This is a genomic window from Pseudomonas sp. AC016 (assembly GCF_979253365.1).
The window spans coordinates 4640480-4697890 of the sequence record NZ_CEEDCC010000001.1 but is presented as its reverse complement, the minus strand read 5'-3'; the positions used below and the strand labels follow the sequence as shown (position 1 = coordinate 4697890).

The following is a 57411-nucleotide window of genomic DNA, read 5'->3' as shown; positions in this document are numbered from 1 at the left end:
TGCTGGCGGCCATCGGTTATCAGGAATCGATGTGGCAGCCGACCGTGACCTCCAAGACCGGCGTACGCGGCCTGATGATGCTGACCCAGAACACCGCGCAGGCCATGGGCGTCACCAACCGGCTGGACGCACGACAGAGCATTCAGGGCGGAGCCAAGTACTTTGCCTACGTGAAGGAACAGCTGGATGACAAGATAGAAGAGCCGGATCGCACCTGGTTGGCTCTTGCGTCCTACAACGTAGGCAGCGGCCACTTGGAAGATGCGCGCAAACTGGCGGAAAGCGAGGGTTTGAACCCCAATAAATGGCTCGACGTGAAAAAAATGCTGCCGCGCCTTTCGCAGAAGAAGTGGTACAGCAAAACGCGTTATGGCTATGCTCGTGGCGGCGAGCCGGTACATTTCGTTGCCAACATCCGTCGCTACTACGACATTCTGACCTGGGTCACGCAGCCGCAGCTCGAAGGCGATCAGGTCGCAGAGGGCAATCTGCATGTGCCCGGCGTCGACAAGACCAAACCCACGTCAGACCCAACCCCGGCGCCTGCCGCCAGCGACGACAAGAGCGCGCTCTAAGTCTTACCCTTCTCCGCATCCTTCGCCGCACGCCGCAACCTGAAGAACTCGCTCAGCATCACACTGCACTCCTCCCCCAGCACGCCGCCTTCGAACAACACGCGATGGTTGAGGAACCCCTGGGTGAAGAACTGCCCCTGGCTCTGCACGATGCCCGCCTTCGGCTCCAACGCGCCGTAGACCACCCGTGCCACACGGGAATGCACGATCAGGCCCGCGCACATGCTGCACGGCTCAAGCGTCACATAGAGCGTGCTGCCGGGCAGACGATAGTTGTCCACCGCCTTTGCAGCCTCCCTGATCGCAACCATCTCGGCATGAGCACTCGGGTCGCTGCCACTGATCGGGCAGTTATAGCCGCGGCCGATGATCTCGCCGTTCTGCACGACAACAGCGCCCACCGGCACCTCACCCAACAGCGCGCCTTGCGCAGCGAGCGCCAGCGCCTCGCGCATGAAGTAATGATCGTTGCTGCGATCGATAATCGGCGGCTGGCGCATCACGACACCTCGATGGCGGCCATGAGACCGGTTTCCATGTGATCGATCACGTGGCAGTGAAACATCCACACGCCAGGATTATCGGCCACCAGCGCCACCCGCGCCCGTTCGTTACGACCCAGCAGAAAGGTATCGGTAAAGTAAGGAATGATCTTGCGCCGATTGGAGGCGATCACCTTGAAACTCATGCCGTGCAGGTGAATCGGGTGCTGGTACTGGGTCATGTTCTTCAATTCGAAAATATAGCTCTGCCCCAGCTTTAGCTTGGCAATCGGGCGATCCGCACAGGTCTTGTCGGTGATGTCCCAGGCTTCGCCGTTGATCTGCCACAGGCTCGGCGGCTTGCCGTTATCGGTGTTGACCGACACAGACCCCACCCACTCGAAATTGAAATTGATCTTCTCGGCGCGCTCCAGATCCGGCTCGGCAACCGGATTGGCCGGCAGCTCCGGCGGCCACTCGCCCGGCGCATCATTGTTGGCGACCGAACGAAACGTGCCCAGCCGCACCGGACCGTTACGCAGCGAGATCTCCTCGCCAGCCGCCGGTGCCTTGATCGCCAGACAGATCCGCATACCCGGACCAAGCCAGTACTCGTCGCCAAACGGACGCGGCGTGACCGGATTGCCATCCAGCGCATAGATCTGCGCCTCGGCATCGGGCAGATTGAGGCGATAGGTCACGGTATTGTCGAGATTGAGCAGCCGCACACGGGTAATCTGCCCGGCAGGCAACTCAATGACCGCCTGTGGAACACCGTTCAACGTCGAAAGCCGCCCCGCCGTACCTTCACGCGCCGCCTCGCGCAACACGCTGAACTCGGTGAACGCGCCCTCTTCGTCCACATGCCAGCTTTTCAGACTGACCGTGCGCTCATGCCTGAAGCCGGTCGGCTCGCGCTCTTCAACGATCAACGGCCCGACCAGCCCACGCCCCAGCTCTTCGCTGCTGCTGACGTGCGGGTGATACCAGTAGCTACCGGCGTCCGGCACCCGGAACTTGTAATCGAAATACTCACCCGGCTTGACCGGCAGCTGCGAGACGTACGGTACTCCGTCCATCTCCAGCGGCAACCGAATGCCATGCCAGTGAATCGTCGTCTCGACCGGCAACTGATTGATGAACCGTAACCTCAGCCACTCGCCCTGTCGCACCCGCAACTCTGTGCCCGGTGCTGAACCACCGAACGCCCAGGCAGGCGTCTTGTGGCCGGGGACCAACTCGACGTCCAGCGGCGCAGCGATCAGCACGAAATCAGAACCGGCTTGCGACTCCTTACGCCCCAGCCAATAACGCGAAGCACCACCCGCACCCAGCCCGACCACGGCGAGACCGGCGATGCCTGTGAGGATTTGGCGGCGGGTGAAAGACATAAAGCAAAGACCTCGAAACGACTGCGGGAGCGCGCCCGGAGGGCCGGTGCGCGGGGGCGAATACGATACACCTGCATTTGGGGAAAGATAAGGGTCAAGAAGTAACGCGAACACTGAACCCTGAAAAGCACAGAGGCCATGAGCCGTAATCGGCGTTGTTCAACGCGCCAATGACAGCGATCAACGCAAACAGCAGGTCAAACCGCTCAGGTAGGCGCCTTGATTTTCCTGAGGCCCTGAGAACGGCTCTCCTGGTAAGCGGTCACGCCCAGATAGACGGCAAGGGTGTAGGCAGCCTCGCGATCCTGCATCCCGTCGTGATGACAGGCAACCAGCAATTTTCCATTCTCGTAGACAATAAAGGTACGAAAACTGAGCACGCGAGCGAAGTCGCAGCTGATCACCACACGCTGAGGCGTCCGGTATCCGCGCTGGACACCCGCGACCACCGCGCTGCCTGAACGGTCTACCCTAAGCGACGTGCGTCGATAGAGGCCGACGACAATCCTTGAAGCCAGGAGCGCCATCACCACACAGCCTGACACCGCACCAGCCCACCCTTTGCCCTGCTGACCCTGAGGTGACACCGCCATAAACACCAGCAACACGGCGATCAACCCTAACGGCACCTGGCGTAAAAGCACTGGGAAGACCAGTCGCGATAGACTCAATTTCGGCCGCAGAATCTTGTAGGCCGGAGGAGGCGGTGGCTTGGCCTGGAGGTAAGGCTCGAGCACCCGTCCTGCCATGGCGATCAACTGCGCATCAAGTTGCGCATTCGCTGGCTCGTTCTCAACGAGCAGCATGATGCCCAGATAATGCTCGAGATGCAGAGTGATCACCCCGCCATCCACCGCCAGATCCCAATAACGCTGATCCAGCCCATCCGCCTTTGTCAGCCATTCGCCGTTCAGTTCCTGCTCCAGTGTCAGAGCAATGGCATTGAACAGCGCCCAGTCAGAGACATCGCAAATGTGCAGTTCCATGAATGACCTATGGGATTTGGCGGCGGGTCGTGGCGTCACGTCAAACGAATAAGGGCGCAACGAGTCGTGCACTGCTCGATTGATCGGTAAGCGCCTTAGTGTGCATGAACAGGGACGCGACTTCGACCCGTGCGATCATCGAAAAGTGCGTCAACGCATAACCACTTGCGTCGTTGATGTGATGGACCTTAAAAACGCAAGTACGGGACTCTGTGATCGTGTGATTAACCACGACTGACCCACTACCTGATTTCTCTGAGTAAGCGGCACTCGGGCTAAATCAGGCTTGTCGTTTCTTCAAGCACTAAGGATAAAAGATGAATATGACGACGGTTCTGTTTTTGGCGCTGATCCAGTGCGCTGCGGCTTTACATAACTGACAAAGCTTATTGAGTATGTCTGGCACCAGGCATTTCAACCAGCTTGCTTAAAGGCATCCACCCGCGCTTGAGGTGACGGTGCCAGACTCCGCTGCAACACGAACACCCCTAGACAAAGGATGAGCAAGACCGTTAGAACATGCAGACAACGTACTTGAATGCCCACTAGAGCAAGACCACAACAAAACCCTTAAAGTTCCGCTTGTCGCTGAACAATCCCGAAAAGCCTCGAAAAACGACGATATCGTCGCACTCTTTATACTTTTTTAGTTGTGGATCATTTTTATGATGAAGCGCCTATAAGCCTCGTGTAAAGTTGCATCCGCTTGAATCAGCACTTCACTGACAAGCTGGCAGGGAGGCCTAAAAAGACGCTGACGCGTGGGCTGTTCCCTGTCAGTTTCTGCCCTGTAAGGATACTGCCTTGAACATCTCCCACCTGCGCCGCTCATTGTTGGCGCTGTCCGTCGCGGCGACCACTGCCACAGTCCATGCCGCCCCCGGAACCGACCTGAACCACGACCTGAGCACAGGGGAATACCGTAGCTCGGGCGATGTTTTCACTAACGCCGCATTCACCGGGACATCGCAAAACGCAGGCGTAGCACTGAACAACGTGACCCTGGCGGGTAATCTGGTCAACCAGGGCAAGATCAACCTGACAGCTGCGACCCCCATCGACTTTCCGGCCGGTGTTTCCGTGGCCGTGAATTCCACCGTCGCTGGCGATCTGGCAAATAATGGTGACATTACGGTCAGCGGCATAGGCGCCACAGGGCTGGACATTTATCTGGCGAAGATTGCGGGTGAGGTGAACAACAACGGCAACATCACGGTGACTGGCCATAACGCCGACGGCATGTTGATCACCTCGACCCAGACGCGAATCAACAACTCCGGCACTATCACCGCTCGCGGCACCCAATCTACAGGTATCGAGATCGAGAAGGCCCGCTTCACCGGTCAAATTACGCCCGACTTCAAGACCCAGATCAACAACAGCGGGACTGTCTCAGCCGAAGGGGTGGGTATCCGCTTTAGGGGCCTCGATGCCTCCGCCGGTTTCGACACATTCGCCATCACGCAGACTGGTGGCCTGATCGAAGGCGGCACTGCAGCGATTCTGGCGGACGACAATACAGCCCCTTCGCTCTTTTACTGGCAAGGTGGGCAAGTAAAGGGTGACCTGCTGGGCCTGACTGGCGTGCTGGTGCAAGGTGACGCGATGTTCGACGGCTCCACCATCCGCGCCGGCTTCGTCGATCTCGACGGTGGTCGCCTGACCCTGCTTCGCCCGCAGACGACGATTGTGGGTAACCTCGACATGGACAGCGACACTGCTCGCCTGCGCTTGCTGCTGGATAACAACACACTGCCTGACACGCCGATCCTGAAAGTCACCGGCAATACCTTCTTCGCTCCAGGCAGCCAGATCGAACTGCAGGCTCGCTCCGACGACTTCCGCACGTCAGCCGAGGGCACCCGCTACACCCTCCTCAACTCTGCCACATGGGAAGACCCGCAGAACCTGTCCGTGATTTCCTCCTCGGCGCTGCTTGAGGTGAGGAATTTCGGCATTGAAGGCCAGGACGTGAAAGCACTGGTTGCCACCCGCAGTGATGATGCGATCACGCAAGACCTGCTGGGTGCGAGTGGTTCGCGCAACGCGGTGAACGCTATCAAGCCGTTCAAGAACACGGTCATGGGCCAACTGGACGAAAGCGACCCGGTATTCCAGCGTTTTGCCAACGCCACCACCAGCGAAGAGCTGGCCAGACTTGCCGAAACCCTGACCCCGGACGTCAGCCGCGGGGTGATCAACGCCGCCACCAACAGCCAGAACCTGGTCGCAGGTGCCATCAACCGCCGCGCCAGTAAAGCGCGTAGCGGCCTGTCCTCCGGTGACGTCCTGGCAGAACAAGGCGTATGGCTGCAAGCGCTGTCCAGCGATGCCAATCAGGACAGCCGTCACGGTATCGATGGCTACGACGCCAACACAAACGGCATCGCCGTAGGTGCCGATGGCAAGCTCAACGCCGATACCACCGTGGGCCTGGCCTACAGCTACCTGACCAGCGACGTGAAATCCGACCTGGGCCACAAAACCGATGTCAGCGGCCATGCACTGACCCTGTACGGCAACTGGAACCGTGACAACTTCTTTGTCGACACCTCGTTGATGTATGGCTGGAACGACAACGAGTCCAAACGTTACATCGCCGGTACCCGTGCCAAGGCTGACTACGACAGCAATATCTTCGGCGTCAACGCACTGGCAGGCTACACCTTCCAACTCGACAAACAGTGGCTGCTGGAACCACAGGTCGGTGCACGCTATGCCAACGTATCGATGGATTCGTACCGTGAAAAAGGCAGCTCAGCCGCCCTCAACGTCGGTAGCCAGCGCTACGAAATCGGCGAAATGGGCCTGGGCGCTCGTCTGGCAGCCGCTTTTGACGTAGGCGTGGGCAGCCTGGAGCCGGAAGCCAAGCTGATGGCCTGGCACGATTTCATCGGCGACAAAGCCGGCACCACCTCCACCTTCGTGCTCGGTGGCACCCCTTTCACCACCACAGGTGCCACACCGGCGCGCGACAGCTACGAGCTGGGACTTGGCGCAAACTACCGTGTGGGCGCGTGGAGCGTGGGCGGGACTTACAACTACCTGACCAGCAGCGGTTTCGACGCCGACACCTTCACGGCGAACGTGCGTTACGACTTCTGATCAACGTGTTTGCGTGAAACAACAAAGCCCGCCGATGCGGGTTTTGTTGTTTCAGGCTGATGGTAAAGCCCGTAATCTGGGTATGTGCAAAGACGCAGGACTCTCGCCGGATAATCTCTACCTGTGCAAGGAAGGCAGCATCGACGAATCAACGGTGAGTGAGAGAAAGACATCGGTAGCGCATCACTAAAAGGGACGCCCTGTGAGCCGGTGCAGCATTTGTCGATAACCGCATATCGCAAACAGCTCCTGCTGGCGTCAGCGTGGCTAAATTTTTTCGATACTCTATCGACATTCCTTATCCTGGATCCGGTATAGATCCAACTCACCCACATGCACACGATTAGCGACATTGAAAATACGCTCAGGGCGTCACGTCATGAAAAAGATCGGACTACTTCCATTGTTTTTTCTTACAAGTGCTTTTGCTACAGAATCGAAATATGACCGCTACGCCGCAGGCAACAGAGAGCTTGGGGCCAGGATTAGTCAACTGGATAGCGAGGTGATTTTAGCTGAGGAGACTCGGATAGCACCCCTTGCCAGTGACATGTTGCTTAAGGTCAAACCGATGATCCGCCGGGGTGATAGCGGTGTAGCGATCCAAGAGTTTTTACTAAAGCAGTTTTCGCAGTATGGCTGGCGGCCGATGTTAGTGGGCTATAAGGGATACCCAGAAGCGGTGTCGGTTTCGGTGAATCATCAAGTGGCAAATGCCCCACCTACTGACGCGCCATTTCCGGATGCTGCACTTGTGAAAGTAGAGCTGGTAGCTGCATCGCCACAGGCACATGTAGCCCAGGCATGGACATTCGCGACCCCTAATGCAACTGAACAACAGCAGCAACTATTGATGACAGCTCGACGCGCGCTGCGAAAAGGTATTGCCCAGATTCGGGCTGGCGAGCGGTTGTCTAAAGTGGGCGCTGCCATTCAGCAGGAGCTTGACGCCTGCCAAGTGGTGGCCGTGCGTGAGCTAGTGGGATACTCCATGGGCCAGATGCGGATTCAAAATCCTCAGGTGCTCGGTTATAAGAGCCCCGTCAATGATGAAACACTGATGAAAGCCGGTCAGGTGCTAAACGTCTATGTGGTGGCGAAGTCAGGAACCTTCGGCGTGCGGTTCCAACCACCGGAACTCTGGACCGTCCTTACCCAGGACGGCGCGGATAGCGTGATGCTTTCGGCGATGGTCGAGGTAACCCAAGATGGACATCGACCGCTGAGCAGACTGATTGACTGAGTGTCAATGTGTGCTTTAACACAGCCTGAGCCCGTACGCTTACCGAAAAACGGAGTCTGTGGACCGGTCGCAGCCGATAAAAATGCCGTGGTCGGTTTGATCTACCGTACCGACATGATCGTCGGGACCGACAAACAGCTACTTCTGAAACCTGCGAGGCCAAGCGTTCTCGATACCATGCCTGCGCTCCTGATCCGGGAAATGGTATCGATGTAGCACTCTGGCAGCCGTGAGATGTACGCCATTGGCGACGCAGCAAACACAAACGTCCATTCCTATTTGCATCGCTCCGTACCAAGGAACATAAACACGGCACTTGGTGATACACAAAGCCACCTAATTTTTTGCCAGACCCAAAAAACCAAAAGCCCGCAATTACGCGGGCTTCAGGGCATTTCTTGCTAGATCGTGCCGGACAACGCCGGACGTCCAATCACTCCCACTCAATCGTCGCAGGCGGCTTGCTCGACACATCATACGTCACGCGAGAAATACCCTCGATCTCGTTGATGATGCGGCCACTCACGGTCTCCAGCAGCTCGTAAGGCAGGTGTGCCCAGCGTGCGGTCATGAAGTCGATGGTTTCTACGGCACGCAGTGCGACGACCCATGCGTAGCGACGGCCGTCGCCGACGACGCCTACCGATTTGACGGGCTGGAACACGACGAAGGCCTGGCTGACTTTGTGGTACCAGTCGGCCTTGCGCAGTTCTTCGATAAAGATGTGGTCGGCACGACGCAGCAGGTCGGCGTATTCCTTCTTCACTTCACCCAGGATGCGCACGCCCAGGCCTGGGCCCGGGAATGGGTGGCGGTAGACCATGTCGTACGGCAGGCCGAGTTCGAGGCCCAGACGGCGGACTTCGTCCTTGAACAGTTCGCGCAGGGGCTCGACCAGTTTGAGGTTCATTTCTTCCGGCAGGCCGCCCACGTTGTGGTGAGACTTGATGACGTGCGCCTTGCCGCTTTTCGCGCCAGCCGACTCGATCACGTCCGGGTAGATGGTGCCCTGGGCCAGGTACTTGATATTGTCCAGCTTGCAGGATTCGGCATCGAACACGTCGATGAAGGTGCGGCCGATGATCTTGCGCTTCTTCTCTGGATCGCTCTCGCCTTCCAGATTGTTCAGGAACTGCTCTTCGGCGTTGGCGCGGATGACCTTCACGCCCATGTTCTCGGCGAACATGGCCATGACCTGCTCGCCTTCGTGCAGACGTAGCAGACCGTTGTCGACGAAGACGCAGGTCAGTTGATCGCCGATGGCCTTGTGCAGCAGGGCTGCGACCACAGAGGAGTCAACGCCGCCGGACAGGCCCAGCAGAACGTTATCGGTGCCGACCTGGGCGCGGATGGTGGCGATGGCGTCGTCGGCGATGTGCGACGGCGTCCACAGGGCTTCGCAGCCGCAGATGTCGAGGATGAAGCGCGACAGGATGCGACCGCCCTGCTTGGTGTGGGTCACTTCCGGGTGGAACTGCACGCCGTAGTAGCCACGGGTGTCGTCGGCCATGCCTGCAATCGGGCAGCTCGGAGTGCTGGCCAGGACGTGGAAGCCGTCCGGGATTTCGGTGACCTTGTCGCCGTGGCTCATCCAGACGTCGAGACCGAACACGCCATCAGCGTCGATGTGGTCTTCGATACCGTCGAGGATGCGGCTCTTGCCGACGACGTCAACGCGGGCATAACCGAACTCGCGCAGGTCGGAACCGGCAACGCGGCCGCCCAGCTGTTCAGCCATGGTCTGCATGCCGTAGCAGATGCCGAAGATCGGGACGTTGAGGTCGAACACGGCCTGCGGGGCGCGCGGGCTGTTGGCTTCGTGCACGGATTCCGGGCCACCGGCGAGGATGATGCCGCGCGGGGCGAATTCGCGAATCGCTTCGTCGTCCATGTCGAACGGATGCAGTTCGCAGTACACGCCGATTTCACGCACGCGGCGGGCGATCAGCTGGGTGTACTGGGAACCGAAGTCGAGGATCAGGATACGGTGGGCGTGAATGTCGAGGGCCATGACTCAATCTCGTCAAAAAACAGAAACGACACGGGGCTGCGTCAACAGCCCCGGCTATGAAACTTGCTGGGCTGCATCGAGGCGTGAACCACGATGCAATCCGGATCAACCAACGCGATAGTTCGGCGCTTCCTTGGTGATCTGCACGTCGTGGACGTGGGATTCAGCCATACCGGCACCGGTGATGCGCACGAACTCAGGCTTGGTGCGCATTTCTTCGATGGTGGCGCTGCCGGTGTAACCCATGGAGGAACGCAGACCGCCCATCAGTTGATGGATGATGGCGGACAGCGGGCCTTTGTAGGCGACACGGCCTTCGATACCTTCCGGCACCAGCTTTTCGGCACCAGCGGACGAGTCCTGGAAGTAGCGGTCGGACGAGCCTTGCGCCTGGGACATTGCACCCAGAGAACCCATGCCGCGGTAGGCTTTGTAGGAACGGCCCTGGAACAGTTCGATTTCGCCCGGTGCTTCTTCAGTACCGGCAAACATCGAACCCATCATCACGCAGGATGCGCCAGCCACGATGGCCTTGGACAGGTCACCGGAGAAACGGATACCGCCGTCGGCGATCATCGGTACGCCGGTGCCTTCAAGGGCAGCGGAAACATTGGCGATGGCGCTGATCTGTGGAACGCCGACACCGGCAACGATACGGGTGGTGCAGATCGAGCCAGGGCCGATACCGACCTTGACCGCGTCAGCGCCAGCGGCGACCAGCGCCTTGGCCGCTTCGCCGGTGGCGATGTTGCCGCCGATGACCTGCACTTCAGGGAAGTTGTCCTTGACCCAGCGAACGCGGTCGATCACGCCTTTGGAGTGACCGTGCGCGGTGTCGACAACCACCACGTCAACGCCAGCGGCAACCAGCGCGGTAACGCGCTCGCCGGTGTCCTTGCCGGTGCCGACTGCAGCGCCGACACGCAGACGACCCTGGTCGTCCTTGCTGGCCAGCGGATAGGCCTTGGCTTTTTCGATGTCCTTGACGGTCATCATGCCCTTGAGCGCGAAATTCGCGTCAACGATCAGGACTTTTTCCAGACGGTGCTTGTGCAGCAGTTCACGCACTTCGTTCTTGTCTGCGCCTTCGCGCACGGTGACCAGACGCTCTTTGGGCGTCATCACTTCGCGGACAGGGACATCAAGACGGTTTTCGAAGCGTACGTCGCGGGACGTCACGATGCCGACCAGGTCGCCATCATGCAGCACGGGTACGCCGGAAATATTGTGCATGCGGGTGAGTTCGAACAGATCGCGAACGGTGGCGTCGGCTTCGATCGTGATCGGGTCCTTGACGACACCGGCCTCGAACTTCTTGACCTTGCGCACTTCGGCAGCCTGCTGCTCGATGGTCATGTTCTTGTGGATGATACCGATACCGCCTTCCTGAGCCATGGCAATTGCCAGACGGGCCTCAGTGACGGTGTCCATTGCAGCGGAGACCAAAGGAATATTCAGCTCGATGCCACGGGTCAAACGGGTTTTCAGACTGACTTCGTTGGGCAGTACCTCGGAATAACCGGGCACAAGGAGAATGTCGTCGAATGTAAGGGCTTCTTGACTGATACGCAGCATCGCGGGGGCTCCCGGGCGGGAAAATTGGAAGCGCGCCATTATACCCACACACCCCGCCCGGCTCAATGTAAACCTCAGTCTATTATTGAAGCCGTTTATAGACGCACTTTTACGGAGGACACCGGGCGATCCAGACGTTCGGCGAAGTCGTCGAGAAAGGCCTGGGTGAAGGACGCGTCCAGCCAGTTGTTGAAGATGAATCCCAGGTTCGAAAAACCGCAGGCATCCAGAAACAGAAAGCCGTTGATGTCGTCTTCATGGCGGCATTCAGGGCAGGTGAAGTTGTCGGTGTGACCGGGCATCCAGTCTTCGAGGCTGTCGAACAGCGCTTCGCCTATTTCGCGACGGCATTCGGGACAACCGGCTTCTTCGGCGAAGTTATCGAGGGGCGTGAAGATGCAGCGCTTGGTCACGATCTCCAGGCCATTGACGACTTGCCCGAACGGCAACGCCTCCGGGTTCTGCACCACACGTCTGGCACCCGGCGCCACCGCGTAGGCCATCTTGTTGCCAGCGCGTCCGCAGGTGGTCAGCTCCGGCTCGACCACGTTGAGTTTGATCAGCCAGCGCAGGATCAGGCGCGCTCTGGCTTCGTGGGCCGGGAAGGTGGAGATTTGCGGGACGATAATGCTTTGGGTGTTCATGAAGGTGTATCGCTTGAAACGGATTGAGGCCGCAGCTTAATCGGCCATGGTTTCAGGTCAAGCGTGAAATCTGCATTCAGCCTGCGATGTAGCGGCCAATCAGTGCAATGCCGCTGACCAGCACCAGCCACGTCACCAGACGTACGAAGGCTTCGCGGGACAAGCGTTTGGTCAGCGCCCTCCCCACCCAGGAGCCCGTCAGCATCGCGGGCAACAGACAGACGCCGAGCACCAGCAGCGGAATTTCGGCGTAGACACCCGCTATCACAAACAGGCTCAGGCGCACGACGGTGCTGCAACTGATCAGCGCACTTTGCGTAGCACGCGCCTGTTCTTTGGACGTCAGGCGGCTGTTGAGGTAGATCGCATATAAAAAGCCGCCGCTGCCAAACAACGCACCGAACAGCCCGCCGATGGTGCCCATGGGAATGGCCCAGCCTGCGGCCAGCTGGGTCGGCCGAACCTTGACTGCCAGACTGTACAGCGCGTAAGCCGTGACAAAGATGCCCATTAATAGAAGCAGAAGGTCGGACTTCAGATTGAGCAGAAACAGCACACCCAACGTACAGCCCACTGCCATGCACGGGAGCAGGCGCAACAGCTCGGACTTGACCACGGACTGGCGGGACGGCAGCAGATTGCCGAAGGCGGCGAGGAAGTCGAGCATGACCAGCAGCGGAATGATGCGTGACAGCGGCATGAAGTGAATCAGGATGGGACCTGCCACCAGCGCGGTGCCGAAACCGGCGATGCCGAAGACGATATAAGCGGCGGCCACGCTGAGCTCGATGATCAGCCAGTCGAGCGGCGTAAAGCCCAGTTGAGAGAATGCTGCGAACACCCCGATATCGCCCACGACGCTTCCTTTCTGGAGGGAATGAAGGGACTTTAGCAAAGACGCAGACGTGTCGCCTTCACGTTCAGGGTTGCCTGAAAGACCGGACGCGGAGCGTCCTGGTCGGCATTCCCACGCAGAGCGTGCGGAACGATCAGCGTGAGGGGCGCAGACCTCGTGCGCTTAACCGACATTGCCTTTATGATGCCCGACATGATCAAAGACCCTTTCGCAAGACTCGGCCTCGACCGGGAAGTCCTTACTGTCAGCCAGCTCAACGGCCGTGCGCGGGTGTTGCTGGAGGATGTGTTCAGCAGCATCTGGGTCGAGGGCGAGATTTCCAACCTCTCGCGCCCCGCCTCGGGCCATGTGTACTTCACCCTGAAGGACTCGGGCGCGCAGGTGCGTTGCGCGCTGTTTCGCCAGAGTGCGGCGCGGGTACGCCAGGCGCTCAAGGATGGTCTGCAGGTCAAGGTACGCGGCAAGGTGTCGCTGTTCGAAGGTCGCGGCGACTATCAGCTGATACTCGACACCGTGGAGCCTGCCGGTGACGGTGCGTTGCGTCTGGCGTTCGACGCGCTGAAAGCCAAGCTCAGCGACGAAGGTCTGTTCAGCGCCGAACGCAAGGTCGCCCTGCCCTTGCATCCGCAGCGTATCGGCATCATCAGCTCGCCGACCGGTGCCGTGATCCGCGACATCATCAGCGTGTTTCGCCGTCGAGCACCGCGTGTCGAGCTGACCCTGATACCGACTGCCGTTCAGGGTCGCGAAGCAATCAATCAGATCATCCGAGCCCTCAAGCTGGCTGATTCCAGAGGCTTCGATGCGCTGATCCTCGCCCGTGGTGGCGGATCGCTGGAAGACCTGTGGTGCTTCAACGAAGAAGCCGTGGCGCGCGCAATCGATGCCTGCGTGACGCCGATCGTCAGCGCAGTCGGGCATGAGACCGACGTGTCGATCAGTGACTTCGTGGCCGACGTGCGTGCGCCAACGCCGTCCGCCGCAGCCGAACTGTTGGCTCCCGATTCCAGCGACCTGCATCGTCGCGTAGACAACCTGCATCGCCGACTTGTCAGCCGCATGCAGGATCGCCTGATGCGCGAACGCCTGCGCCTTGAAGGGATTTCCCGACGCCTTCGGCATCCAGGCGAACGTCTGCGCCAGCAATCCCAGCGTCTCGATGACCTGGATATGCGCATGCGCCGCGCCTTCGAGCAAGGCATGCACAAGCGTCAGGTACGTCTGGCCCATATGGAAAGCCGTCTCGCCGCCCAGCATCCAGGGCGCACGCTGGCGTTCCTGCGCCAGCGTCTGGACGTGCTGGCCGAGCGCCTGCCCCGCGCCATCCGCGAACAGATCAAAGCCCGCAAGCTGCAGTTGCAAAGCCAGATGCAGACCCTGAACGTGGTCAGCCCGCTCGCTACCCTGGGTCGCGGTTACAGCATTCTGCTCGACGAACGCGGTCACGCGATCCGCAATGCCGCACAAACCCGACCCGGCCAACGCCTGACTGCCAAGCTCGGTGAAGGCGAGCTGCAAGTACGGGTCGAGGACAATCACCTGACACCCGTGACCCTTTCCCTTCTGGACTGACTGCCTGATGCTACGTTTTATTGCCCCGCTGTTCGCTCTGCTGCTGTGCCTGCCCGCTCACGCCGACAGCTTCATCACCCGCGCGCTGAACAAGCCCGTTCCCGGTGGCGTTGCCGTCATCGATCTGGGCACTGGCGCACAGGCACCGACCGCGACCTATCAAGGCAAGCGGGTGCTGGTGGTCAAGGAACAAGGCACACACTGGCTGGCGATTGTCGGCATTCCGCTGACTGTCAAACCGGGTACAGAACAGATCGCCTCGGGCGGCCGTTCGCTGAGCTTCACTGTCGGTAGCAAAAAGTACCCGGAGCAGCGCATTACCCTGAAGAACAAGCGTCAGGTCAATCCGAACCCTGAAGACAACAAGCGCATCGAAGGCGAACTGGCCGAACAGATCCGCGCCTACCGCAGTTTCAGTCCCGGCACACCGAGCAATCTGATTCTCGACAAGCCGGTCAACGGTCCGCTGTCCAGCAAGTTCGGGGTTCGACGCTTCTTCAATGGCGAAGAACGCAACCCGCACGCCGGTCTGGACTTCGCGGTGCCTGCGGGCACGCCGATCAAATCCCCGGCTGCTGGCAAGGTCATCCTGATTGGCGATTACTTCTTCAATGGCAATACCGTGTTCGTCGATCACGGTCAGGGCTTCATCAGCATGTTCTGCCACATGTCGAAGATCGACGTGAAACAGGGCGACCTCGTACCACGCGGTGGCGTGGTTGGCAAAGTAGGCGCAACCGGCCGCGCAACAGGTCCGCACATGCACTGGAACGTCAGCCTGAACGATGCCCGCGTCGATCCGGCGATCTTCATCGGTGCGTTTCAGCCGTGATGGCTTACTCCGATCTTCAGGCAATCATTCGCGAGCTTGCTCGCGAATGGTTCTGACCGGACAAGACCGAACTGTCGCAACACGACATCTTGCGCACTTCAATGCCCGACAACAATAACTCAGATAAAAACACACTCAGCGCGCGATAAAAAAGCCAAAAATCAAAGATAACAAGAATTTATCCCAATTATTTTCAAGTACTTGCCATCGTTGACCCCAATGGTTACGGTTGGCCTCATGAAAACCTCTCCAACCCTATTCCTGTTGCGCCAACATCGGTGCCTCAGCCTGGTCAGTGCACGACTGCCGGGCTTGATTGCAGTGCCTCGACCTTAGTTAGCGATAACGGTTGGCCGCCTCTTTCCGGCCTATAAGTACAAAGGACTATTCACATGACCATGCTCAAAGATCCCTCGAACAAGTACCGCGCGTTTGCGACCATTGATCTGCCTGACCGCACCTGGCCTTCGAAGACCATCACTGCGGCGCCGATCTGGTGCAGTTCCGACCTGCGTGACGGTAACCAGTCGCTGATCGAGCCTATGGATGCTGCCAAGAAGCTGCGCTTCTGGAAGACGTTGGTCAGCGTCGGCGTCAAGGAAATCGAAGCCTCGTTCCCGTCCGCTTCGCAGACTGATTTCGACTTCGTGCGCACCTTGATCGAAGATGGCCACATCCCGGACGACACCACCATTCAGGTGCTGACCCAGGCGCGTGAAGACCTGATCGCCCGTACGTTCGAATCGCTGCGCGGCGCCAAGAAAGCCATCGTCCACCTGTACAACGCGACCTGCCCGGCGTTCCGTCGCATTGTGTTCAATCAGGACAAGGCTGGCGTGAAGGACATCGCAGTCAATGCTGCCAAGCTGTTCGTCAAATACGCCGCTCAACAGCCTGAAACCCAGTGGACCTTCCAGTACTCGCCCGAAACGTTCAGCGCGACCGAGCTGGAGTTCGCCAAGGAAGTCTGCGACGCAGTAATCGAAGTCTGGAACCCGACGCCGCAGAACAAGGTGATCCTGAACCTGCCTGCGACCGTTGAAGTGGCCACACCCAATATTTATGCCGACCAGATAGAGTGGTTTGGCCGTCATATCACGCGCCGTGACAGCGTACTGATCAGCCTCCATACCCACAATGACCGTGGCACCGGCGTCGCCGCTACCGAGCTGGGCCTGATGGCCGGCGCGGATCGTGTCGAAGGCTGCCTGTTCGGCAACGGCGAGCGTACCGGTAACGTCGATCTGGTTACCGTCGCTTTGAACCTCTACACCCAGGGCATCAACCCTGAGCTGGACTTTTCGGACATCGACGGCGTGCGCAAGGTCGTCGAAGAGTGCAACCAGATTCCGGTTCACCCGCGTCACCCCTACGTGGGCGACCTGGTTCACACTGCCTTCTCCGGCTCGCACCAGGATGCCATCCGCAAGGGCTTCACTCAGCAGAAGGAAGGCGAGTTGTGGGAAGTGCCTTATCTGCCGATCGACCCGGCCGATATCGGTCGCAGCTACGAGGCGGTGATTCGCGTCAACAGCCAGTCGGGCAAGGGTGGCATCACCTACCTGTTGGAACAGGAATACGGCATCTCGCTGCCGCGCCGCATGCAGATCGAGTTCAGCCAGGTGGTTCAGGGTGAAACCGACCGTCTGGGCCTTGAGATGACCGCCGAGCAGATCCACTCGCTGCTGCGTCGTGAATACCTGCAGGCCAACACGCCTTACGCGTTGATCAGCCACAAGCTGCAGGAAGAGAACGGCAACAGCTCGGTCGATGCCGAAGTACATGTCGATGGTGAAACCCAGCACTGGCGCGGCAAGGGCAAAGGCGCTCTGGAGGCACTGGTGGCTGGCCTGCCGATTTCCGTGGAAATCATGGACTACAACGAACACGCCATCGGTTCTGGCACCACGGCCAAGGCCGCGGCCTACATCGAGCTGCGTGTGAACGGTGACAAGGCCGTACACGGCGTGGGCATCGATGAAAACATTACCACCGCCAGCTTCCGCGCACTGTTTAGTGCACTGAACCGCTCGCTGAGCCAGGCGCAAGCCAAGGCAGCCTGAGTGAATGAACGTGGCAGCGGACACTGATCCCGCTGCCCTTTCAACCCGACACCCCCTTCTCGCCTCTGCTACGCGCCCTCAAGGGCTATTCCATTGTGCGCATGACCCTGTCAGTTTCGGCATAATCTTTTTTTTCGACGCTGTGGTAGCATGCTGCCCTTGGCTTGGACCGGCCTGAATCGAACAGCCATTCATAGGCTGAAGATGCCCGTCCCAATTGACCTGCCCGCTCCATCTTCCTATAAAAACCAAGACGACTATTGCATTGTTTCCCCGACGAAGAAAATGCACGGGCAGACCTTCCGTGCATTGAAAACAGCTTTGGCGTCGTCAACGCCGAGCTGATCCAATCACATTTGGAGCGATTATGCCCAAGGCTTCCCATCAAGACCTGCGCCGCAGCTTTCGTGAGCTGACCTCGTCAAAATTCTGCTATCACACCGCCTCGGTATTCGACCCGATGTCTGCGCGCATCGCCGCCGATCTTGGCTTTGAAGTCGGCATCCTTGGCGGTTCGGTCGCTTCGCTGCAAGTACTGGCAGCGCCCGACTTCGCCCTGATCACGCTCAGCGAGTTCGTCGAACAGGCCACGCGCATTGGCCGTGTCGCACAGCTTCCCGTCATTGCAGACGCAGACCATGGTTACGGCAACGCCCTTAACGTCATGCGCACGGTCACTGAACTGGAACGTGCCGGCATCTCGGCGCTGACCATTGAAGACACCCTGCTGCCCGCCCAGTTTGGCCGTAAATCGACGGACCTGATTTCCACAGCAGAAGGCGTCGGCAAAATCCGCGCAGCGCTGGAAGCACGCGTCGATCCGGAAATGTCGATCTTCGCCCGCACCAACGCAGCGATCATTCCGGTTCAGGAAGCCATCAGCCGTGTGCAGCAGTACCAGGCCGCTGGCGCTGACGGCATCACCATCGTCGGCATCCGCGACTTTGATCACCTGGCGCAGATCTCCGAAGGCCTGACCGTGCCGCTGATGCTGGTCACCTACGGCAACCCTGAACTGCATGACAATGACCGTCTGGCCGAGATGGGTGTACGCGTCTGCGTGCATGGACATGCAGCATACTTTGCGGCAATCAAGGCAACTTATGACTGCCTGCGCGAGCAGCGGCAGATTCTGGGCAGCACCTCGAACATGAGCGCGACCGAGCTGACCCACACTTACACCCAGCCTGAAGACTACGTCGAGTGGGCGAAGAAGTTCATGAATGTGAACGAGTAGGCGCGGTAGCGCTGAACTGAAAAAGCCTCCCTCTCGTTGAGAAAGGGAGGCTTTTTCATATGAGTTTCGTGGAGTCATCCACGAAACGCGCTTCAGACAGTGGTTTTCACGCCACCCTCAGTCTCGAGCTGCAACAACGCACCTTGAAGAGTCTGCAGGTTGGAGCTGGTCGCCATGATCTGCGTCTGGATAGCCATCGCCCTCATCGCCTTTTCGTCAGCCGTGCCTTGGCTGGCCTGAACAGCAGCCAGTTGAGCCTGCTGCTCAGCCAACTGCTTCTGAGCCAGCTTGATCATCTCTTTGATTTTGTCTTTGGTTGAATCGAGCGCACTTTTGCTTGACCCTCCAACGCTGCCGCCGTCGGAAGAACTGTTTGCTTTGGCACCTTCCAGATTCACTTCCGTGGTCTTTTTATCATCGTCCGTGGTGGCGGTAGCAATAGCTGTCTGCGCGTCCTGATTCTTGACTGTTAACGACAGCGAGTTCGGGTAAGCGCTCAGCGTGGACGTATTGATGGTAACCATGGCGATCTCCTGATTGTCTGCGAAAGGTATCGGCCGACTCGTAACATTCTGAAGCATTTAATTGATAATAAATGAATCAGCGTCCAATCCTGCCGGGAAACGCGTGCGATAGGCCTGAAGATCAGCCGCACTGAGGGTTGCCTGGAACACCCCATCCGCCTCGCCAGCGCCGAGCAGACTCTCACCCTGGAAATCCAGGACTTGGCTGTCGCCTGTGTAAGCGAAGCCCTTGCCATCGGTTCCGATCCGATTCACTGCCGCCACATAGCACAGGTTTTCGATCGCCCTGGCAGGCAACAGCCGGTTCCAGTGCAAACGTCTGGCGCCCGGCCAGTTGGCGGTGTACAGCAGCAGATCGGTGTCCTGCGCATCGCGGCTCCACACCGGGAAACGAAGGTCGTAGCAAATAAGCGGACGAATGCGCCAGCCCTTGAGCTCGAACATCACCTGGCGTTCGCCGGGCGTGTAATGCTCGTGCTCCCCTGCCATGCGGAACAGATGACGCTTGTCGTAATGCAGCAGCTCGCCATCCGGGCGCGCCCATAGCAGACGGTTGCGATGACTGCCATCGGCCGCACGAATGATCACACTGCCAGTGACCACTGCATTGATTCGCGTGGCTTGCTGAAGCATCCACTCGGACGTCGGTCCCGCCTCGGGCTCCGCCAGCGCTTCGGACTCCATTGAGAAGCCGGTGGTGAACATCTCCGGCAGGATCACCAGATCGGCGCCCTTCGCCTGGCTGAGCAGCGATTCGAAGTGCTGGAGATTGGCGTCCCGGTCATGCCAGACCAGTGTGGTCTGGATCAAGGCAAGGTTCAGGTTCGGCAACTGACTCAGATCGCGCATAGTTTTTCCGCTGCCAGACGCAGCGTCTCCTCTTGCTTGGCGAAGCACAAACGGATCAATCGCTGTCCTTCAGGCGGACGTTGATAGAACACGGAGATTGGGATGCTGGCCACGCCATGCTCTCGGGTCATCCACAGCGCCATGTCGACATCATTGAGGTCCGGACGAATCTGCGAATAGTCCACCAACTGGAAATAGGTGCCGCCGACCGGCTTGAAGGCGAAGCGTGACGCTTGCAGCTGGTCGCAGAAATAGTCGCGCTTGGCCTGATAAAACGCTGGCAGCTCATCAACATGCTCAGGGTGTTCAGCCATGAAGTCGGCCAGCGCGAATTGCAGCGGGGTCACGCCGCAGAAGCTTACGTACTGGTGAACCTTGCGCATTTCGGCGGTCAACGCAGGCGGCGCGACCACATAGCCGGTTTTCCAGCCAGTGACGTGATAGGTCTTGCCGAACGAACTCACAACGAACGCCCGCTGATAAAGCTCTTCATGATCCAGCACGCTCACGTGCCGCTGACCGTCGAAGACCAGATGTTCGTACACCTCATCACTGAGCAGATAGATATCCCGCCCGGCAATCAGCGCGGCCAGCCGATCCAGTTCGGCACGACTGATCAACGCACCGCTTGGGTTGTGCGGGCTGTTGATGACGATCATTCGCGTGCGCGGGCTGAGCGCGTCGGTAAGTTTCTGCCAGTCGATGGAAAAATCATCAAGTCCCAACTGCACGTGGACGCAGCGCCCGCCCGCCAGTTCGACCGCAGGCTCGTAGCTGTCGTAGCACGGATCGAAAATGATCACTTCGTCGCCGGGGCGGATGACCGTCTGGATCGCGCAGAAAATACCCTGGGTCGCGCCGGGCGTGATGGTGATTTCAGTCTCCGGGCTGACGGTGCGCCCATAACTGCGGGCGATCTTGGCCGCGACCTGTTGACGAAGCGCGGGCAGACCGGTCATCGGTGAATACTGATTGTGACCCTGCATGACATGACGGCACACCGCATCGCGCAGCGCCTGTGGGCCATCGAAATCGGGAAAGCCCTGAGACAGGTTGATGGCGCCGGTTTCGGCAGCCAGTTGAGACATGACGGTGAAAATGGTGGTGCCCACATTAGGCAGCTTGCTGTCGATCATGGAGCCCTTTCCCTGCAATCCCCCGGCACCACGGCGGCACGGGTCAGGCAGGATAGCCCATGGAGCGCGCATAAAAAAAGGCACCAGAGGTGCCTTTTTCGTACATTTCCTACAGACGATTCAGCGCTTGTCGCGGCGCTTCTTGTCGGCTTTCTTGTGGTGCGACATCATTCGACGCTTCTTGTTGACCTGACGGTCAGTCAGCGTGTTCTTGTTGCCTTCGTACGGGTTCTCGCCGCCCTTGAACTCGATACGGATCGGCGTACCGACCAGCTTGAGCACACGGCGATAGGTGTTTTCCAGATAACGGACGTAGGATTTCGGGACCTTCTCGACCTGGTTACCGTGAATCACGATCAGCGGCGGGTTGGCGCCACCCAAGTGAGCATAACGCAGCTTGATCCGGCGGCTGCCGACCATCGGCGGCGCGTGCTCGCTGACGGCGTCTTCGAGAATCTGGGTCAGGCGGCTCGTCGGCCAGCGGGTCACTGCCGACTTGAACGAGTTCTGTACCGACTGATACAGGTTGCCCACGCCCGTGCCGTGCAGGGCCGAGATGAAGTGAATGTCCGCGAAGTCGACGAAGAACAGACGACGCTCCAGTTCGACCTTCACATAGTCACGCTCGCCCGGCGTCATGCCGTCCCACTTGTTCAGTGCGATGACCAGTGCGCGACCGGCTTCCAGCGCAAAGCCCAACAGGTTGAGGTCGTGATCGACGACACCCTCGCGGGCATCCATCACGAAGATCACCACGTTGGCGTCCTTGATGGCCTGCAACGTCTTGACCACCGAGAATTTTTCAACTTCCTCGTGGATCTTGCCGCGCTTGCGCACACCGGCGGTGTCGATCAGCGTGTACTTCTCTTCGTTACGCTCGAAAGGGATGTAGATGCTGTCACGCGTGGTGCCTGGCTCGTCATAGACGATAACCCGGTCTTCACCGAGCATACGGTTGACCAGCGTCGACTTGCCGACGTTGGGGCGACCGATGATCGCGATCTTGATGCCGTCCTTTTCGCTGGGGCCGGGAATGCGCTTGGCTTCCTGACCTTCGGCGACTTCTTCGACTTCGGCGTCTTCCTGGTCGTCTTCATCGCGCGGGAATTCGCGCAGGGCGATTTCCAGCATCTGCGAGATACCGCGACCATGAGCACCGGCCACCGGAATGGCGTCACCCAGACCCATCGGGCTGAACTCGGCACGGGCCAGGTTCTCGTCGATGTTATCGATCTTGTTGGCGACCACATAGGAACGCTTGTTACGTTTGCGCAGGTGCTCGCCAATCATCTGATCGGCAGCGGTATAGCCTGCACGGGCGTCTACCAGAAACAGCACCACATCGGCTTCTTCAATGGCCAGCAGCGACTGCTCGGCCATCTTTTCGTCCATGCCATGCTCGTCACCGGAGATACCGCCGGTGTCGATCAGAATATAGGAGCGCCCCTGCCACTTCGCCTCTCCGTATTGGCGATCACGGGTAAGACCGGACAGATCGCCGACAATGGCGTCGCGGGTCCTGGTCAGGCGGTTGAACATGGTGGACTTGCCGACGTTCGGTCGACCCACCAGGGCGATTACGGGAACCATTAGGCTCTCCACTTCGTTATTTCAGAAAATACAAAAGCCGCTGCAGGGCAGCGGCCGGAGTTCGGAGCGGCGCCCGAGGGCACCGCAGCTTTGCCTGAGCAAGGTCGCCAGAGGCCTTGGGCCTCTGGCTTCGTCAATCATTACTTGATGGTCAGGGCTTCCAGTTTGCCGCTGTTGCCATACACGTAAATCATGTCACCAACCACCAGCGGACGAGCACGCAGGCCGTCGCTGTCGATGCGCTGACGACCCACGAAACGACCATCTACCTGGCTCAACAGGTGGAGATAGCCTTCCATGTCGCCGACCGCGATGTAGCTGGAATACACTTCCGGCGCGCCCAGTTGACGGCGTGCCAGAGATTCGTTGCTCCACAGTGCGGAGGAAGAACGCTCGTCGATACCTTCGACGGTACCGGAAGCCAGGGTGGCGTATACGCTGCCGAAGCCCTGGGCAACGCCCGAGTAGCTCGACGCGTCACGCTGCCAGAGCACACGACCGCTTTCCAGTTCCAGACCTGCTACACGACCCTGATAGGTCGCGACGTACAGTGTACCGCCGGACAGCAGCAGACCGCCGTCGATATCGACCACACGGTCCAGTTCCGAACGACCCTGTGGAACCGCTACACGCTGCTCCCAGATCGGCACGCCGTTGGTGATATCCAGCGCAACAACCTTGCCCGTGGACAGACCGGCCACCGCAAGACGGTTGGTCGCCAAAGGAGCGCCTGTACCGCGCAAAGTCAGTACCGCAGGCGTGCTTTCGTAGATCCAGAGCTGGGAACCGGTGGAGGCATCGAAGCCGACCACGCGATCATCCTGGGTCTGAACCACGACAACACTGCCGTTGGTGGCTGGCGGGGCCAGCACTTCGCTGCTTACGCGAGCGCGCCATTTTTCTTCACCGGTGGTGGCGTCCATGGCAACGACTTCACCCTTGAGGGTGCCGATCATCACCAGGCCGTAACCTACGCCCACCGCGCCGGAGACCGGCAGCTCGAGATCTTTCTTCCAGATCACGTCGCCGGTCAGGCGATCCAGCGAAACGATTTCGCCCGTGACGTCGGCCGCATAGATGCGATCGCCATCGATGGCCGGAACCAGCATGTTGTACGTCTTGCCCTGACCGTCACCGATGGAGCGGCTCCACTGCTTTTGCAGGACCACTTCTTCCTTGAAGTCAGTCAGCTCGGCCGGCGGCAGTTCTTTCTTGCTGTTGCTGCTGCAACCCGCGGCCAGAATGGCCAGAGCCAGCAATGCTGCATGTTTCCAACGAATCACGTCACGCATCCCCTTTCGCCAGATCGTCGAGCTTCATTTGCAGACCACCGACCGCTGCCTCTTCAGACAGAGCGGATTTGGCCTTTTGGTATGCAGCATGTGCCTCGTCGGTACGACCCAGCTGAACCAGCAGGTCACCCTTGAGTTCTTCACGGCTGGCCAGGAACGACTTTTCAGCATCGCCGTCCAGCAGTTTCAGCGCATCATCAGCCTTGTTCTGTGCAGCCAGCACTCGTGCCAGACGCTGACGGGCAATTTCACCCAGCGTTTCGTTGGCAGGCTTGTCGGCAACCACTTTCAGCTCTGCTGCTGCGTCGTCGAGTTTACCGGTATCCACTGCCACCTTGGCGACGAAAAGACTGCCGTACTGCGCATAAGTGGTGCCGCCGTATTCGCTTTTCAGCTTGCCGGAGATTTCGGCGACACGCGTGGTGTCTGCCTGGCCACTTGGCGTCAGTGCGGTTTCGAGCAACTGCTGGTAGAGCATCGAGGCGCCTTGCGACTGATTAGCCTGATATCTCTGCCAGAACTGCCAGCCCAAGACCACGATCAGCGCCAGCAGGCCACCTGCAACCAGGGGTTTGCCGTTGCGCTGCCACCAGTCCTTGACTCCCGCCAGCTCATCATCTTCGGAACTCGACACCCCAATACTCCTATTCGCTAAAACGGCTGTTAATCAGCTTCAACCCTGCACGACGCAGGAGGCCAGGTGCTCTGACAGAGCGTCCCAGGCAATATTTTGTTGTTCACCCTGACCACGCAGGGGTTTGACGCCAATGATCTTCTGGCCGAGCTCTTCGTCGCCGAGGATCAGAGCATACAGCGCGCCGCTCTTGTCGGCTTTCTTGAACTGACTCTTGAAGCTACCGGCACCGGCATTGACCTGCAGACGCAGGTTCGGCAGACGGTCGCGCACCTGTTCGGCGAGCGTCAGACCGGCAAGCTCGGCAGCTTCACCGAACGCGCAAAGGTACACGTCGACCTGACGGGAGATCTCTTCCGGGATCTGCTCCAGGGTTTCCAGCAGCAGAACCAGACGCTCGATACCCATCGCAAAGCCGACGCCCGCTGTCGGTTTGCCGCCCATCTGCTCGACCAGACCGTCGTAACGACCGCCCGCACAGACAGTGCCCTGAGCACCCAGTTGATCGGTGACCCATTCGAAAACGGTCTTGCTGTAGTAATCCAGCCCGCGCACCAGCTTGGGATTGATCACGTAAGGAATACCGGCAGCGTCCAGACGGGCTTTCAGGCCTTCGAAGTGGACGCGGGATTCTTCATCGAGATAATCGGCCAGCTTCGGCGCATCCACCAGCACGGCCTGAGTTTCGGGATGCTTGGTGTCGAGCACGCGCAGCGGATTGGTTTTCAGGCGGCGCTGGCTGTCTTCGTCCAGTTGGTCGAGGCGTGCCGACAGAAACTCCACCAGCGCCTCGCGATAGCGTGCACGCGCTTCGCTGGTGCCCAGGCTGTTGAGCTCAAGCTTGACCGCGTTACGAATACCCAGCATGCCCCACAGGCGCCAGGTCATGACGATCAGTTCGGCATCGATGTCCGGACCGTCAAGGTTGAAGACTTCCACGCCGATCTGGTGAAACTGGCGATAACGGCCTTTCTGCGGGCGCTCGTGACGGAACATCGGTCCGATGTACCACAGCTTCTGAACCTGACCGCCACCCGTGATGCCATGCTCGAGCACTGCGCGCACGCACGCCGCCGTGCCTTCAGGGCGCAGGGTCAGCGAGTCACCGTTGCGATCGGCAAAGGTGTACATCTCTTTCTCGACGATATCGGTGACTTCGCCGATCGAGCGCTTGAACAGGTCGGTAAATTCGACGATAGGCATGCGAATCTGGCGATAACCATAGTTATCGAGCAGGCGCGAGACAGTGCCTTCGAAGTGACGCCACAGCGGCGTCTGCTCAGGCAGGATGTCGTTCATGCCACGAATGGCTTGCAGAGACTTACTCACAAAAAATCCTTAGCAATACGGGTTAGCCGCGCACGATGACCGAGGCGTCGGCTTCGGCCTTTTCAGCCGCTTTCTCGCGGATCAAGCGTTCCAGCTCATCCACAAGATTGTCATTGGTCAGCTTCTGCGCAGGCTTGCCATCGATGTAGATCAGGTTCGGCGTACCGCCCGTGAGGCCGATATGCGCCTCCTTGGCTTCGCCAGGACCGTTGACCACACAACCGATGACCGCAACATCCAGCGGCACCAGCAAATCCTCGAGACGACCTTCCAGCTCGTTCATGGTCTTGACCACATCGAAGTTCTGCCGCGAGCAGCTCGGGCAGGCGATGAAGTTGATGCCACGGGAACGAAGGCGCAACGATTTGAGAATGTCGTAACCGACCTTAACCTCTTCGACCGGATCAGCGGCCAGCGAGATGCGGATAGTATCGCCAATTCCTTCGGCGAGCAGCATACCTAGGCCGACAGCCGATTTCACTGTGCCTGAACGCAATCCACCGGCTTCGGTGATGCCCAAGTGCAATGGCTGGACAATTTCCTTGGCCAGGAGGCGATAGGCTTCGACGGCCATGAACACGTCGGAGGCCTTAACGCTGACCTTGAAGTCCGGGAAATTCAACCGCTCCAGGTGCTCGACGTGACGCAACGCGGACTCGACCAGCGCAGCGGGCGTGGGCTCGCCGTACTTCTTCTGCAGGTCTTTTTCGAGAGAACCGGCGTTCACGCCGATGCGGATCGGGATGCCACGGTCACGGGCGGCATCGACCACGGCACGGACCCGGTCTTCACGACCAATGTTGCCTGGGTTGATGCGCAGGCAATCGACGCCCAGTTCGGCTACGCGCAATGCGATCCTGTAGTCGAAATGGATGTCGGCCACCAGCGGCACTTTCACGAGTTGCTTGATACGACCGAAGGCTTCGGCGGCATCCATGTCCGGAACGGAGACCCGCACGATGTCGACACCGGCCGCTTCCAGTCGGTTGATCTGTGCGACCGTGGCCGCCACATCGTTGGTGTCACTGTTGGTCATGCTCTGCACTGCAATCGGGGCATCGCCGCCGACAGGAACAGAACCAACCCATATTTTTCGGGATTCGCGACGCTTGATCGGGGATTCGCCGTGCATGACTTATTGACCTAGTTTCAGGCGAGCAGTCTCGCCGCTGGTAAAAGGTGCCACGTCTACAGGCTGACCGTTGTAGCTGACTTGCGCACCGCGGGCGAAGCCCAGGCGCAGGGTCAGCGGCGGCTTGCCGTTGACGTCAAGGCTTTCGCCCTTGCGCTTGAGACCGCTGACCAGCACCTTGCCATTACCGTCTGTTACCTGAGTCCAGCAATCGGCCGTGAACTGCACGTTGACCTGCCCTGCCCCAGGCATGACAGGAGCAATCTGCTCGGCAGCTGGGGTGGTCGGCATGGACGGAACGGATGGCGCAACTGCAGGCGCCTGAGCCGATGCGGCTGGCGGCGTTGCAGTGGCAGGTGCTTGCGTGTGCGCAGGCGCTGTAACGGCAGGAGCCGAGACTTCAGGCGCAGCGCTCTGGGTTTGCGTGGACGGCGTACCGGTATTCAACGGCAATGACGTCTCGCCGGTTGACTGGTTTTCGACGACCGCCTGGTCCTCGGGCTCGTCCAGCTGATGAATCTGGGTGGTGCCGTCAGCGCTTTCGACTTCGACGTGCTCAAGGTTGAGCCCCGAAAGATCCTTGCCGCGCATCGAGGCCTGGTCCTGCCACCAGAAGAAACCGCCACCGATCAGCGCGATCAGCAGCAGCAGGCTGACGATACGCAGGATATTGTGCGACAGGCGCACCGGCTCTTCGATGCGACCCAGGGCGTGCACAGGGCTGCCCTTGCCGTCGGTGCCGGTGAACTGATCGAACTGCTCGACCATCGCGGCCTGATCCAGCTCCAGCAGTTTGGCGTAAGCACGTACATACCCCCGGGCAAAGGTGTGCCCAGGCAGCTTTTCAAAGTTCCCGTTCTCCAGATGACTCAGTGAAGTCACGGTGAGGTTCAGCCTCAAAGCCACATCTGGCAGCGACCAGTTTTTGCTCTCGCGAACCTGGCGCAGGGTTTCTCCAGGATTCACGCGGGTGGTTGCTACAACTTCGGGATGCGCCGCTTTCATCATTGCTCCGACAGGTATTGCTGATATTCCGGCGTACCGGGATAGAGTCTTTTTAATTGCAGACCAAAACTGGCTGCCTTGTTGCGGTCTTCATACACTTTAGCCAACCGCGTACCGAGCAATAGACTACGTGCATTTTGCTCGCTCAGCTGGCTAAAACGGTCGTAATAATCACGCGCCGGCAGATAATGCCCGTCTTCGTAAGACAACTCAGCCATTTCCAGCAACGCACGTGGCTGCTGGTTGTCCAGCCGCAGGGCCTTGGTGAAATGCTCGCGGGCCTGCTCGCGATTGCCCAGCTTGATCGAGGTCATGCCCAGGCTTTCGAAAACCCGCGAACGCTCAGGATATAGGTTATCGGCAGCCGCCTGCTCGAAACGCTCGTAGGCTTCCTTATAGCGCTTCTGCTCGTAGAGAAAACTGCCGTAATTGTTGACGATGCGTGTGTCGTTGCGGCTTGCCGACAGCGCCTTGCGAAAGTACTGGTCGGCGAGTTCAGGTTCCATTTCGGCCTGAAAGACCAGCGCCAATGCCGCGTTGGCTCCAGCGTCCGAACCGTCCAGCTCAAGCGCCTTCTTCAAGGGCACCTTGGCGCGTTCGGTCTGGCCCTGCTGCAGATAGCCGATTCCGAGCTGAACGTAGGCCTTGCGCGCTTCTTCACGTCCCTGGGAGGTCGAGAGCGGATTGACATTGCCGGTTGATACGCAGCCCACGAGCAACATGACAACACACAGCAGCAACGGGGCGCGCACAGACATGAAGTCCCTCTTGGTCAGTTTCGCGTTCGGTTGGGCAGTCAGGTTCGGGTCGCCGCGCCTGGCACTGAATCGGCCTCGACACTCAACTCTCGCACTGCGATATAGCGTTCACTACGACGCGTGCGATCCATCACCTGGCCGACCAACTGGCCGCAAGCGGCATCGATGTCTTCGCCACGCGTGGTACGCACAGTGACGTTATAGCCAGCCTGATGCAACAGGTCCTGGAAACGACGGATGGCGTTATTGCTCGGACGCTCGTAACCGGAGTGCGGGAAAGGGTTGAACGGGATCAGGTTGATCTTGCAAGGCGTGTCCTTGAGCAACTCGATCATTTCAACGGCGTGCTCGACCTTGTCATTGATGTCCTTGAGCATGGTGTACTCGATGGTGAGCACACGCTTTTCACCCAGATTCGACATGTAGCGACGGCAGGACTCGAGCAGCATTTTCAGCGGGTATTTCTTGTTGATCGGCACCAACTGGTTGCGCAGCGCGTCATTGGGCGCGTGCAGCGACAGGGCCAGCGATACATCGATGTGCTTGGACAGCTCGTCGATCATCGGTACAACGCCTGAGGTGGACAGAGTCACCCGACGCTTGGAAATGCCATACCCCAGGTCATCCATCATCAGATGCATGGCGGCGATGACATTGTCGAAGTTCAGCAGTGGCTCACCCATGCCCATCATCACCACGTTGGTGATTGCACGGTCGACGGTTGCCGGGACACTGCCAAAGGATTTGTTGGCAATCCACACCTGACCGATGACTTCGGCGGCGGTGAGGTTGCTGTTGAAGCCTTGCTTGCCGGTGGAGCAGAAACTGCAATCCAGGGCACAGCCCGCCTGGGAGGACACGCACAGAGTGCCGCGCTTGCCTTGCGGAATATAGACGGTCTCGACGCAGCTGCCGGACTCGACGCGCACCACCCATTTACGGGTGCCATCGCTCGAAATGTCCTCGCTGACGACTTCAGGACCCCGAACTTCGGCACAGGCCTTGAGCTTTTCGCGCAGGGCCTTGCTGACGTTCGTCATGGCGTCGAAATCATCGACGCCAAAGTGGTGAATCCACTTCATGACCTGACCGGCACGGAAGCGCTTCTCCCCGATAGAGTCGAAGAATTTCTCCATTTCCAGCTGAGTCAGGCCCAGCAGGTTGGTTTTACCAGTCGATGCAATCATGAATTCACCCTTCACTCGTTAGTCGCAAGACTTAGCGAGCGGTTACCTCGGTAGCTGCGAAGAAGTACGAGATTTCACGAGCAGCGGCTGCTTCGGAATCGGAACCGTGAACAGCGTTGGCGTCGATGGAATCAGCGAAGTCAGCACGGATGGTGCCGGCAGCAGCTTCTTTAGGGTTGGTAGCGCCCATCAGCTCACGGTTCAGAGCGATAGCGTTTTCGCCTTCCAGAACCTGAACGACAACCGGACCGGAGATCATGAAAGCAACCAGGTCGCCGAAGAAACCACGAGCGCTGTGCTCAGCGTAGAAACCTTCAGCTTCTGCCTTGGACAGCTGCTTCAGCTTGGAAGCAACAACGCGCAGACCGGCTTTTTCGAAACGAGTGGTGATCTCGCCGATTACGTTCTTTGCAACGGCGTCAGGCTTGATGATGGAGAAAGTACGTTGAACAGCCATGGTGAAACTCCAGAAACAGTGATTGAAGCGAAAAATTAAACCCGCGAATTATACGCGGGTTCTGGTGTATTGCCTAACTGCGTAAGTAACTGAACGTCAATCGCGCTCTTCTTCCCACGTGGTCTGGATCGCTTCGAGGACTTTCTCCCCGCCCCGATCCTTCTCATCGTCAAAGCCGGGAAGCGCCATGACGAGATCGCGCAGCTTGACGAAGTTCAGTGAAAACGGATCCGTATCCGGATACTTTTCGGCCAGCTGGATAGCGATTTCCTGCACATCGACCCATTTGAGACTCATGAGCGTTCCTTGAATCAGTGCGGCGCTTCGGCAGCGTGGTTGAGCGAATACTTGGGTATTTCGACGGTCAGGTCTTCGGTGCCGACAATTGCCTGACAGGATAGACGCGATTGCGACTCAAGGCCCCAGGCTTTGTCGAGCATGTCCTCTTCCAGCTCGTCAGCTTCATTCAGCGAGTTGAAACCCTGGCGAATGACGCAGTGACAGGTCGTGCAGGCACAGACGCCGCCACAGGCACTTTCGATCTCGATGTGATGCTCGTGGGCAAGCTCGAGGATGGAAATACCGGGTTCAACTTCTACAACCAGCCCGTCCGGGCAGTGCTCGGCGTGGGGCAGAAAAATCACCTGCGGCATCAGTTATTCCTCAATCTCATTCAGGTTGCGTCCGGCCAGTGCGGCTTTCACCGTCGAATCCAGGCGGCGGGCAGCAAATGCATCGGTCACTTGCGACAGACGCTTGGTCTGTTGCTCGATGGCGTGTCCATCGGTGCCTTTCATCAATTCGCGCAGTTCGTCCATCTGCAGGTTGATGACCAAACGCTCTTCTTCATCGAGAAGACGCTCGCCATCGGCATCCAGCGCGCCCTGCACTGCTTCGAGCAGGCGCTCGGCATCGACCTGATGCTCGCGCAATACGCGGGCGACCTTATCGTCACCGGCGTAGGCGAAGGAATCCTTGAGCATGCGGGTGATTTCACCGTCGGTCAGGCCATACGACGGCTTGACCTGGATGCTCGCTTCGATGCCCGAACCCAGTTCGCGCGCCGAAACACTCAGCAGACCATCGGCGTCCACCTGAAAGGTAACGCGGATCTTCGCCGCGCCAGCCACCATCGGTGGAATACCGCGCAGCTCGAAGCGCGCCAGAGAACGACAATCGCTGATCAGCTCTCGCTCGCCCTGCAGCACATGAATCATCATGGCCGTCTGGCCATCTTTGTACGTGGTGAAGTCCTGACCGCGCGCCACAGGAATCGTGGTGTTGCGCGGAATGACCTTCTCCATCAGCCCGCCCATGGTTTCCAGCCCCAGCGAGAGCGGAATCACGTCGAGCAGCAGCAATTCTTCACCGTCGCGCTTGTTGCCTGCCAGCGTATCGGCCTGGATCGCAGCCCCGATGGCCACCACTTGATCCGGATCGATTTCGGTCAGCGGCTGACGACCGAACAGTTCGGCAACGGCTTCACGGACACGCGGTACACGCGTCGAACCGCCCACCATGACCACCGCTTCGACTTCTTCAAGCTCGATGCCGGTATCACGCACGGCGCGGCGGCAGGCTTTCAGGCTGCGGGCAACCATTGGCTCGATCATCGCGTTCAGCGCTTCGCGAGTCAGCACGGCCTTCCAATCGCCATACGCCACGTCGACGGCGTCGGCATCGGTCAGTGCTTCCTTGGCCGCGCATGCCGCCTGCAGCAGGCTGCGCTGGGCAGAAGGCGCAAGGTCGGCGGAAAGGCCGGCTTCGGCAACAATCCAGCTGGCAATCGCATGGTCGAAATCATCGCCGCCCAGCGCCGTGTCGCCGCCAGTTGCCAGCACTTCGAAAACGCCGCCCGTCAGACGCAGGATGGAGATATCAAACGTGCCGCCACCCAGGTCATAAATGGCGACCACGCCTTCGGCTTTCTGGTCCAGACCGTAGGCGACTGCAGCAGCCGTCGGCTCGTTGAGCAGGCGCAACACGTTCAGACCTGCCAGCTTGGCAGCATCCTTGGTGGCCTGACGCTGAGCGTCATCGAAATAGGCAGGAACCGTGATCACCGCACCGACCAGCTCGCCGCCCAGCGCTTCTTCAGCACGCTGACGCAGCACCTTGAGAATATCGGCAGAGACTTCCACCGGGCTTTTAGGCCCCTGGACGGTCTCAATGAACGGCATGTGCGACTCGCCGTCGACGAAGCGGTAAGGCAGTTGCTCACCCAGTTGCTTGACGTCGGTCAGCCCACGACCCATCAGCCGCTTGACCGAGAGCACAGTATTGAACGGATCCTGGGAAGCGGCGACTTTCGCCGACTGCCCCACTTCGACCCGATCGGCGTGATAGCGAACAGCAGAGGGCAGGATGACCTGCCCCTCAACGTCGGCCAGTGGCTCGGACAGGCCGCTGCGCACTGCAGCAACCAGAGAGTTGGTGGTGCCCAAGTCGATCCCCACAGCCAGACGGCGCTGATGCGGTTGAGGACTGAGGCCGGGTTCGGCGATCTGCAGTAAGGCCATGCGTATTCAGAATAATCACTGGGCGTGCGGCCAGGGCAGCACGGGGTTAATCGTCGAGGCGCTCTTCTAACTGGCGCACTTCGTGAGAAAGCTTGTCGAGAAACTGCATGCGCCGCATCAGCCTTTCGGCGTGCTCGCGCTGTGCAGCGTCATTCCAACAGGCAGCAAAGCTCTGATTCAGTTCATCCTGAGCCACCTTGAGCCGACGTTTGAACGTCGCGACCCCGGCGAGATCAGCTTCATCCTGCAGATCTTCAAGTTCTTCGCGCCACTGCATCTGCTGCAGAAGAAAGTCCGGATCGTGCACGGTGACCTCAAGCGGTACCTCGTTGCCATTCATGGCCAACAGGTAACGTGCCCTTTTCGGCGGGCTCTTGAGGGTCTGATAGGCTTCGTTGAGACTGGCGGAACGCTCCAGCGCCGTACGTTGCTCCCGCTCGGAAGCGTCGGCAAAACGGTCTGGATGGACGCCACGCGCCAATTCGCGATAACGCGTCGCCAACTGATCAAGGTCAAGCTGAAAATCAGGCTTGAGCTCGAACAGGGCGAAGTGACAGGGAGTACCCACAATAAAAGCCTCAGACGTTGAAGCTTTCGCCGCAGCCGCACTCACCGCGCGAATTGGGGTTGTTGAACTTGAAACCTTCGTTCAACCCTTCCCGAACGAAGTCGAGTTCGGTGCCATCGAGATAGACCAGGCTTTTCGGGTCGATAATCACCTTCACGCCGTGCATCTCGAAGACGGTGTCTTCGCTGGCCGCCTCATCGACGAACTCGAGCACATAGGCAAGACCTGAACAGCCTGTGGTGCGAACACCCAGACGAACGCCATCACCCTTGCCACGTCCCTCGAGGGAACGTCGTACGTGGTTAGCGGCAGCTTCTGTCATGCTGATAGCCATCGGAACTCCTTACGCGTTTCTGAAAAAGGACTGCTTACAGCAGACCTTTCTTCTGCTTGTAATCGCGAACGGCCGCCTTGATGGCGTCTTCTGCGAGCACGGAGCAGTGAATCTTTACCGGAGGCAGCGCCAGCTCTTCAGCCAGCTGAGTGTTCTTGATGGTCTCTGCTTCATCCAGAGTCTTGCCTTTCATCCACTCGGTTGCCAGGGAGCTGGAAGCGATTGCCGAGCCGCAGCCGTAGGTCTTGAACTTGGCGTCTTCGATAACGCCCTGCTCGTTGACCTTGATCTGCAGACGCATCACGTCGCCACACGCCGGAGCGCCGACCATGCCGGTGCCAACATCAGGATCTTCCGCATTCATCTTGCCGACGTTGCGGGGATTCTCGTAGTGGTCGATGACCTTTTCGCTGTAAGCCATGATTCTATTCCTCTCACATCAGGGAGCCGCTCTTCAGGTCGTGCCGGCAGATGCCAACCACGACCTGTGTTGGAGGCGACTTTAAATTAGTGCGCCGCCCACTCGATCTTGGAGATATCGACGCCGTCTTTGAACATGTCCCACAGCGGCGAAAGCGTACGCAGCTTGGTAACGGCCTCGCAGACTTTCTGCGCGGCATAATCGATTTCTTCTTCGGTGGTGAACCGGCCGAAGGTGAAACGGATCGAGCTGTGTGCCAGTTCGTCGTTGCGACCCAGAGCGCGCAATACATACGAAGGCTCCAGCGATGCAGACGTACAGGCCGAACCGGACGATACCGCCAGATCCTTGAGCGCCATGATCAGCGACTCGCCTTCAACGTAGTTGAAGCTCAGGTTCAGGTTGTGCGGTACGCGGGCAGTCAGGCTGCCGTTCACGTAAAGCTCTTCCAGATTCTCGACCTGCTTGTAGAAACGGTCGCTCAGAGCTTTGATACGCACGTTTTCAGCGGCCATCTCTTCCTTGGCGATACGGAACGCTTCACCCATACCAACGATCTGGTGGGTCGCCAGCGTACCGGAACGCATGCCACGCTCGTGACCGCCGCCGTGCATGGCAGCTTCCAGACGAACACGTGGCTTGCGGCTCACGTACAGCGCGCCAATACCCTTGGGACCGTAGGTCTTGTGGGCAGAGAACGACATGAGGTCAACCTTGAGGCTGGCCAGATCGATTTCAACCTTGCCGGTCGATTGCGCGCCGTCAACGTGGAACAGCACGCCACGCGAACGGGTCAGCTCACCGATGGCCGCGATGTCGTTGATGGTGCCGATCTCGTTGTTCACGTGCATGATCGAAACCACGATGGTGTCGTCTCGCAGTGCAGCTTCGATCATGGCAGGGGTGATCAGACCGTCTTCGCCCGGCTCGATGTAAGTCACTTCAAAACCTTCACGCTCCAGTTGGCGCGTGGTGTCCAGGACAGCCTTGTGCTCGACCTTGGAGGTGATGATGTGTTTGCCCTTGCTGGCGTAGAAATGCGCAACGCCCTTGATCGCGAGGTTGTTGGACTCGGTGGCACCGGAGGTCCAGACGATTTCACGCGGATCGGCGTTGACCAGGTCGGCGACCTGACGGCGGGCATTCTCGACCGCTTCTTCGGCTTTCCAGCCAAATACGTGGGAACGCGAGGCCGGGTTGCCGAAGTTTCCTTCGACTGTCAGGCAATCGATCATTTTCTGCGCGACACGCGGATCGACCGGGGTCGTCGCGGAGTAATCGAGGTAAATCGGCAATTTCATTGAAGCTCTCCTATCAGGCAGGCGCACCGCTCATTCATCTGCGTTCATTCAACGGCGGACGTTTCAATCTTACCCAGTTGCGACGTATTGCAATGGCTACGACGCATATCCTGGCGCTGGGCGACTTCTTGTACCTCACGGCGAGTGACAAGATCCGCCAAGCTGATACCGCTTAGAAATTCGTGAATCTGCTGGCTCAGGTCGCACCACAAATGGTGAGTGAGACAGGTGTCGCCAGCGTGGCAATCACCCAACCCCTGACAGCGTGTGGCATCGACCGACTCATTGACAGCATCGACGACCTGCGCCACCTGGATACCTTTCATGTCGCGAGAAAGCTGATAACCGCCACCAGGACCACGGACACTGGAGACCAGATTGCCGCGGCGAAGCTTGGCGAACAGCTGCTCGAGATAAGACAGGGAAATGCCCTGTCGCTCGGAGATATCGGCCAGAGACACTGGCCCGTTCTGCGCGTGCAAGGCCAGGTCAAGCATGGCTGTTACAGCGTATCGGCCTTTTGTAGTCAGTCGCATGGCGTGTACCGCAGAGGATCGGAATGAGCGTGAGTATGCTATTCCCGAGTAAATGAGTCAACTATTAGACCGAGTAAAACAGTCGGGTTTAGCAAAAAGTGCGGGCTGCATCATAGCAAAGGTGCGGCGCAATGACACGCCCCAAACCCCTGCCCTGCCTAGCCGATCTTATTTTCCAGCGTCTCTTCGCGCTTATCCTTGACGCAGTCGAAGACCTCGTCGCGCAGCTCCGGCAGATCCTTGGCGCAGTAGTCGCTGCCCAGCCGACTGAGCGCGCCGCACATGTCTTCGAGACGACCGTCCACAGCCTGCAGGTGATCGAGCAACTGGCCGATGGCTCGCGCGACCGGGTCCGGCATGTCGGCACTGACGCCGTAGGCATCGAAGCCCAGCTTCTCGGCCATCGCCTTGCGCTTGGCTTCGGTCTCATCGTCGGACTTGACGATGATGCGCCCCGGGATGCCCACCGCCGTCGCGCCTGCTGGCACGGCCTTGGTTACCACCGCATTGGAACCGATCTTGGCGCCTGCACCGACGGTAAACGGGCCGAGCACCTTGGCGCCCGCCCCCACCACCACGCCATCTTCCAGCGTCGGGTGACGCTTGCCTGCGTTCCAACTGGTCCCGCCCAGAGTCACGCCCTGATACAGCGTCACGTCATTGCCGATCTCGGCGGTTTCACCGATGACGATGCCCATGCCATGGTCGATGAAGAAGCGGCGACCGATGCGCGCCCCCGGATGAATTTCGATGCCGGTCATCCAGCGACCGAAATTGGAGACCACGCGAGCCGGCCATTTCCAGCCCTTGCCCCACAGAATGTGCGCGAAGCGGTGCAGCCAGATAGCGTGCATGCCCGGATAGCAGGTCAGCACATCGAACGCGTTGCGCGCGGCCGGGTCACGATGGAACACACTTTGAATATCTTCTCGCAGACGCTCGAACATCACTGATCCTTCCGCTTGTAGGGTTCACCGCGCGCAGCTTTCTGGGTTTCGGTCAGGATCCCGCGCAGAATGCTGAGCTCGGAATGCTCCACTTCGCTGCGGCCAAAAAGCCTGCGCAGGCGCGCCATCAGGTGACGCGGCTTTTCGGGATCAAGGAAACCGATCGTCACCAGCGTGGCTTCAAGATGGCCATAAAAGCCTTCCATTTCATCCATGGTCGCCAGCTCGGCGTTGTGCGCCATTTTCGAGGGCTCGTCATGAGCGGGCTGCTCGGAAGCCGCCAGCCAGGACATACGCACTTCATAGCTGAGCACCTGCACGGCAGCAGCTAGGTTCAACGAGCTGAAGCCCGGGTCGGAAGGGATATGCACATGGAAGTGACAACGTTGCAGCTCTTCGTTGGTCAGGCCTGCGTGCTCGCGACCGAAGACCAGTGCCACCTCGGCGCCCTGCCCGGCCTGCTCGACAACCTTCACGCCCGAAGCGCGAGGGTCCAGCATCGGCCACGGCAGACTGCGATCACGGGCACTGGTGCCGAGCACCAGACGGCAACCCGTCAGCGCCTCTTCCAGCGTGGCGACCACCTGCGCGCCTTCCAGAATATCGGTGGCACCCGAGGCGCGGGCGTCGGCATCAGGTGAAGGGAAGATCCGCGGATCGACCAGCACCAAACGCGAAAGCCCCATGTTTTTCATGGCGCGAGCCGCCCCGCCGATATTTCCGGGATGGGTAGTGCCGACCAGGACAACACGAATGTTCTGCAACAAAGCGAACGCTCACTGACGCGAATTAGGGGGGCAAATCTTACAGAAACGCCCGGACTAACGCTATGAACCTGTTTAAGCCGGGCAGCCTTTGAGCACACGGAGCCGTGATCAGAAATGGGCTTGAACCCGACAACCGTTACAACGCAAGGCTGGAAATAATTCGACGCACCCAATAGAATGGCCGGCTCTCTTTAACAACCTTAGGTGAATTGTCCATGCAGCCCATGCTGAATATCGCGCTGCGCGCCGCCCGCAGCGCCAGCGAATTGATTTTCCGCTCCATCGAGCGCTTGGATACCATCAAGGTCGACGAAAAAGAAGCCAAAGACTACGTCTCAGAGATCGACCGTGCGGCCGAGCAGAGCATCATCACCGCGCTGCGCAAAGCCTACCCGACCCACGGCATTCTGGGTGAAGAAAGCGGCATGCACGAAGGCAGCGGCGAAGGCACCGACTACCTGTGGATCATCGACCCACTGGACGGCACCACCAACTTCGTTCGCGGCATCCCGCACTTCGCGGTCAGCATCGCCTGCAAATACCGTGGTCGCCTCGAACACGCTGTCGTCCTTGACCCCGTCCGCCAGGAAGAATTCACCGCCAGCCGTGGCCGTGGCGCCGCCCTGAACGGTCGTCGTCTGCGTGTCAGCCAGCGCAAGAGCCTTGAAGGCGCGCTGCTGGGCACCGGCTTCCCTTTCCGCGACAACCAGATGGACAATCTCGAAAACTACCTGGGCATGTTCCGCAGCCTGGTTGGCCAGACCGCAGGCATCCGCCGCGCAGGCGCCGCCAGCCTGGACCTCGCCTATGTCGCAGCCGGTCGTTTCGACGCGTTCTGGGAGTCGGGTCTGTCCGAGTGGGACATCGCTGCAGGCGCCCTGCTGATTCAAGAAGCAGGCGGTCTGGTCAGCGACTTCACAGGCGGTCATGACTTCCTGGAAAAAGGCCACATCGTTGCCGGTAACACCAAGTGCTTCAAAGCCGTGCTGACTGCAATCGCACCGCACCTGCCGCCTTCGCTCAAGCGTTAAGCGACAGACGTAAAAAAACCGGCGAAAGCCGGTTTTTTTATGCCTTGCAGAAGCTCGGCTGACTTACTGGGCCTGACCCAGAATCAGCTGACCGTTCTTGTCGACAGGAATCTGATTGCCTGGATCACGCTCCATACGGACCTGACCCACTTTCTCATTCAACTTGTACTTCACGTTGTAGCCTACAACCTTGTCGCTCACGTCGTTGACTGTTGTGCAACGGTTCTGCGTCGTGGTGTAAGTGTCACGCTCCTGCATACCTTCCTGAACCTTGTTACCGGCATAACCACCACCGACCGCACCTGCGACCGTTGCGATCTTTTTGCCGTTACCACCACCGATCTGATTACCCAGCAAACCGCCGGCTACAGCACCGATGACGCTACCTACGATCTGGTGCTGGTCCTTGACCGGCGCCTGACGGGTAACGGTTACGTCCTTGCAAACTTCGCGGGGAGTTTTGATCTGCTGGTTGATCGGCTCTACAGCCAATACGTCCGCATACTCAGGACCACCCTTGACCAGGCTATAGGTGGCAACGGCACCGCCAGCAGTTACTACAGCAGCACCTAATACAACACCAACAAGCATAGACTTGTTCACGTGAACCTCCTGACCCAATCGAAACGCAGCATGACTGCGCAATGCCTAGCCTTGGAGCATAAAAAAAGGCGCGAGTTCATCACTCGCGCCTTTTTTATGACAACTGGCTATCAGGGCAGATCATCCGCCTTCTCGACCACCACCGGAGGAATGAGATCCTCGGTGGTCAGGTTCAGCCAGATCAGCACCACGTTGGCGATGTAGATCGACGAGTAGGTACCCGCCAGCACACCGATGAACAACGCAATGGAGAAGCCTTCCAGGCTGTCACCACCGAACACCCACAACGCAACGATTGCCAGCAGCGTGGATATCGATGTCGCCATGGTGCGCAGCAGCGTCTGGGTGGTGGAGATGTTGATGTTCTCGATCAACGACGCCTTGCGCAGCAGACGGAAGTTCTCGCGAACCCGGTCGAATACCACGATGGTGTCGTTCAACGAGTAACCGATGATCGCCAGCACTGCCGCCAGCACCGTCAGGTCGAAGGTGATCTGGAAGAACGACAGGATACCCATCGTCACGACCACGTCGTGGATCAGCGACACGATCGCACCGACCGCGAACTTCCACTGGAAGCGGAACGCCAGATAGATCAGTACGCCACCGAGCGCCAGCAGCATGCCGATACCGCCCTGGTCACGCAGCTCTTCACCGACCTGAGGACCGACGAACTCGACGCGCTTGACCACCGCCGGGTTGTCAGCACCCGACTTGCGCAGCGCCTCCGCTACCTGCGTGCCCAGCTGCGGGTCTTCACCCGGCATGCGCACCAGCAGGTCGGTGGTTGCACCGAAGCTCTGCACTACTGCATCGTGATAACCGGCCTGGACCAGTTCCTGACGGACCTTGCCCAGATCGGCCGGACGCTCGTAGGTCAGCTCGATGAGCGTACCGCCGGTGAAGTCCAGTCCAAAGTTAAGCCCTTTATGGAACCAGCTGAACAACGCCAGTGCGGTAAGGAGCATGGTAACGGCGAACGCGATATTGCGAACGCCCATGAAGTTGATGGTACGTTTCATGGCAGCCCCTTAAATCCACAACTTCTTGAAGTCACGACCGCCATAGATCAGGTTGACCATTGCGCGGGTCACCATGATGGCTGTGAACATCGAGGTAAAGATCCCGAGCGACATGGTCACCGCAAACCCTTTGACGGGACCGGTGCCCATCGCGAAGAGAATGCCGCCGACCAGCAGCGTCGTCAGGTTGGCGTCGAGGATCGCCGTGTAGGCACGATCGAAACCTTCGCTGATTGCGCGCTGAACCGTCATGCCGTTGGCGATCTCTTCACGTATCCGCGAGAAGATCAGCACGTTGGCGTCCACCGCCATACCCATCGTCAATACGATACCGGCGATACCCGGCAGGGTCAGCGTTGCACCCAACAGCGACATCAGTGCCAGCAGCATGACCATGTTGAAGGCCAGCGCCACGGTCGCGATCAGACCGAAGAAACGGTAGATGGCCATGATGAACAGCGACACGAACAACATGCCCCACAGGGAAGCATCGACACCCTTGGTGATGTTGTCAGCACCCAGGCTCGGACCAATGGTGCGCTCTTCGGCGAAGTACATCGGTGCCGCCAGACCACCGGCACGCAACAGCAGCGCCAGCTCGGACGATTCGCCCTGACCGTTCAGGCCCGTGATACGGAACTGACTGCCCAGTGGCGACTGGATGGTCGCAAGGCTGATGATCTTCTTGTCTTCCTTGAACGTCTGGACCGGCACGTCTTTCTCGACGCCGTTGACCATCTGCTTGGTGAAAGTAGTGGTCGGACGCTGCTCGATGAAGATCACCGCCATGCTGCGACCCACGTTGCTGCGGGTTGCACGACTCATCAGCTCGCCACCGTGACCATCAAGGTTGATGTTCACCTGCGGACGACCGTGCTCGTCGAAGCTCGCCTTGGCGTCGGTTACCTGGTCACCGGTGATGATCAGGCCACGCTCCACCGCTGCTGCCGGACGTCCGCCTTCGCGGAATTCGAACATTTCGGTGGTGCCTTTCGAATCGTCGGGACCTGCGCCCAGACGGAACTCGAGGTTGGCGGTCTTGCCCAGAATACGCTTGGCCTCTGCAGTGTCCTGCACGCCAGGCAGCTCAACCACGATGCGGTTGGCACCCTGACGCTGAACCAGCGGCTCGGCAACACCCAGCTCGTTGACCCGGTTACGTACGGTGGTCAGGTTCTGCTTGATGGAGTATTCACGAATCTCGGCCAGCTTGGCCGGGGTCAGCGCCATGCGCAGCACGGGAATCCCGTTCAGCTCGGCAGGCGTGATTTCGAAATCGGTAAAGGTCTTGCGTACCAGCGCACGAGCCTGCTCGCGCTCTGCATCGTCACCAAAGCCCAGCTGAATCACGTTACCCAGCTGCGGCAGGCTGCGATAACGCACCTTTTCCTTGCGCAGCAGCGCCTTGACTTCGCCTTCGTAGACTTTCAGACGGGCATCGATTGCCTTGTCCATGTCGACTTCCAGCAGGAAGTGCACACCACCGGACAGGTCGAGGCCGAGTTTCATCGGAGTTGCGCCAATATTGCGCAGCCAGTTCGGCGTGGTGCGGGCCAGGTTCAGCGCGACGACATAGTCATCACCCAGCGCCTTGCGCACGACATCCTTTGCCGGCAACTGGTCTTCCTGCTTGCTCAGACGCAACAAACCGCCTTTGCCATTCTCGGCCAGAGAAGAAGCCTTGACCGGGATCCCGGCATCGGTCAGCGCCTTGGCTGCACGATCCACATCTGCCTGGGTGACCTGCAACGCAGTACTTGCGCCACTGATCTGAATGGCCGAATCGTCAGGGTAGAGATTGGGTGCGGAATAAATAAAACCGACCACCAGCACCGCCAGGATCAGTACGTATTTCCACAGAGGGTATTTGTTCAGCATCACGCCGCCCGCTTAAAACGCGGGGCGCCTTGCGCGCCCCGTCGATGGGTAAAAGTTGGTACTCAGATCGCTTTCAGGGTGCCTTTTGGCAGAGTGGCTGCGATTGCGCCCTTCTGGATTTTCAACTCAACGGTGTCAGACACTTCGATCACGACGAAATCGTCGGTCACTTTGTTGATCTTGCCGGCGATGCCGCCGCTGGTCACAACTTCGTCGCCCTTCTGCAGGTTGCCCAGCAGGTTCTTCTGCTCTTTGGCGCGCTTGGCCTGTGGACGCCAGATCATCAGATAGAAGATGACCAGAAAGCCAACCAAGAAGATCCACTCGAAACCGCTGCCCGCAGGACCGGCAGCCGGTGCAGCAGCATCCGCAAAAGCGGGAGAGATGAAAAAGCTCATGTGTCGCTCCAAGTTACATAATTAGTATAAAAAAGCAGGAAAAACTCGTTCTGTTTCAACCCAGAGGCGGCGTGGGAATTCCGCGTTTGGCATAGAAGGCATCGACAAAGGCGGCCAATGTACCCTGTTGAATAGCCTCGCGCAAACCAGCCATAAGCAGCTGGTAGTGCCGCAAATTGTGGATCGTATTGAGCATGCTCCCCAGCATTTCGTTGCACTTGTCCAGGTGATGCAGATAAGCGCGCGAGAAGTTCTTGCAGGTGTAGCAGTCGCAGGTCGGATCCAGCGGCGAATTGTCATGCCGATGGAACGCGTTGCGAATTTTCAGCACACCGGTATCAATGAACAAATGACCATTGCGGGCATTGCGGGTCGGCATCACGCAGTCGAACATGTCGACTCCGCGGCGAACACCTTCGACCAGATCTTCCGGCTTGCCTACTCCCATCAGGTAACGGGGTTTGTCAGCCGGCATCTGGCCCGGCAGATAATCCAGCACCTTGATCATCTCGTGCTTGGGCTCGCCCACCGACAGACCGCCAATGGCCAGGCCGTCGAAACCGATCTGGTCCAGACCTTCCAGCGAGCGCATGCGCAGGCTTTCATGCATGCCGCCCTGAACGATGCCGAACAGCGCAGCGGTGTTCTCGCCGTGAGCGATCTTGGAACGCTTGGCCCAACGCAGCGACAGCTCCATGGAGATGCGCGCCACGTCCTCATCGGCCGGGTACGGCGTGCATTCGTCGAAGATCATCACGATGTCCGAACCCAGATCACGCTGAACCTGCATGGACTCTTCCGGCCCCATGAACACCTTGGCACCATCGACCGGCGAGGCGAAGGTCACGCCCTCCTCCTTGATCTTGCGCATGGCGCCCAGGCTGAACACCTGAAAACCGCCGGAGTCAGTCAGAATCGGACCCTGCCACTGCATGAAATCGTGCAGGTCGCCGTGGCCCTTGATGACCTCGGTGCCCGGACGCAGCCACAGGTGAAAGGTGTTGCCCAGAATGATCTGCGCGCCGGTGGCTTCGATGTCCCGTGGCAGCATGCCCTTGACCGTGCCGTAGGTGCCCACCGGCATGAACGCCGGGGTCTCGACCACGCCACGGGGAAAGGTCAGGCGACCGCGACGGGCCTTGCCGTCGGTGGCCAACAACTCGAAAGACATACGACAGGTGCGACTCATGCGTGATCCTCTGGTACCGATTCCTGTGGGGCCGTCGGCGCGGGATTGCGGGTGATGAACATCGCATCACCGTAACTGAAGAAGCGGTACCCGTGCTCGATGGCAGCCGCGTAGGCCGCCATGGTCTCGGGATAACCGGCGAACGCCGAAACCAGCATCAGCAGCGTGGATTCGGGCAAATGGAAATTGGTCACCAGCGCATCAACCACATGAAACGGTCGGCCTGGATAGATGAAGATATCGGTGTCGCCGCTGAACGGCTTCAGCACACCATCGCGCGCCGCGCTTTCCAGCGAACGCACGCTGGTGGTCCCGACCGCGATCACCCGCCCGCCACGCTCACGGCACGCGGCCACGGCATCGACCACGTCCTGGCCCACTTCAAGCCATTCGGTGTGCATGTGGTGGTCTTCGATCTGCTCGACACGCACCGGCTGAAACGTCCCCGCGCCGACATGCAGCGTGACGAACGTCGTCTCGACGCCCTTGGCGGCAATCGCCTCTAGCAGTGGCTGATCGAAATGCAGACCCGCCGTCGGCGCCGCCACAGCACCGGCGCGCTCAGCGTAAACAGTCTGATAGCGCTCACGGTCCGCGCCTTCGTCCGGGCGGTCTATATAAGGAGGCAACGGCATATGCCCGACACGGTCGAGCAACGGCAGTACTTCTTCGGCGAAACGCAACTCGAACAGCGCATCATGCCGCGCCACCATCTCGGCCTCCCCGCCGCCGTCGATCAGGATCGACGAGCCCGGCTTGGGCGACTTGCTGGCGCGCACATGCGCCAGCACGCGATGGCTGTCCAGCACGCGCTCGACCAGAATCTCCAGCTTGCCGCCAGAGGCTTTCTGCCCGAAAAGACGCGCAGGAATGACGCGGGTATTGTTGAACACCATCAAATCGCCAGGGCGCAAATGCTCAAGCAAATCAGTGAATTGACGATGTGTCAGCGCGCCGCTCACCCCGTCCAGGGTCAACAGACGACTACTGCGACGCTCGGCCAGCGGGTGGCGAGCAATCAGGGAATCCGGGAGATCGAAGGTAAAGTCAGCGACGCGCATGATGGGGTTCGTTTAGCAGGGCCGGGAAGTTTATCCGGTTTGGCGGAATTAGTAAAAAACCAACGCAAATCCCTGTTGACCAACGGAAAACCGATCCCTATACTTCGCCGCCATTGAGCCCTGATGGCGGAATTGGTAGACGCGGCGGATTCAAAATCCGTTTTCGAAAGAAGTGGGAGTTCGATTCTCCCTCGGGGCACCAAAATTGAAAAAGACCTTGAAATTCAAGGTCTTTTTTTTCGTCTGGTGGAAAGTGGTTATGACGCAATCACGGGTTTGTCCGCCTCTGTAAAAACCACCAGGCAATTCCCAATGATGCTTTCAGTGCCAAACCGGGAATTTTCGACAGCTTGTTAAAGGGAAGTGCAGGACATGGATGCCAGGCAAATCGAATTTCAACTGCCCGAAGTCATTGCTGACCTCTGGAAAGCACAGCAGACACTGGCTGCTCATTATGTCAGCACAGGCCGGCACCAAGGTGCTGAGTCTTGCCGCCATTCAACTGTTGGCGCTGGAAGTGAATCCGCTGGATCGTCTTCCGCTGAAGGCCCATGCAAGCTTTCCAAATCCTGACATGACGCGCTGAACTACTGCTAGGCTCAACTGCCCCGTTCTACTCCTTACATTGCCCATCGGTATAATCACCGCAGAATGGACCTAAGGACAGCCCAGTGAACAAGATCGTTTATGTAAAAGCCCACTTCCGCCCTATCGGTGAAGAAGTCACCGTCAAAGTGCCCACGGGCGAGATGACGTGGGGGCTGTTCGGTACGAAAGAAGAGACTCGGAAAGAGAAACAATGGCAGCAAACCGGTTGGTCGGACTGCGAGATTGATGGCGAGCGGCTGTCGAAAGATATCGAAGAAGCGGTGGCGCAGCTCAATGCTGACGGTTATGAGATTCAGACCATCTTGCCGATCCTGTCGGGTGCCTATAATTACGAATTCAAGTACGAGAACGTAAAATTCCCCGAACAAATAGGCGCACCGGGCGGAGGCTGGGGGTATGGCTACGGGTATGGTTTCAGCTTCACCGAAGGCGTCACCTTGATCGCCAGGAAAATTCAGAATCCTGCTGCATAACGACCAGGCGCTACAGTCGTCCTAAAGAAGTGCGCTTGCCCCGATTACTGGCAAGCGCATCGCACCCTTATAGACCTGATCGCTTCAGGCGCAGCTCAACCAAACCCTTTCAAGCGCTGGATACATCCGGATCACTATTTTTTCGCGTGTGGCGGTACTCCGACGTTGTATTTGTCCGTGCTGTGGTCATTGTCCTGATCGGTGTCGTTGCCGCCAAATGCGGCGTCGGTGCTGTGGTCGTTGTCCAGATCCTTGTCATTACCGCCAAACGACGCGTCGGTGCTGTTGTCGTTATCGAGGTCGCGGTCTGTGCCTCCAAATGAGGCATCGGTCTTGTTGTCGTTGTCCATGTCCTTGTCATTGCCACCAAACCTTGCGTCGGTGACGTTATCGTTGTCGAGATCCTTGTCATTACCGCCGCACGTGGCGTCGATAATGTGATCATTGTCGAGGTCGCAATCGTTAGCCGCGAACGCGGGTAATGAAGTGCCTGCGATCAAGGACGCGAGCAGAAAACCGCCGATCTTTGCAGCCAGATTCTTACGCATGCGCATCAGGTATTTTCCAAATGGATAAGGGGAAGTGGTTACTGAATCTGGTCCATTAACGTTGCATGTGGCGTGCAAATACCCCTTCCTGAATTTCCGTTTTTTAGCAGCTCATCAATTGCGCTGCGCCTTGCTGCCTACCTCTACTCACGTCGCTGTCTCTGAAAAACCGGTCACCGGTGTTTCGGGGAGTCGCGGATGATTTGACTGGCATTTCGGCGAATTGCTTGCGCGACAGGTGATGAGTTTTCTATTGCATGGAGAACGAATCGATACATTTATCCGCTTTCGGCTGGCGTTCCATAGAGCATCCAGTCCGCAAGGGTGATCGGTAGGAAAGGCTTCTGGATGAAGGCTTGCCGCTGCGTACCTGATCATTGCTGAGCAAATCTCATGTCTGCATGAGCTTTTGGGTGGGTAACCTTTTCGAGGAAAAGCCAGTAGCCTGCTCACATACCTGGCAACGGTCCAACGCATAGGCACCCAGTAAAGGATCAAGTATTCGACAGGCAACAAAGGTTCAGCGTATGACTATTACCTCAATCAATACTCTGGAGATCAGTTTTCTGGAAAGTCCGAGACATGATGTCGAGGCATTGTTGCTCAAGCACATCGAGCAATTGAACAAGGCGCCGGGCTGTTTGAGCTATGCGCTGAGCAGGAGCACAAAGAGCACCGCTCGCTGGATCGTCAGCGGTTATTGGTCGAATGAAGGACAAATGACCGATCATTTCTGTACGGTTGAAATGACTGAGTTCATTGATGAACTCATCGACGCCGAGGCCAATATCGCGTTCGCTCGCTTTTCGGCCAATACCGATATTACGGCCTGACCCCGTTATACCCGCCAACTTGAACAGCTCGACCGGGCTTTGACACGCCTGTCAGAAATGCACGCGCACGATTGAAAGGTTATTTCTCGCCACACCCACTCTTTTTATATAAAGGTTTTAACATGAAGTTCTTGAAACTTGCAGCGTTCGTTGTAGCTATATCAGGCCTGGCTGGATGTGCAACTACAACGCCTGAGCCTGACAAAGGTAATGCCATCGTTCATATTGAAGCTCAGGTGGGTGATGAGATGAACGCACGACGCCTCGATACGAGACCTGCCGAGAGTCTGTCCCATTTCGAAGTCTCGCCCGGCAGGCACTCAATGGAACTGGGTATTGTGGCGAGGGGTTATCAGAAGAGTCAGCGCCGTTGCGTGGCAACGCTTGAGTACAACAGCTTTGTCGCCGATGCGTTTTATACGCTGATCGAAAGCAGGTCGGGCACTGAAGTCAAAGTGACGCTGATTGACAGCAAAGGCAATACGCTGGCTCAAACGGAACAGGTGCCTTGTTTATAAGGCTTTAGGCTAAAGACTTGAATGTCTTTAAGTGCCGCACTTGCAGGACGGAGGCCGGATTCTTCTATAGGATCTGCCTCTGTGACAGTCGAACATTGAGGCAACTGGCCGATGCGTATACAAGAGGTGCCCACTGAATGGGCCCCTCTCATGTGTACCCGCGATCAATGCGAGTACACAACACTCTTTTATGCCTAAAACCTCACAACCTGAAAGCCGGATTGTCAGGATTATATCCAGCGGTCTTAAAAGCATTACGCAGCTTTTTCTCAAGTGGAAGCCGACTGGTGTCTGCCAGTGCAGACGAGATTATCCTGGCACGAGACATTCCGTGGCTGGTGTCATCGCGCGGCACACGCTCGGCGTAGCACAACCCTTTGCCCAAGGATTGCATTCCAGCCGGCGTATGATTGATAAACGCATCGGGCGGGAGCAGTGTTTTAAGCTCTTTTACAACGGCTTGTGCAGAGGACAAATCTGCCCCCACATAGAAAATCGCAGCGTCTGTGGTCGTGCCAATCTTCCCGGGACCTGCCACTTTGGAAGCTATGATATCGGTATTATCTGCGGTCAGCTTTACCACTGCGTCGACCATCGCTTGGTGAAATTCAGGTTTGACGTTCACCGTCAGGCGCGCTTTGAGATCCTCAGTATCGGGTCGCTCACCTGAACGTTCAATTCTGTAGTATTTGTTTGCTGCAGCGGGGTCGTTCTTCATGAAGTCTTTTGTGTATCTTTTCAAGACAGGGCCATGAAGGTGATCCAGATTCTGCGGCCAAATACTGATGCCGTTGTCCTGACCGTTAAGTTTGTACATATGCGCCAGACATGCTCGATGCTCGGCAGATGGCATCTCCTTTACACGCGGGGCCTCTTTTGAGTAGATTTGATAAATATCATTAACGTGCGACACGCCTTCGGACTTTGCCTTTTTGGCCCACTCCAAAAGGCTGCTGTTTACAAGTCTGCCGTCAGGCTGCTTGTTTTTCTGAACGGACGTGGCGGCCGAGCTGCTTTGACCTTCCTCAATGTTCAACCGCGCAGGGTCAAAACGAGTCCCCCCCTGCCTTATAAGACGGGGGCCGGAAGAGGCTCGCTTGTCATTGAGTACCTGCGCGATCTGATCGGATTGACTGCCGGACCCTCCGCTTAACCCTGCATTTTTGAAAAACCTACCCATCTTCGACTGTTTCTCAGAACATTGAAGAGTCGGGTCATCATTGGCAGCCGCACGAATCTGATAGCATTTGCCACCCACCTCAAGTTCGCCATGTGCCTTCAGCGCCTGAACATCCACCTCTGAATGTCTAAGTGCTTCGACGCTAGCAAATCGCGTTTGTATCGGGTTCATGATTGTTCCTCTTTTAACGCGCGTCGCGCCACGTTCTTATCCATTCCACCAGTGCAGCGATCTCATGCTTGAGCGTCACCACACTCACTTTCTCTCTGGGAACGGCTTTAAAGGCGAAATACAGGTCGCTGCCTGCATCCCAACCAAGCCCTGGCCCGTCATTGACCAGAGGGTTAAGTGCGCCGCTTAACAATGTCCTCAATGGCAAATCAGGGGAAACGTCCATCAGTCCGATTAGCAACAGCCGCTGATGTGTCTGATCGCACACCATTTTCAGCGCGATATCTTCGTCGATCATCAGGTCGCAAGCGCCTTGATCGTTGAATGTCAACGGTTGCATTGCCAACGACGTCGACAAGTCTGTAAGCATCGTTTGATATAACAAGTTGCTCATTGAATTACCTACAACAATGTGGAGGGTGTAAACGTGGCGCAGGTCAATGAGTCCGTTCGATGACAGGGAATTTCTGGCACCTGCTCAATGTTCTTTCAACAGGGCGGAAGGCAAGGCCGCTCCGCTTCTTCATGGCATCAATGCGCCTTCGCAATCCCGAACTGATCCAGCACCGGATCCACGTTATGGTCGAACGCTTTCTGCGCTTTGTGCTTTTTGACGGCATCGATAATCATTGAAATCCCGAAGCCCAGCGCCATCGCGCCGTCAATCGCCCAGCCGATGACGGGGATCGATGCACCGACTGCCATGCCGGCAGCCATACCGGCTGCTTCGCCGGCAACCATACCCACAGCGCGCCCGACCATTTGCCCGGCCATACGGCCAAGCCCGACCGAGGCTTCGCGGCCCAGCAACTTGGCACCGGCGTCGACTCCGCCCTTGATTGCCTGCGCGCCGTATTTGGTGCTGTCGTAGATCGCTTGCGCCGCACCCAGTTTGTCGCCGTGGGCGAGCATGTCCTTTACGGACATAAATCCCATGACAGACCTGAGCATTTTCGGCCCGCCACCTGCGAGGAGTTCGCTCGCCAGAGCGGATGCCTGGCTCTCGTCGGTCTTGCCTTCCAGCAGCTTGCGCCCTTTCTTGGAGTCCTGCAGTTCGCGAACCGTGGAGTTGGCGTAATCCTCTTTCACACTGTCGGTGACGTCGCTGGACAACACGCTGTCGTAGGCCGCCTTCTGGCCAGCCATCATTTGCATAGCCTGTTCGCCATCGACTTTTTTCTGGCCAAGCAGCTGCTTGAGTGCACCACCGTTTGCAAAGTTGTTCGTGTACGAGTCTTTGATCGTCGACTCCAACTGAGGATTTTTGCTGACGACGTCACGAGGGTTCGGCACCTGCGTGTCGGGGAAAAGGTCATGCTGTAACTGCAACTGGGCGGACAGGCCACTGATGGCGCTGCTGTAATCGGGGTTGGGGTTATGCTTGTTGACGGCTTTGTCGGCGGTTGCCATATCGGTCTGTAACGCCTGACCGCTGTTGACGCTATCAGCCTGCTTGACGCACGCATCCTTGAGCGCTGAATCGCTGCTTACCAGCCTGCGCTCCTCCTTGGGAACGCTGTCATTAAGGAAGGCCTGCACATCGGGATCAGCCTGCAACTTCGCAATCCGATCCGTAAGCCCCTGCTCGGTATTTTCCGTATCGCGCAACTCGCGCCCTGCAATCACGCTTTGCTGTGTCTGTTGCAGCTTGATCATCACCGCCGCTTTCTGGGCGCCGGTGTACGCTGTCGGATTATCAAACACGTTCGCGTTCAGCTTGCTGATGTCGATACCATCCACCGAGTTGAGCGTGGCGGCGTCACTGAGCATGCTCGCGAACTGGCCGCCGTTGGTGGGGGCGCTTTTCTTGATCCACTCACTCAGGTTTTTTGCATTGAACAGTTTATCGGGGCTGTGTGCAGCCTTGGCACGGCCCTTCATTCCCGCCTCATCGAGCTGGCCAAGAAAGCCCGCTTGCGACCAGGTGCTGCACGACTGTTTGAGCGCCCCGGAAAGCCCGGGGTTATTGGCGGCCAGGTTCTTCAGATCATCGGCCCCCACGTTGTCATCGACCTTGGTCTGACCCTCGACACCCAGCTCATTGTGAGGATCGGCAGCCTGGGCCAGCGGCATGTTGGCGCGCATCACGGCGGCATTACGCACCATTTCCAGGGATTGCGGATCCGCGTTCGGATTGTCCTTCTGGTAGTTCTCCACGTCCTTGTCAGCACTTTTGGCAGCCTTCTCCATATTCTTGGCGAAGGTTTTCAAGTCCTTGTTGGTGATCTTGCCATCGGCCGTGCCGCCCTGCGCGGTGTCCACTGCGGTCTTGAGCGCCGGATTGTCGTTGATGAACTCCATCGCTTTCGCCGCATCAGGGCCGTCCTCTCTAGCCATCCATGCGGCGGCGATAGGCCGATTCAGCTCCTTGGCCGCTTGCTCGCGCTGCTCCGGGGGCAAGTGGGCAACCATCGGTGCCCAGCGTTCGAGCGCTTCAGGGGAGGAGAATCTGGAGTTATCAAGAAAGGCCGCGTCATCGGCTTTGGGCGCATTGGCCGAATCAGAGGCTTCGCTGCTGGCGGTGCTGTTGACCGACGAAAACGAGCTGGAGCGTGAGATGTCTGAGAAATCAGAGAAGGAGCCGACGTCGCTGTTGGCAGACGCACCGCCTGGAGAGAAGAATGAGGCGACGGATGAGGCGGTATCGTCGGCACTGGTGAGCAGGTCCGAAAGGCTCTGACCCGACTGACCAAACTCCACGCCTGCGCCCTGAGTGCTCAGGTTTCGGGCAACCGGCGAAGCGTCCGCCAGCTCACCAGTGGGTATTGAGGACACATTACCGCTGAAGCTGGAAGAACCGGTTATACGCATGAAAGTCGCCGTCCAAAAGTGAAGGGTTGATCACTGTGTGGCTGACGACGCCAGTCGGTTCCAGCTCCCGCATTAAATGTGTCTTTTCAGGCAAACGGGTCGATGTGCTGTTTCAACTGGACACGGGCGCGTGAAAGCCGCGAACGCACCGTTCCGATCGGCACACCCAGGCTGCTGGCCGTGTCCTGATAGTTGCCGTCCATCTCCAAAGAGACTTCAAGTACCCTCTGCATGTTTGAAGGCAGGCAGCCGATGGCCTGGATAACGCGTACCAACTGCCGATGTCCGTCTACCTGATGGCCAACATCACCATGGCCTTCCAGCTCGGAGTGAACCTCGTCTTCCCAGCTCTCCTGATAAGGCTGGCGATACATTTTGCGAAAGTGGTTGCGGATCAGGTTCAGCGCGATACCGCACAACCAGGTTTGCGGCTTGCTTGCATGCTGAAATTTATGTTCGCTGCGCAGGGCTTCAAGAAAGACGCACTGCAGGATGTCGTCCACATCGTCAGGGTTCATCACGCGCTTCTGAATGAAGGCCCTGAGCATTTGGATCTGGTCCTGAGTCATCTGTCGCACACCCGCGTGAGAAGAAGACTGGCGGGATTGAGTCTTATCGAGAATCACAACGCTTGGGAACATGGGGGCTACCCTGAGTAATGGTGTACAACCCCTATAGCGATAACCGTGCCACACAAAAAATCAAATTAACTAATTGATTTATATAAAATTTAAAAATCTTGTAACTCTTTGAAATACATTTTTTTGCGCAACCCCCACGTTTTCAAGAGCAGCTTTTGGCACAACTGACGTGCCTCTTCTGATAAGGGAACTGAACCGACTCAACGACCCACTCAGCGGTCATGATCAGGCTCAGAACCTTCCTATGAAAATCGTTGCCCCGCCTATATTGCCAACCCATCCGGTCGTCCCGACCCGTGTTGTGGTGCCTGCTGCGCGGCCGATCCCTGTCCCGGAATCTCACAGCGAGGGGACATCGTCCCAACAGGTTTCGCGGTTCAGGGCTGCACTGGTGCAACAGAGCCGGATCCTGCGCCAGCGAGAACTGATCGCCAGCAGAAACGCCCTGCAGTCACGTGCCGTCAAGCTGAGCGAGCTCTATCAACTGCTGATGAATGAAGAGGACACCGGACTCGATAACGCCGCCAGGGGGTTGCGCAAAAAGCTGGCGCAGGACGACTCGTCTGAAATCGAGCAGGTGCTGGAATTTTCCGAAGATGACGCCGCCAAGGCGTACGTCGTGCTCCAGGCCGCACGCAAGCAGGCTGAGTCCGAAGGCAGTCCGCACGAATACGAAATGTTGACCGACAGGATTAAACAGCTGCGACGCAAGTTTGGTGCGCATGCCCGGGCAGGCATCAATACCGCCAAGGCCTTCGGTCGCCAGAACGCGGATAACAAACGCCGCACAGCCCTGCGCAATCTGTACAGCGTCGCGGTCAGCGGCCAGCCGAACATCACCGGATTGATCGAAGCGTTGATCAGCGAGCAGGAAGAACCCGGACAGTTCGACCTGAATCTTCGAGATATGCGTATCGCGATTGCCGACGACCTGTCGGCGATCAAGCCATCCGCCTCTCATGAACAACTGCGCACGTTGATGCACGGCCTGACTACCGCACGTCACGTGGCCACCTTGCTGCGTGGGTGCGAACACTTGCTGGGACGGATGCGCAACAAGAATCCCGACCTGAAGGTCGATCCTCCGGCGTTTCTCAAACACCTGCTGACCCTGACGGCCAATGGCATGAATGTGAACCAGACGCTGCAACTGACCCAGCATATCGGGGGTGAGCACCTCAAACACCAACTGGCCTTTCTAAACGGTTTGCGCCCGATGCTCATGCAATTGCCCATCTTGCTCTGGCGAGACCTGAAGAGCCGTCAGACCGCGTTGAATAACCTGCTGGTCCTGATGAGCGATCTCACTCAACAGGAACAGAAGCAGACGTACAAGGGAATCGCCTGATGAATAGAGTCATCAATCTGTTGAACGGCGTGGCGCTGGCAGCCATGCGCCGCTCGGAACTGGTCGGCGCGTTCTTCGTGATCGCCATCGTGTTCATGATGATCACTCCCCTGCCAACCGGCCTGGTGGACGTGCTGATTGCCGTGAACATCTGCATCTCCTGCTTGCTCATCATGCTGGCGATGCACCTGCCCAGGCCGCTGGCGTTTTCGACGTTCCCGGCGGTGCTGCTTCTGACCACCATGTTTCGCCTGGCGCTGTCGATCTCCACGACCCGTCTGATTTTGCTCAACCAGGATGCCGGACACATCGTCGAAGCCTTCGGCCAGTTCGTGGTGGGCGGCAACCTTGCGGTGGGTCTGGTGATCTTCCTGATCCTGACCGTGGTCAACTTCCTGGTCATCACCAAGGGTTCAGAGCGTGTCGCTGAAGTTGGTGCGCGCTTCACTCTGGACGCGATGCCCGGCAAACAGATGTCCATCGACAGTGACTTGCGCGCCAACCTGATCAGCGTCCAGGAAGCGCGCAAACGTCGGGCCGAACTGAACAAAGAGAGCCAACTGTTCGGTGCAATGGACGGTGCGATGAAGTTCGTCAACGGCGATGCCATCGCCGGCTTGATCATCGTTGCGATCAACATGATTGGCGGTATCTCCATCGGCGTGGTGCAACACGGCATGACGGCGGGCGACGCTCTGCAGCTGTACACCGTACTGACCATCGGCGACGGCCTCATCGCGCAGATCCCGGCGCTGCTGATCTCGGTCACCTGCGGCATGATCATTACCCGCGTCCCCAACGCTGACGCGGGTGCGGAAGCGAACATTGGCCGCGAGATCGCCGAGCAGATCACCAGCCAGCCAAAAGCCTGGATTATCGCCTCCGTGGCCATGCTCGGCTTTGCTGCGCTGCCCGGTATGCCGACCGGGGTGTTCATCACCATCGCTATCATTTGCGGCGCGGGTGGTTTGCTGCAATTGCAACGGGCCAAACCCAAGAAAGCGCAGGACGGTGCGGTGGCCGTGGCCCCAGAGATGAACGGTAAGGAAGACTTGCGCACGTTTGCACCCAGCCGCCAGTTTGTCCTGCAGTTTCACCCGAGCCAGAACCTGCAGCAGATCGAGGCGCTGGTCAGCGAGATCAGACAGCGTCGCAATCGACTGGTGATCAACTACGGCCTCACCCTGCCCTCTTTCATCATTGAACAGTCACAGCATCTGCAACCGGACGAATTCCGTTTCACGGTGTATGAAGTGCCGCTGCTCAAAGCCACCTTCAGCCAAAGCCACGTAGCGGTGAGCGCTCGTCAGGTGAACGGCGAAAACATGCCCTCTGCCATTCCCGGCAACACGGACCGCCAAGAGGAACAATGGGTCTGGATACCGGCCGACGCGCCTGAACTTCAAGACAACCCACTCAATGGCGTGAGCGCCATGACGCTGATCATCGAACGCATGGAGCGCGCGTTGCAGGCTTGCGGGCCGCAGTTCATCGGCTTGCAGGAAACCAAGGCCATCCTCGGCTGGCTGGAGAACGAGCAGCCGGAGCTGGCCCAGGAGATGCAGCGGGTACTGACCCTGACGCGATTCTCTGCTGTCCTGCAACGCTTGGCTGCGGAATGCGTACCGCTGCGCGCCATCCGGGTGATCGCCGAAACCCTGATCGAGCATGCCCAGCACGAGCGCGATGTCAGCGTGCTGACCGACTACGTGCGTATCGCCCTCAAGTCGCAGATCTACCACCAATATTGCGGCACCGAAGGTCTGCTGGTCTGGCTGTTGACGCCGGAAAGTGAAGGATTGCTGCGCGACGGCTTACGCCAGACACAGACCGAAACCTTTTTTGCGCTTGGCAACGAGGTCAGCCAGATGCTCGTGCAACAACTGCACATGGCGTTCCCTTTGCGGGCGCCCGAGCAGGCTGTTCTGTTGGTCGCGCAGGATTTGCGCAGCCCGCTGCGCAACTTGCTCAAGGAAGAGTTCTACCACGTCCCGGTGTTGTCTTTCGCCGAAATCAGCAATGCGGCCAAGGTCAAAGTCATGGGTCGTTTCGACCTGGAAGATGATCTCGAGCCGTTGGATAACGAGCATGCGGCCTGAGCCTGACGGGCTTGGGCACAGGGAGAAAATCGGATGTTTGAATTACGCGTACTGAACGGTCATCACCAGGGGGCTGCGCTGCCGCTGGTCGGTGAGCAATGGTCGATTGGTTCAGCCCCACAGCAGGATCTAGCCCTGGACGATACAGGTATCGAGAGCCTGCACGGTCAACTGCAACGCCTGGGCGACAGCTGGGTCCTGAACGGAGAAGAAGGACAGGTGTGCGACGAAGAAGGCGCTGTTCAGGCCAGCATCGAGCTGACCCTCAATCGTGCCTTCATGCTGGGTTCGGTCTGGCTGTGCGTCTCGCCCGCCGGCGATGAATGGCCCGAGGTGCCTGCCGTCATCCCCCCCAAGCCCGAGCCCGACCCGGTGCGTCACTCTGCCCCCCTGCAGAAAGTACCGTCGCGCTCGCAGAAACTGCTGAACCGTACCACCGGCATCATCGCAGGCTTACTGATAGGCGTTATCGGCAGCGCATGGAGCCTGACCCGCCCCGGCCCCACTGCCGTTGATCCTGAAGTCGCTCAGGTTGCAGCGCTGAAGCAGACTGCGGGAAAGGAGCCGGAAAAACCTGCGGGCACGCCTGCAACATCCGTCAGAGAGGTGCCCGACACACGCATCCGTCTGGCCGATGCTGATGCCGTGCGGCATCAGCTCAACACCATGCTCAGCGACCGCATGCTCAGCCATATCAGCATTGACGAAACACCGGAAGGCCTTGTACTAAATGGTGACGCCAAGGACGAGGCCCTGCTGGTTTACCAACGCATGCTGCAACGCTTCAAGAACCGCTATAACTCGCCCGTGACAGTGCTCGATAATGTGTCCAGTGCGCACAACACACTCCCCTTCGTGGTGGTTCAAATCATGACCGGCCCCCACGCCCACTTGGTGACCGCTGACGGCCGTCGCGTTTACGTCGGCGATGATGTGGACGGGTTGCGTCTGTCCAGAATCGATGAGCACCGCCTGCAGTTCGACGGTGATCGCCATGTCGAGGTGGCGTGGTGAACGCGGCACTGGACCAGTGGAAAGCGGTTCAGGCGGCACGCCTTTCACAGTACAGCGCCGTGCGTGTCAGCGGTCGGGTAAGTGCGGTGCGGGGTATTTTGCTGGAGTGCAAATTGCCTGCCGCCA

56 protein-coding genes and 1 tRNA gene (2 of these 57 only partly in view) are annotated in these 57411 nt (G+C 58.4%); 17 read left to right on the top strand and 40 right to left on the bottom strand.

Features of this window, described 5'->3' with window-relative positions; all coding sequences use genetic code 11:
* Window positions 1–575 carry the 3' portion of a membrane-bound lytic murein transglycosylase MltF gene (gene mltF / locus AC0IXS_RS21195; RefSeq protein ID WP_081021729.1) on the top strand. Its footprint begins 916 nt before the window's first position, so the window shows 575 of its 1491 coding nt (coding positions 917–1491); the start codon falls outside the window, past its left edge; the stop codon is at window positions 573–575.
* Here mltF and tadA read toward each other — a convergent pair.
* From tadA to AC0IXS_RS21180, 3 genes are all read right to left on the bottom strand, one after another.
* The gene (gene tadA, locus AC0IXS_RS21190; protein ID WP_471825605.1) at window positions 572–1075 is read right to left on the bottom strand and encodes a tRNA adenosine(34) deaminase TadA; all 504 of its coding nucleotides are present in this window, start codon (window positions 1073–1075) and stop codon (window positions 572–574) included. The genes mltF and tadA overlap by 4 nt on opposite strands.
* A complete protein-coding gene (locus AC0IXS_RS21185; RefSeq protein ID WP_320470487.1) occupies window positions 1075–2448 on the bottom strand; it encodes a multicopper oxidase family protein in 1374 nt (457 codons plus the stop codon). Before AC0IXS_RS21185 ends, tadA begins: the two co-directional genes overlap by 1 nt.
* A gap of 206 nt (window positions 2449–2654) precedes the next feature.
* Complete coding sequence (locus AC0IXS_RS21180; protein ID WP_122667660.1) at window positions 2655–3434, bottom strand: hypothetical protein; 780 nt, start codon at window positions 3432–3434, stop codon at window positions 2655–2657.
* Window positions 3435–4238: 804 nt separating this feature from the next.
* Here AC0IXS_RS21180 and AC0IXS_RS21175 point away from each other — a divergent pair.
* Window positions 4239–6539 carry an autotransporter family protein gene (locus AC0IXS_RS21175; RefSeq protein ID WP_471825603.1) on the top strand — a complete coding sequence of 767 codons (2301 nt, stop codon included), beginning with the start codon at window positions 4239–4241 and terminating at the stop codon, window positions 6537–6539.
* A gap of 379 nt (window positions 6540–6918) precedes the next feature.
* Window positions 6919–7782, top strand: coding sequence for a M24 family metallopeptidase (locus AC0IXS_RS21170; RefSeq protein WP_122667662.1), 864 nt, complete (start codon window positions 6919–6921; stop codon window positions 7780–7782).
* Window positions 7783–8215: 433 nt separating this feature from the next.
* On the opposite strand, the gene guaA is transcribed toward AC0IXS_RS21170, so the two are convergent.
* From guaA to AC0IXS_RS21150, 4 genes are all read right to left on the bottom strand, one after another.
* Window positions 8216–9793 carry a glutamine-hydrolyzing GMP synthase gene (gene guaA / locus AC0IXS_RS21165; RefSeq protein WP_004878783.1) on the bottom strand — a complete coding sequence of 526 codons (1578 nt, stop codon included), beginning with the start codon at window positions 9791–9793 and terminating at the stop codon, window positions 8216–8218.
* A gap of 105 nt (window positions 9794–9898) precedes the next feature.
* A complete protein-coding gene (guaB, locus tag AC0IXS_RS21160; protein ID WP_004878782.1) occupies window positions 9899–11368 on the bottom strand; it encodes an IMP dehydrogenase in 1470 nt (489 codons plus the stop codon).
* A 95-nt stretch (window positions 11369–11463) separates the two neighbouring features.
* Window positions 11464–12012, bottom strand: coding sequence for a hypothetical protein (locus AC0IXS_RS21155; protein ID WP_057409049.1), 549 nt, complete (start codon window positions 12010–12012; stop codon window positions 11464–11466).
* Between the two features lie 76 nt (window positions 12013–12088).
* On the bottom strand, window positions 12089–12868 hold the full coding sequence (locus tag AC0IXS_RS21150; RefSeq protein ID WP_122446879.1) for a sulfite exporter TauE/SafE family protein: 780 nt from the start codon (window positions 12866–12868) through the stop codon (window positions 12089–12091).
* 192 nt (window positions 12869–13060) lie between these two features.
* On the opposite strand from AC0IXS_RS21150, the gene xseA reads away from it, so the two are divergent.
* From xseA to AC0IXS_RS21130, 4 genes are all read left to right on the top strand, one after another.
* Complete coding sequence (gene xseA, locus AC0IXS_RS21145) at window positions 13061–14440, top strand: exodeoxyribonuclease VII large subunit (RefSeq protein ID WP_191954181.1); 1380 nt, start codon at window positions 13061–13063, stop codon at window positions 14438–14440.
* Window positions 14441–14447: 7 nt separating this feature from the next.
* Complete coding sequence (locus tag AC0IXS_RS21140) at window positions 14448–15272, top strand: peptidoglycan DD-metalloendopeptidase family protein (RefSeq protein WP_137202206.1); 825 nt, start codon at window positions 14448–14450, stop codon at window positions 15270–15272.
* A 392-nt stretch (window positions 15273–15664) separates the two neighbouring features.
* Window positions 15665–17335, top strand: a complete 1671-nt coding sequence (leuA, locus tag AC0IXS_RS21135; RefSeq protein ID WP_137202205.1) for a 2-isopropylmalate synthase — start codon at window positions 15665–15667, stop codon at window positions 17333–17335.
* A 367-nt stretch (window positions 17336–17702) separates the two neighbouring features.
* Window positions 17703–18572, top strand: coding sequence for an isocitrate lyase/PEP mutase family protein (locus AC0IXS_RS21130; RefSeq protein WP_122667667.1), 870 nt, complete (start codon window positions 17703–17705; stop codon window positions 18570–18572).
* A 92-nt stretch (window positions 18573–18664) separates the two neighbouring features.
* On the opposite strand, the gene AC0IXS_RS21125 is transcribed toward AC0IXS_RS21130, so the two are convergent.
* From AC0IXS_RS21125 to trmJ, 22 genes are all read right to left on the bottom strand, one after another.
* Entirely contained in the window at window positions 18665–19096 is a 432-nt protein-coding gene (locus AC0IXS_RS21125) for a hypothetical protein (RefSeq protein ID WP_057409053.1), read from the bottom strand.
* Between the two features lie 57 nt (window positions 19097–19153).
* Window positions 19154–19945, bottom strand: a complete 792-nt coding sequence (locus tag AC0IXS_RS21120; protein ID WP_057409054.1) for an amidohydrolase — start codon at window positions 19943–19945, stop codon at window positions 19154–19156.
* Window positions 19933–21081 carry a pyridoxal phosphate-dependent aminotransferase gene (locus AC0IXS_RS21115; RefSeq protein WP_057409055.1) on the bottom strand — a complete coding sequence of 383 codons (1149 nt, stop codon included), beginning with the start codon at window positions 21079–21081 and terminating at the stop codon, window positions 19933–19935. Before AC0IXS_RS21115 ends, AC0IXS_RS21120 begins: the two co-directional genes overlap by 13 nt.
* A 120-nt stretch (window positions 21082–21201) precedes the next feature.
* On the bottom strand, window positions 21202–22671 hold the full coding sequence (gene der, locus AC0IXS_RS21110; protein ID WP_004878760.1) for a ribosome biogenesis GTPase Der: 1470 nt from the start codon (window positions 22669–22671) through the stop codon (window positions 21202–21204).
* Between the two features lie 140 nt (window positions 22672–22811).
* Entirely contained in the window at window positions 22812–23963 is a 1152-nt protein-coding gene (gene bamB / locus AC0IXS_RS21105; protein ID WP_025995079.1) for an outer membrane protein assembly factor BamB, read from the bottom strand.
* Window positions 23956–24597, bottom strand: a complete 642-nt coding sequence (locus tag AC0IXS_RS21100) for a tetratricopeptide repeat protein (RefSeq protein WP_004878756.1) — start codon at window positions 24595–24597, stop codon at window positions 23956–23958. The genes bamB and AC0IXS_RS21100 overlap by 8 nt, the downstream gene beginning before the upstream one ends.
* Before the next feature lie 39 nt (window positions 24598–24636).
* Window positions 24637–25926, bottom strand: coding sequence for a histidine--tRNA ligase (gene hisS, locus AC0IXS_RS21095; protein ID WP_025995077.1), 1290 nt, complete (start codon window positions 25924–25926; stop codon window positions 24637–24639).
* A 22-nt stretch (window positions 25927–25948) separates the two neighbouring features.
* Window positions 25949–27058, bottom strand: coding sequence for a flavodoxin-dependent (E)-4-hydroxy-3-methylbut-2-enyl-diphosphate synthase (ispG, locus tag AC0IXS_RS21090; protein WP_025995076.1), 1110 nt, complete (start codon window positions 27056–27058; stop codon window positions 25949–25951).
* A gap of 3 nt (window positions 27059–27061) precedes the next feature.
* Entirely contained in the window at window positions 27062–28063 is a 1002-nt protein-coding gene (locus AC0IXS_RS21085; protein WP_057409103.1) for a RodZ domain-containing protein, read from the bottom strand.
* On the bottom strand, window positions 28063–28821 hold the full coding sequence (gene pilW / locus AC0IXS_RS21080) for a type IV pilus biogenesis/stability protein PilW (protein ID WP_471825596.1): 759 nt from the start codon (window positions 28819–28821) through the stop codon (window positions 28063–28065). The genes AC0IXS_RS21085 and pilW overlap by 1 nt, the downstream gene beginning before the upstream one ends.
* A gap of 38 nt (window positions 28822–28859) precedes the next feature.
* Complete coding sequence (rlmN, locus tag AC0IXS_RS21075) at window positions 28860–30008, bottom strand: dual-specificity RNA methyltransferase RlmN (RefSeq protein ID WP_004878747.1); 1149 nt, start codon at window positions 30006–30008, stop codon at window positions 28860–28862.
* Between the two features lie 31 nt (window positions 30009–30039).
* On the bottom strand, window positions 30040–30465 hold the full coding sequence (gene ndk / locus AC0IXS_RS21070) for a nucleoside-diphosphate kinase (protein WP_002552482.1): 426 nt from the start codon (window positions 30463–30465) through the stop codon (window positions 30040–30042).
* Window positions 30466–30561: 96 nt separating this feature from the next.
* Window positions 30562–30762 carry a Fe-S cluster assembly protein IscX gene (gene iscX / locus AC0IXS_RS21065; RefSeq protein WP_025995073.1) on the bottom strand — a complete coding sequence of 67 codons (201 nt, stop codon included), beginning with the start codon at window positions 30760–30762 and terminating at the stop codon, window positions 30562–30564.
* Between the two features lie 14 nt (window positions 30763–30776).
* Window positions 30777–31118: an ISC system 2Fe-2S type ferredoxin gene (gene fdx / locus AC0IXS_RS21060; protein WP_057409057.1), complete on the bottom strand. Its 342-nt coding sequence runs from the start codon at window positions 31116–31118 to the stop codon at window positions 30777–30779.
* 3 nt (window positions 31119–31121) lie between these two features.
* Window positions 31122–32984, bottom strand: coding sequence for a Fe-S protein assembly chaperone HscA (gene hscA / locus AC0IXS_RS21055; RefSeq protein WP_122667670.1), 1863 nt, complete (start codon window positions 32982–32984; stop codon window positions 31122–31124).
* 46 nt (window positions 32985–33030) lie between these two features.
* Window positions 33031–33552 carry a co-chaperone HscB gene (hscB, locus tag AC0IXS_RS21050; protein WP_004878740.1) on the bottom strand — a complete coding sequence of 174 codons (522 nt, stop codon included), beginning with the start codon at window positions 33550–33552 and terminating at the stop codon, window positions 33031–33033.
* A gap of 10 nt (window positions 33553–33562) precedes the next feature.
* The gene (gene iscA / locus AC0IXS_RS21045) at window positions 33563–33886 is read right to left on the bottom strand and encodes an iron-sulfur cluster assembly protein IscA (protein WP_003365093.1); all 324 of its coding nucleotides are present in this window, start codon (window positions 33884–33886) and stop codon (window positions 33563–33565) included.
* 34 nt (window positions 33887–33920) lie between these two features.
* Window positions 33921–34307, bottom strand: a complete 387-nt coding sequence (gene iscU, locus AC0IXS_RS21040; RefSeq protein WP_002552476.1) for a Fe-S cluster assembly scaffold IscU — start codon at window positions 34305–34307, stop codon at window positions 33921–33923.
* Window positions 34308–34393: 86 nt separating this feature from the next.
* A complete protein-coding gene (locus tag AC0IXS_RS21035) occupies window positions 34394–35608 on the bottom strand; it encodes an IscS subfamily cysteine desulfurase (RefSeq protein ID WP_004878736.1) in 1215 nt (404 codons plus the stop codon).
* 44 nt (window positions 35609–35652) lie between these two features.
* On the bottom strand, window positions 35653–36144 hold the full coding sequence (gene iscR / locus AC0IXS_RS21030) for a Fe-S cluster assembly transcriptional regulator IscR (protein WP_004878734.1): 492 nt from the start codon (window positions 36142–36144) through the stop codon (window positions 35653–35655).
* Window positions 36145–36302: 158 nt separating this feature from the next.
* The gene (gene cysE / locus AC0IXS_RS21025; protein WP_029241759.1) at window positions 36303–37091 is read right to left on the bottom strand and encodes a serine O-acetyltransferase; all 789 of its coding nucleotides are present in this window, start codon (window positions 37089–37091) and stop codon (window positions 36303–36305) included.
* Complete coding sequence (gene trmJ, locus AC0IXS_RS21020; protein WP_122422728.1) at window positions 37091–37858, bottom strand: tRNA (cytosine(32)/uridine(32)-2'-O)-methyltransferase TrmJ; 768 nt, start codon at window positions 37856–37858, stop codon at window positions 37091–37093. Before trmJ ends, cysE begins: the two co-directional genes overlap by 1 nt.
* A 215-nt stretch (window positions 37859–38073) precedes the next feature.
* Here trmJ and suhB point away from each other — a divergent pair, with 215 nt between their 5' ends.
* The gene (gene suhB / locus AC0IXS_RS21015) at window positions 38074–38889 is read left to right on the top strand and encodes a type III secretion system regulator SuhB (RefSeq protein ID WP_004878727.1); all 816 of its coding nucleotides are present in this window, start codon (window positions 38074–38076) and stop codon (window positions 38887–38889) included.
* Window positions 38890–38952: 63 nt separating this feature from the next.
* Here suhB and AC0IXS_RS21010 read toward each other — a convergent pair whose 3' ends face one another.
* The 6 genes from AC0IXS_RS21010 to queA form a co-directional block, all read right to left on the bottom strand.
* Window positions 38953–39492 (bottom strand): glycine zipper 2TM domain-containing protein, encoded by a 540-nt coding sequence (locus AC0IXS_RS21010; protein WP_004878725.1) that lies wholly within the window; start codon window positions 39490–39492, stop codon window positions 38953–38955.
* 110 nt (window positions 39493–39602) lie between these two features.
* A complete protein-coding gene (gene secF, locus AC0IXS_RS21005) occupies window positions 39603–40514 on the bottom strand; it encodes a protein translocase subunit SecF (protein ID WP_122553979.1) in 912 nt (303 codons plus the stop codon).
* Window positions 40515–40523: 9 nt separating this feature from the next.
* A complete protein-coding gene (gene secD, locus AC0IXS_RS21000) occupies window positions 40524–42392 on the bottom strand; it encodes a protein translocase subunit SecD (RefSeq protein ID WP_029241757.1) in 1869 nt (622 codons plus the stop codon).
* 62 nt (window positions 42393–42454) lie between these two features.
* Window positions 42455–42790 carry a preprotein translocase subunit YajC gene (gene yajC / locus AC0IXS_RS20995; RefSeq protein ID WP_002552468.1) on the bottom strand — a complete coding sequence of 112 codons (336 nt, stop codon included), beginning with the start codon at window positions 42788–42790 and terminating at the stop codon, window positions 42455–42457.
* Window positions 42791–42845: 55 nt separating this feature from the next.
* The gene (gene tgt, locus AC0IXS_RS20990) at window positions 42846–43961 is read right to left on the bottom strand and encodes a tRNA guanosine(34) transglycosylase Tgt (RefSeq protein WP_004878719.1); all 1116 of its coding nucleotides are present in this window, start codon (window positions 43959–43961) and stop codon (window positions 42846–42848) included.
* 14 nt (window positions 43962–43975) lie between these two features.
* Window positions 43976–45040: a tRNA preQ1(34) S-adenosylmethionine ribosyltransferase-isomerase QueA gene (gene queA, locus AC0IXS_RS20985; RefSeq protein ID WP_471825590.1), complete on the bottom strand. Its 1065-nt coding sequence runs from the start codon at window positions 45038–45040 to the stop codon at window positions 43976–43978.
* A gap of 117 nt (window positions 45041–45157) precedes the next feature.
* Here queA and AC0IXS_RS20980 point away from each other — a divergent pair.
* The 3 genes from AC0IXS_RS20980 to AC0IXS_RS20970 all read left to right on the top strand — a co-directional run bounded on the left by AC0IXS_RS20980 (window position 45158) and on the right by AC0IXS_RS20970 (window position 46122).
* A tRNA-Leu gene (locus AC0IXS_RS20980) sits at window positions 45158–45242 on the top strand.
* A gap of 174 nt (window positions 45243–45416) precedes the next feature.
* On the top strand, window positions 45417–45626 hold the full coding sequence (locus AC0IXS_RS20975; RefSeq protein ID WP_057409062.1) for a hypothetical protein: 210 nt from the start codon (window positions 45417–45419) through the stop codon (window positions 45624–45626).
* An 85-nt stretch (window positions 45627–45711) separates the two neighbouring features.
* Window positions 45712–46122 (top strand): hypothetical protein, encoded by a 411-nt coding sequence (locus tag AC0IXS_RS20970; protein ID WP_057409063.1) that lies wholly within the window; start codon window positions 45712–45714, stop codon window positions 46120–46122.
* 134 nt (window positions 46123–46256) lie between these two features.
* On the opposite strand, the gene AC0IXS_RS20965 is transcribed toward AC0IXS_RS20970, so the two are convergent.
* On the bottom strand, window positions 46257–46676 hold the full coding sequence (locus AC0IXS_RS20965; RefSeq protein WP_122667672.1) for an ethanolamine utilization protein: 420 nt from the start codon (window positions 46674–46676) through the stop codon (window positions 46257–46259).
* A gap of 521 nt (window positions 46677–47197) precedes the next feature.
* On the opposite strand from AC0IXS_RS20965, the gene AC0IXS_RS20960 reads away from it, so the two are divergent.
* Window positions 47198–47503 carry a putative quinol monooxygenase gene (locus tag AC0IXS_RS20960; RefSeq protein ID WP_057409065.1) on the top strand — a complete coding sequence of 102 codons (306 nt, stop codon included), beginning with the start codon at window positions 47198–47200 and terminating at the stop codon, window positions 47501–47503.
* A gap of 122 nt (window positions 47504–47625) precedes the next feature.
* On the top strand, window positions 47626–48021 hold the full coding sequence (locus tag AC0IXS_RS20955; RefSeq protein WP_471825587.1) for a PA0061/PA0062 family lipoprotein: 396 nt from the start codon (window positions 47626–47628) through the stop codon (window positions 48019–48021).
* Window positions 48022–48223: 202 nt separating this feature from the next.
* Here the strand turns inward: AC0IXS_RS20955 and AC0IXS_RS20950 are convergent, their stop codons facing one another.
* The 4 genes from AC0IXS_RS20950 to AC0IXS_RS20935 form a co-directional block, all read right to left on the bottom strand.
* Window positions 48224–49372, bottom strand: coding sequence for a T3SS effector HopA1 family protein (locus AC0IXS_RS20950; protein ID WP_057409066.1), 1149 nt, complete (start codon window positions 49370–49372; stop codon window positions 48224–48226).
* Between the two features lie 13 nt (window positions 49373–49385).
* Complete coding sequence (locus tag AC0IXS_RS20945; RefSeq protein ID WP_057409067.1) at window positions 49386–49766, bottom strand: type III secretion system chaperone; 381 nt, start codon at window positions 49764–49766, stop codon at window positions 49386–49388.
* Window positions 49767–49903: 137 nt separating this feature from the next.
* Window positions 49904–52183, bottom strand: a complete 2280-nt coding sequence (locus AC0IXS_RS20940; protein ID WP_471825585.1) for an HrpF/NolX family T3SS translocon protein — start codon at window positions 52181–52183, stop codon at window positions 49904–49906.
* An 86-nt stretch (window positions 52184–52269) separates the two neighbouring features.
* Window positions 52270–52824: an RNA polymerase sigma factor gene (locus tag AC0IXS_RS20935; RefSeq protein ID WP_057409069.1), complete on the bottom strand. Its 555-nt coding sequence runs from the start codon at window positions 52822–52824 to the stop codon at window positions 52270–52272.
* Between the two features lie 244 nt (window positions 52825–53068).
* Between AC0IXS_RS20935 and sctW the strand changes: the two genes are divergently transcribed.
* The 4 genes in view from sctW to AC0IXS_RS20915 are tightly spaced (at most 33 nt apart) and all read left to right on the top strand, a layout consistent with a single transcriptional unit that may run on beyond the window.
* Window positions 53069–54172, top strand: a complete 1104-nt coding sequence (gene sctW, locus AC0IXS_RS20930) for a type III secretion system gatekeeper subunit SctW (protein WP_137202199.1) — start codon at window positions 53069–53071, stop codon at window positions 54170–54172.
* Window positions 54172–56271, top strand: coding sequence for a type III secretion system export apparatus subunit SctV (gene sctV / locus AC0IXS_RS20925; RefSeq protein ID WP_057409071.1), 2100 nt, complete (start codon window positions 54172–54174; stop codon window positions 56269–56271). Before sctW ends, sctV begins: the two co-directional genes overlap by 1 nt.
* A gap of 33 nt (window positions 56272–56304) precedes the next feature.
* Window positions 56305–57285 (top strand): FHA domain-containing protein, encoded by a 981-nt coding sequence (locus tag AC0IXS_RS20920; RefSeq protein WP_137202198.1) that lies wholly within the window; start codon window positions 56305–56307, stop codon window positions 57283–57285.
* Window positions 57282–57411: the start of a FliI/YscN family ATPase gene (locus AC0IXS_RS20915; protein WP_122667675.1), read on the top strand. It continues 1220 nt past the right edge of the window; only the first 130 of its 1350 coding nucleotides appear in the window; the start codon lies at window positions 57282–57284; the stop codon falls past the right edge of the window. The genes AC0IXS_RS20920 and AC0IXS_RS20915 overlap by 4 nt, the downstream gene beginning before the upstream one ends.

Excerpts from the sequence above, each read along its gene's own strand:
- tadA (WP_471825605.1), bottom strand. The coding sequence starts at position 1,075 with ATGCGCCAGCCGCCGATTATCGATCGCAGCAACGATCATTACTTCATG.
- AC0IXS_RS21185 (WP_320470487.1), bottom strand. The coding sequence starts at position 2,448 with ATGTCTTTCACCCGCCGCCAAATCCTCACAGGCATCGCCGGTCTCGCC.
- AC0IXS_RS21180 (WP_122667660.1), bottom strand. The coding sequence starts at position 3,434 with ATGGAACTGCACATTTGCGATGTCTCTGACTGGGCGCTGTTCAATGCC.
- AC0IXS_RS21170 (WP_122667662.1), top strand. The coding sequence starts at position 6,919 with ATGAAAAAGATCGGACTACTTCCATTGTTTTTTCTTACAAGTGCTTTT.
- guaA (WP_004878783.1), bottom strand. The coding sequence starts at position 9,793 with ATGGCCCTCGACATTCACGCCCACCGTATCCTGATCCTCGACTTCGGT.
- guaB (WP_004878782.1), bottom strand. The coding sequence starts at position 11,368 with ATGCTGCGTATCAGTCAAGAAGCCCTTACATTCGACGACATTCTCCTT.
- AC0IXS_RS21155 (WP_057409049.1), bottom strand. The coding sequence starts at position 12,012 with ATGAACACCCAAAGCATTATCGTCCCGCAAATCTCCACCTTCCCGGCC.
- xseA (WP_191954181.1), top strand. The coding sequence starts at position 13,061 with ATGATCAAAGACCCTTTCGCAAGACTCGGCCTCGACCGGGAAGTCCTT.
- AC0IXS_RS21140 (WP_137202206.1), top strand. The coding sequence starts at position 14,448 with ATGCTACGTTTTATTGCCCCGCTGTTCGCTCTGCTGCTGTGCCTGCCC.
- leuA (WP_137202205.1), top strand. The coding sequence starts at position 15,665 with ATGACCATGCTCAAAGATCCCTCGAACAAGTACCGCGCGTTTGCGACC.
- AC0IXS_RS21130 (WP_122667667.1), top strand. The coding sequence starts at position 17,703 with ATGCCCAAGGCTTCCCATCAAGACCTGCGCCGCAGCTTTCGTGAGCTG.
- AC0IXS_RS21125 (WP_057409053.1), bottom strand. The coding sequence starts at position 19,096 with ATGGTTACCATCAATACGTCCACGCTGAGCGCTTACCCGAACTCGCTG.
- AC0IXS_RS21120 (WP_057409054.1), bottom strand. The coding sequence starts at position 19,945 with ATGCGCGATCTGAGTCAGTTGCCGAACCTGAACCTTGCCTTGATCCAG.
- AC0IXS_RS21115 (WP_057409055.1), bottom strand. The coding sequence starts at position 21,081 with ATGATCGACAGCAAGCTGCCTAATGTGGGCACCACCATTTTCACCGTC.
- der (WP_004878760.1), bottom strand. The coding sequence starts at position 22,671 with ATGGTTCCCGTAATCGCCCTGGTGGGTCGACCGAACGTCGGCAAGTCC.
- bamB (WP_025995079.1), bottom strand. The coding sequence starts at position 23,963 with ATGCGTGACGTGATTCGTTGGAAACATGCAGCATTGCTGGCTCTGGCC.
- ispG (WP_025995076.1), bottom strand. The coding sequence starts at position 27,058 with ATGCACGGCGAATCCCCGATCAAGCGTCGCGAATCCCGAAAAATATGG.
- AC0IXS_RS21085 (WP_057409103.1), bottom strand. The coding sequence starts at position 28,063 with ATGAAAGCGGCGCATCCCGAAGTTGTAGCAACCACCCGCGTGAATCCT.
- pilW (WP_471825596.1), bottom strand. The coding sequence starts at position 28,821 with ATGTCTGTGCGCGCCCCGTTGCTGCTGTGTGTTGTCATGTTGCTCGTG.
- rlmN (WP_004878747.1), bottom strand. The coding sequence starts at position 30,008 with ATGATTGCATCGACTGGTAAAACCAACCTGCTGGGCCTGACTCAGCTG.
- ndk (WP_002552482.1), bottom strand. The coding sequence starts at position 30,465 with ATGGCTGTTCAACGTACTTTCTCCATCATCAAGCCTGACGCCGTTGCA.
- iscX (WP_025995073.1), bottom strand. The coding sequence starts at position 30,762 with ATGAGTCTCAAATGGGTCGATGTGCAGGAAATCGCTATCCAGCTGGCC.
- fdx (WP_057409057.1), bottom strand. The coding sequence starts at position 31,118 with ATGCCGCAGGTGATTTTTCTGCCCCACGCCGAGCACTGCCCGGACGGG.
- hscA (WP_122667670.1), bottom strand. The coding sequence starts at position 32,984 with ATGGCCTTACTGCAGATCGCCGAACCCGGCCTCAGTCCTCAACCGCAT.
- iscA (WP_003365093.1), bottom strand. The coding sequence starts at position 33,886 with ATGGCTATCAGCATGACAGAAGCTGCCGCTAACCACGTACGACGTTCC.
- iscU (WP_002552476.1), bottom strand. The coding sequence starts at position 34,307 with ATGGCTTACAGCGAAAAGGTCATCGACCACTACGAGAATCCCCGCAAC.
- AC0IXS_RS21035 (WP_004878736.1), bottom strand. The coding sequence starts at position 35,608 with ATGAAATTGCCGATTTACCTCGATTACTCCGCGACGACCCCGGTCGAT.
- iscR (WP_004878734.1), bottom strand. The coding sequence starts at position 36,144 with ATGCGACTGACTACAAAAGGCCGATACGCTGTAACAGCCATGCTTGAC.
- cysE (WP_029241759.1), bottom strand. The coding sequence starts at position 37,091 with ATGTTCGAGCGTCTGCGAGAAGATATTCAAAGTGTGTTCCATCGTGAC.
- suhB (WP_004878727.1), top strand. The coding sequence starts at position 38,074 with ATGCAGCCCATGCTGAATATCGCGCTGCGCGCCGCCCGCAGCGCCAGC.
- secF (WP_122553979.1), bottom strand. The coding sequence starts at position 40,514 with ATGAAACGTACCATCAACTTCATGGGCGTTCGCAATATCGCGTTCGCC.
- secD (WP_029241757.1), bottom strand. The coding sequence starts at position 42,392 with ATGCTGAACAAATACCCTCTGTGGAAATACGTACTGATCCTGGCGGTG.
- yajC (WP_002552468.1), bottom strand. The coding sequence starts at position 42,790 with ATGAGCTTTTTCATCTCTCCCGCTTTTGCGGATGCTGCTGCACCGGCT.
- tgt (WP_004878719.1), bottom strand. The coding sequence starts at position 43,961 with ATGTCTTTCGAGTTGTTGGCCACCGACGGCAAGGCCCGTCGCGGTCGC.
- queA (WP_471825590.1), bottom strand. The coding sequence starts at position 45,040 with ATGCGCGTCGCTGACTTTACCTTCGATCTCCCGGATTCCCTGATTGCT.
- AC0IXS_RS20975 (WP_057409062.1), top strand. The coding sequence starts at position 45,417 with ATGCCAGGCAAATCGAATTTCAACTGCCCGAAGTCATTGCTGACCTCT.
- AC0IXS_RS20965 (WP_122667672.1), bottom strand. The coding sequence starts at position 46,676 with ATGCGCATGCGTAAGAATCTGGCTGCAAAGATCGGCGGTTTTCTGCTC.
- AC0IXS_RS20960 (WP_057409065.1), top strand. The coding sequence starts at position 47,198 with ATGACTATTACCTCAATCAATACTCTGGAGATCAGTTTTCTGGAAAGT.
- AC0IXS_RS20955 (WP_471825587.1), top strand. The coding sequence starts at position 47,626 with ATGAAGTTCTTGAAACTTGCAGCGTTCGTTGTAGCTATATCAGGCCTG.
- AC0IXS_RS20950 (WP_057409066.1), bottom strand. The coding sequence starts at position 49,372 with ATGAACCCGATACAAACGCGATTTGCTAGCGTCGAAGCACTTAGACAT.
- AC0IXS_RS20945 (WP_057409067.1), bottom strand. The coding sequence starts at position 49,766 with ATGAGCAACTTGTTATATCAAACGATGCTTACAGACTTGTCGACGTCG.
- AC0IXS_RS20940 (WP_471825585.1), bottom strand. The coding sequence starts at position 52,183 with ATGCGTATAACCGGTTCTTCCAGCTTCAGCGGTAATGTGTCCTCAATA.
- AC0IXS_RS20935 (WP_057409069.1), bottom strand. The coding sequence starts at position 52,824 with ATGTTCCCAAGCGTTGTGATTCTCGATAAGACTCAATCCCGCCAGTCT.
- sctW (WP_137202199.1), top strand. The coding sequence starts at position 53,069 with ATGAAAATCGTTGCCCCGCCTATATTGCCAACCCATCCGGTCGTCCCG.
- sctV (WP_057409071.1), top strand. The coding sequence starts at position 54,172 with ATGAATAGAGTCATCAATCTGTTGAACGGCGTGGCGCTGGCAGCCATG.
- AC0IXS_RS20920 (WP_137202198.1), top strand. The coding sequence starts at position 56,305 with ATGTTTGAATTACGCGTACTGAACGGTCATCACCAGGGGGCTGCGCTG.